This is a genomic window from Bacillus infantis, assembly GCF_020171945.1.
Taxonomy (GTDB): domain Bacteria; phylum Bacillota; class Bacilli; order Bacillales; family Cytobacillaceae; genus Bacillus_AB; species Bacillus_AB infantis_A.
The window spans coordinates 288,358-346,028 of sequence record NZ_JAIVAP010000003.1; the positions used below are offsets into that span (position 1 = coordinate 288,358).

General features: G+C 46.6%; 54 protein-coding genes and 1 other annotated feature (2 of these 55 only partly in view). Of the genes, 41 read left to right on the forward strand and 13 right to left on the reverse strand.

The window, feature by feature from the left end; all coding sequences use genetic code 11:
* On the reverse strand, window positions 1-1,321 hold the 5' portion of the coding sequence (locus LCM00_RS08215) for an MATE family efflux transporter (protein WP_224900029.1). Its footprint begins 47 nt before the window's first position; the window shows 1,321 of its 1,368 coding nt (coding positions 1-1,321); its start codon is at window positions 1,319-1,321; its stop codon lies beyond the left edge, outside the window.
* Window positions 1,322-1,447: 126 nt separating this feature from the next.
* Window positions 1,448-3,211: an alpha-glycosidase gene (locus tag LCM00_RS08220; protein ID WP_224900598.1), complete on the reverse strand. Its 1,764-nt coding sequence runs from the start codon at window positions 3,209-3,211 to the stop codon at window positions 1,448-1,450.
* A 327-nt stretch (window positions 3,212-3,538) separates the two neighbouring features.
* On the opposite strand from LCM00_RS08220, the gene LCM00_RS08225 reads away from it, so the two are divergent.
* The 6 genes from LCM00_RS08225 to LCM00_RS08250 all read left to right on the forward strand — a co-directional run bounded on the left by LCM00_RS08225 (window position 3,539) and on the right by LCM00_RS08250 (window position 12,243).
* A complete protein-coding gene (locus tag LCM00_RS08225) occupies window positions 3,539-4,813 on the forward strand; it encodes an extracellular solute-binding protein (protein WP_224900031.1) in 1,275 nt (424 codons plus the stop codon).
* Window positions 4,814-5,005: 192 nt separating this feature from the next.
* Window positions 5,006-6,286, forward strand: a complete 1,281-nt coding sequence (locus tag LCM00_RS08230) for a carbohydrate ABC transporter permease (protein WP_224900034.1) — start codon at window positions 5,006-5,008, stop codon at window positions 6,284-6,286.
* Between the two features lies 1 nt (window position 6,287).
* Window positions 6,288-7,130: a sugar ABC transporter permease gene (locus tag LCM00_RS08235; protein WP_094768262.1), complete on the forward strand. Its 843-nt coding sequence runs from the start codon at window positions 6,288-6,290 to the stop codon at window positions 7,128-7,130.
* An 88-nt stretch (window positions 7,131-7,218) separates the two neighbouring features.
* Window positions 7,219-8,760, forward strand: a complete 1,542-nt coding sequence (locus tag LCM00_RS08240) for an alpha-amylase family glycosyl hydrolase (RefSeq protein ID WP_224900036.1) — start codon at window positions 7,219-7,221, stop codon at window positions 8,758-8,760.
* A gap of 72 nt (window positions 8,761-8,832) precedes the next feature.
* Window positions 8,833-11,172: a glycoside hydrolase family 31 protein gene (locus LCM00_RS08245; protein ID WP_224900038.1), complete on the forward strand. Its 2,340-nt coding sequence runs from the start codon at window positions 8,833-8,835 to the stop codon at window positions 11,170-11,172.
* A 45-nt stretch (window positions 11,173-11,217) separates the two neighbouring features.
* The gene (locus LCM00_RS08250) at window positions 11,218-12,243 is read left to right on the forward strand and encodes a LacI family DNA-binding transcriptional regulator (protein WP_224900041.1); all 1,026 of its coding nucleotides are present in this window, start codon (window positions 11,218-11,220) and stop codon (window positions 12,241-12,243) included.
* A gap of 809 nt (window positions 12,244-13,052) precedes the next feature.
* On the opposite strand, the gene LCM00_RS08255 is transcribed toward LCM00_RS08250, so the two are convergent.
* Window positions 13,053-13,925, reverse strand: a complete 873-nt coding sequence (locus tag LCM00_RS08255) for an SDR family oxidoreductase (RefSeq protein ID WP_224900044.1) — start codon at window positions 13,923-13,925, stop codon at window positions 13,053-13,055.
* Window positions 13,926-14,029: 104 nt separating this feature from the next.
* Here LCM00_RS08255 and LCM00_RS08260 point away from each other — a divergent pair, with 104 nt between their 5' ends.
* Entirely contained in the window at window positions 14,030-14,536 is a 507-nt protein-coding gene (locus LCM00_RS08260; protein WP_224900047.1) for a GNAT family N-acetyltransferase, read from the forward strand.
* Between the two features lie 420 nt (window positions 14,537-14,956).
* Here the strand turns inward: LCM00_RS08260 and LCM00_RS08265 are convergent, their stop codons facing one another.
* A complete protein-coding gene (locus tag LCM00_RS08265; RefSeq protein ID WP_224900049.1) occupies window positions 14,957-15,448 on the reverse strand; it encodes a YajQ family cyclic di-GMP-binding protein in 492 nt (163 codons plus the stop codon).
* A 186-nt stretch (window positions 15,449-15,634) separates the two neighbouring features.
* Between LCM00_RS08265 and LCM00_RS08270 the strand changes: the two genes are divergently transcribed.
* Window positions 15,635-16,498: a CvfB family protein gene (locus tag LCM00_RS08270; RefSeq protein ID WP_224900053.1), complete on the forward strand. Its 864-nt coding sequence runs from the start codon at window positions 15,635-15,637 to the stop codon at window positions 16,496-16,498.
* Window positions 16,499-16,569: 71 nt separating this feature from the next.
* Here LCM00_RS08270 and LCM00_RS08275 read toward each other — a convergent pair whose 3' ends face one another.
* Together LCM00_RS08275 and LCM00_RS08280 are read right to left on the reverse strand one after the other, a co-directional pair.
* Window positions 16,570-16,701, reverse strand: a complete 132-nt coding sequence (locus LCM00_RS08275; protein ID WP_009794054.1) for a DUF3941 domain-containing protein — start codon at window positions 16,699-16,701, stop codon at window positions 16,570-16,572.
* A gap of 76 nt (window positions 16,702-16,777) precedes the next feature.
* Window positions 16,778-17,638 (reverse strand): DegV family protein, encoded by an 861-nt coding sequence (locus LCM00_RS08280; protein WP_224900056.1) that lies wholly within the window; start codon window positions 17,636-17,638, stop codon window positions 16,778-16,780.
* A 129-nt stretch (window positions 17,639-17,767) separates the two neighbouring features.
* Here LCM00_RS08280 and LCM00_RS08285 point away from each other — a divergent pair, with 129 nt between their 5' ends.
* Entirely contained in the window at window positions 17,768-18,598 is an 831-nt protein-coding gene (locus LCM00_RS08285) for a YitT family protein (protein ID WP_224900059.1), read from the forward strand.
* A 20-nt stretch (window positions 18,599-18,618) separates the two neighbouring features.
* Window positions 18,619-19,377 (forward strand): BsuPI-related putative proteinase inhibitor, encoded by a 759-nt coding sequence (locus LCM00_RS08290; RefSeq protein WP_224900062.1) that lies wholly within the window; start codon window positions 18,619-18,621, stop codon window positions 19,375-19,377.
* Between the two features lie 39 nt (window positions 19,378-19,416).
* On the opposite strand, the gene LCM00_RS08295 is transcribed toward LCM00_RS08290, so the two are convergent.
* The 3 genes from LCM00_RS08295 to LCM00_RS08305 all read right to left on the reverse strand — a co-directional run bounded on the left by LCM00_RS08295 (window position 19,417) and on the right by LCM00_RS08305 (window position 20,714).
* Window positions 19,417-19,608, reverse strand: coding sequence for a DUF3813 domain-containing protein (locus LCM00_RS08295; RefSeq protein ID WP_224900065.1), 192 nt, complete (start codon window positions 19,606-19,608; stop codon window positions 19,417-19,419).
* A gap of 2 nt (window positions 19,609-19,610) precedes the next feature.
* Window positions 19,611-19,763 (reverse strand): hypothetical protein, encoded by a 153-nt coding sequence (locus tag LCM00_RS08300; protein ID WP_009794059.1) that lies wholly within the window; start codon window positions 19,761-19,763, stop codon window positions 19,611-19,613.
* 129 nt (window positions 19,764-19,892) lie between these two features.
* Window positions 19,893-20,714 carry a Cof-type HAD-IIB family hydrolase gene (locus LCM00_RS08305; RefSeq protein ID WP_224900068.1) on the reverse strand — a complete coding sequence of 274 codons (822 nt, stop codon included), beginning with the start codon at window positions 20,712-20,714 and terminating at the stop codon, window positions 19,893-19,895.
* A 272-nt stretch (window positions 20,715-20,986) separates the two neighbouring features.
* Here LCM00_RS08305 and LCM00_RS08310 point away from each other — a divergent pair, with 272 nt between their 5' ends.
* The 12 genes from LCM00_RS08310 (at window position 20,987) to argF (ending at window position 34,107) form a co-directional block, all read left to right on the forward strand.
* Entirely contained in the window at window positions 20,987-21,781 is a 795-nt protein-coding gene (locus LCM00_RS08310) for a prolyl oligopeptidase family serine peptidase (RefSeq protein WP_224900070.1), read from the forward strand.
* 70 nt (window positions 21,782-21,851) lie between these two features.
* The gene (locus LCM00_RS08315) at window positions 21,852-22,160 is read left to right on the forward strand and encodes a metal-sulfur cluster assembly factor (RefSeq protein WP_148975789.1); all 309 of its coding nucleotides are present in this window, start codon (window positions 21,852-21,854) and stop codon (window positions 22,158-22,160) included.
* Between the two features lies 1 nt (window position 22,161).
* A complete protein-coding gene (locus tag LCM00_RS08320; RefSeq protein WP_224900072.1) occupies window positions 22,162-22,500 on the forward strand; it encodes a DsrE family protein in 339 nt (112 codons plus the stop codon).
* Window positions 22,501-22,579: 79 nt separating this feature from the next.
* Window positions 22,580-23,845, forward strand: coding sequence for a molybdopterin molybdotransferase MoeA (locus LCM00_RS08325; RefSeq protein WP_224900075.1), 1,266 nt, complete (start codon window positions 22,580-22,582; stop codon window positions 23,843-23,845).
* Window positions 23,839-24,354 (forward strand): molybdopterin-guanine dinucleotide biosynthesis protein B, encoded by a 516-nt coding sequence (mobB, locus tag LCM00_RS08330; protein ID WP_224900078.1) that lies wholly within the window; start codon window positions 23,839-23,841, stop codon window positions 24,352-24,354. Before LCM00_RS08325 ends, mobB begins: the two co-directional genes overlap by 7 nt.
* A 205-nt stretch (window positions 24,355-24,559) precedes the next feature.
* Entirely contained in the window at window positions 24,560-25,591 is a 1,032-nt protein-coding gene (argC, locus tag LCM00_RS08335) for an N-acetyl-gamma-glutamyl-phosphate reductase (protein WP_224900080.1), read from the forward strand.
* Between the two features lie 107 nt (window positions 25,592-25,698).
* Window positions 25,699-26,931: a bifunctional ornithine acetyltransferase/N-acetylglutamate synthase gene (gene argJ / locus LCM00_RS08340; protein ID WP_318247600.1), complete on the forward strand. Its 1,233-nt coding sequence runs from the start codon at window positions 25,699-25,701 to the stop codon at window positions 26,929-26,931.
* A 10-nt stretch (window positions 26,932-26,941) separates the two neighbouring features.
* A complete protein-coding gene (gene argB / locus LCM00_RS08345) occupies window positions 26,942-27,712 on the forward strand; it encodes an acetylglutamate kinase (RefSeq protein ID WP_224900082.1) in 771 nt (256 codons plus the stop codon).
* Complete coding sequence (locus LCM00_RS08350; protein ID WP_224900084.1) at window positions 27,709-28,866, forward strand: acetylornithine transaminase; 1,158 nt, start codon at window positions 27,709-27,711, stop codon at window positions 28,864-28,866. Before argB ends, LCM00_RS08350 begins: the two co-directional genes overlap by 4 nt.
* A 102-nt stretch (window positions 28,867-28,968) precedes the next feature.
* Window positions 28,969-30,048 carry a carbamoyl phosphate synthase small subunit gene (locus LCM00_RS08355; protein ID WP_224900086.1) on the forward strand — a complete coding sequence of 360 codons (1,080 nt, stop codon included), beginning with the start codon at window positions 28,969-28,971 and terminating at the stop codon, window positions 30,046-30,048.
* Complete coding sequence (locus LCM00_RS08360; protein ID WP_224900088.1) at window positions 30,041-33,154, forward strand: carbamoyl phosphate synthase large subunit; 3,114 nt, start codon at window positions 30,041-30,043, stop codon at window positions 33,152-33,154. The genes LCM00_RS08355 and LCM00_RS08360 overlap by 8 nt, the downstream gene beginning before the upstream one ends.
* Complete coding sequence (gene argF, locus LCM00_RS08365; RefSeq protein WP_224900090.1) at window positions 33,151-34,107, forward strand: ornithine carbamoyltransferase; 957 nt, start codon at window positions 33,151-33,153, stop codon at window positions 34,105-34,107. Before LCM00_RS08360 ends, argF begins: the two co-directional genes overlap by 4 nt.
* Before the next feature lie 76 nt (window positions 34,108-34,183).
* Here the strand turns inward: argF and LCM00_RS08370 are convergent, their stop codons facing one another.
* Complete coding sequence (locus LCM00_RS08370; protein WP_224900093.1) at window positions 34,184-34,996, reverse strand: undecaprenyl-diphosphate phosphatase; 813 nt, start codon at window positions 34,994-34,996, stop codon at window positions 34,184-34,186.
* Window positions 34,997-35,154: 158 nt separating this feature from the next.
* Here LCM00_RS08370 and LCM00_RS08375 point away from each other — a divergent pair, with 158 nt between their 5' ends.
* Both LCM00_RS08375 and clpB read left to right on the forward strand, forming a co-directional pair.
* Window positions 35,155-35,334, forward strand: a complete 180-nt coding sequence (locus LCM00_RS08375; protein WP_009794074.1) for a YjzC family protein — start codon at window positions 35,155-35,157, stop codon at window positions 35,332-35,334.
* A gap of 181 nt (window positions 35,335-35,515) precedes the next feature.
* Window positions 35,516-38,116, forward strand: coding sequence for an ATP-dependent chaperone ClpB (clpB, locus tag LCM00_RS08380; protein ID WP_224900096.1), 2,601 nt, complete (start codon window positions 35,516-35,518; stop codon window positions 38,114-38,116).
* 62 nt (window positions 38,117-38,178) lie between these two features.
* On the opposite strand, the gene LCM00_RS08385 is transcribed toward clpB, so the two are convergent.
* Complete coding sequence (locus LCM00_RS08385) at window positions 38,179-38,370, reverse strand: YjzD family protein (protein WP_224900099.1); 192 nt, start codon at window positions 38,368-38,370, stop codon at window positions 38,179-38,181.
* 192 nt (window positions 38,371-38,562) lie between these two features.
* Between LCM00_RS08385 and LCM00_RS08390 the strand changes: the two genes are divergently transcribed.
* The 4 genes from LCM00_RS08390 to LCM00_RS08405 all read left to right on the forward strand — a co-directional run bounded on the left by LCM00_RS08390 (window position 38,563) and on the right by LCM00_RS08405 (window position 41,624).
* Window positions 38,563-39,300, forward strand: coding sequence for a lipase family protein (locus LCM00_RS08390; protein WP_224900102.1), 738 nt, complete (start codon window positions 38,563-38,565; stop codon window positions 39,298-39,300).
* A gap of 127 nt (window positions 39,301-39,427) precedes the next feature.
* The gene (locus tag LCM00_RS08395; RefSeq protein ID WP_224900107.1) at window positions 39,428-40,186 is read left to right on the forward strand and encodes a Rossmann-fold NAD(P)-binding domain-containing protein; all 759 of its coding nucleotides are present in this window, start codon (window positions 39,428-39,430) and stop codon (window positions 40,184-40,186) included.
* Window positions 40,187-40,448: 262 nt separating this feature from the next.
* Complete coding sequence (locus LCM00_RS08400) at window positions 40,449-41,411, forward strand: BMP family ABC transporter substrate-binding protein (RefSeq protein ID WP_224900110.1); 963 nt, start codon at window positions 40,449-40,451, stop codon at window positions 41,409-41,411.
* Between the two features lie 21 nt (window positions 41,412-41,432).
* Complete coding sequence (locus LCM00_RS08405) at window positions 41,433-41,624, forward strand: ComZ family protein (RefSeq protein ID WP_009794082.1); 192 nt, start codon at window positions 41,433-41,435, stop codon at window positions 41,622-41,624.
* A gap of 105 nt (window positions 41,625-41,729) precedes the next feature.
* Here the strand turns inward: LCM00_RS08405 and LCM00_RS08410 are convergent, their stop codons facing one another.
* Complete coding sequence (locus tag LCM00_RS08410; protein WP_224900112.1) at window positions 41,730-42,083, reverse strand: hypothetical protein; 354 nt, start codon at window positions 42,081-42,083, stop codon at window positions 41,730-41,732.
* A gap of 225 nt (window positions 42,084-42,308) precedes the next feature.
* Between LCM00_RS08410 and LCM00_RS08415 the strand changes: the two genes are divergently transcribed.
* From LCM00_RS08415 to LCM00_RS08460, 10 genes are all read left to right on the forward strand, one after another.
* Window positions 42,309-43,247, forward strand: a complete 939-nt coding sequence (locus LCM00_RS08415) for a beta-ketoacyl-ACP synthase III (protein WP_224900115.1) — start codon at window positions 42,309-42,311, stop codon at window positions 43,245-43,247.
* An 80-nt stretch (window positions 43,248-43,327) separates the two neighbouring features.
* Window positions 43,328-44,569: a beta-ketoacyl-ACP synthase II gene (fabF, locus tag LCM00_RS08420; protein WP_224900603.1), complete on the forward strand. Its 1,242-nt coding sequence runs from the start codon at window positions 43,328-43,330 to the stop codon at window positions 44,567-44,569.
* 142 nt (window positions 44,570-44,711) lie between these two features.
* Window positions 44,712-45,488 carry a DUF2268 domain-containing protein gene (locus tag LCM00_RS08425; RefSeq protein WP_224900606.1) on the forward strand — a complete coding sequence of 259 codons (777 nt, stop codon included), beginning with the start codon at window positions 44,712-44,714 and terminating at the stop codon, window positions 45,486-45,488.
* A 165-nt stretch (window positions 45,489-45,653) separates the two neighbouring features.
* A complete protein-coding gene (locus LCM00_RS08430; protein ID WP_224900118.1) occupies window positions 45,654-46,679 on the forward strand; it encodes an ABC transporter ATP-binding protein in 1,026 nt (341 codons plus the stop codon).
* Window positions 46,679-47,692 carry an ABC transporter ATP-binding protein gene (locus tag LCM00_RS08435; RefSeq protein ID WP_224900120.1) on the forward strand — a complete coding sequence of 338 codons (1,014 nt, stop codon included), beginning with the start codon at window positions 46,679-46,681 and terminating at the stop codon, window positions 47,690-47,692. The genes LCM00_RS08430 and LCM00_RS08435 overlap by 1 nt, the downstream gene beginning before the upstream one ends.
* Window positions 47,693-47,743: 51 nt before the next feature.
* Complete coding sequence (gene opp4A / locus LCM00_RS08440) at window positions 47,744-49,477, forward strand: oligopeptide ABC transporter substrate-binding protein (RefSeq protein WP_224900123.1); 1,734 nt, start codon at window positions 47,744-47,746, stop codon at window positions 49,475-49,477.
* Window positions 49,478-49,510: 33 nt separating this feature from the next.
* Complete coding sequence (gene opp4B, locus LCM00_RS08445; RefSeq protein WP_022543607.1) at window positions 49,511-50,476, forward strand: oligopeptide ABC transporter permease; 966 nt, start codon at window positions 49,511-49,513, stop codon at window positions 50,474-50,476.
* Between the two features lie 13 nt (window positions 50,477-50,489).
* On the forward strand, window positions 50,490-51,410 hold the full coding sequence (gene opp4C, locus LCM00_RS08450) for an oligopeptide ABC transporter permease (protein WP_224900126.1): 921 nt from the start codon (window positions 50,490-50,492) through the stop codon (window positions 51,408-51,410).
* A 196-nt stretch (window positions 51,411-51,606) separates the two neighbouring features.
* Window positions 51,607-51,819 carry a hypothetical protein gene (locus LCM00_RS08455; protein WP_224900130.1) on the forward strand — a complete coding sequence of 71 codons (213 nt, stop codon included), beginning with the start codon at window positions 51,607-51,609 and terminating at the stop codon, window positions 51,817-51,819.
* Between the two features lie 82 nt (window positions 51,820-51,901).
* Window positions 51,902-52,648, forward strand: coding sequence for a YjbA family protein (locus LCM00_RS08460; RefSeq protein ID WP_224900132.1), 747 nt, complete (start codon window positions 51,902-51,904; stop codon window positions 52,646-52,648).
* A 368-nt stretch (window positions 52,649-53,016) separates the two neighbouring features.
* On the opposite strand, the gene trpS is transcribed toward LCM00_RS08460, so the two are convergent.
* Complete coding sequence (trpS, locus tag LCM00_RS08465) at window positions 53,017-54,006, reverse strand: tryptophan--tRNA ligase (RefSeq protein WP_224900134.1); 990 nt, start codon at window positions 54,004-54,006, stop codon at window positions 53,017-53,019.
* A 100-nt stretch (window positions 54,007-54,106) separates the two neighbouring features.
* Window positions 54,107-54,349: a binding site (T-box leader), on the reverse strand.
* Window positions 54,350-54,954: 605 nt separating this feature from the next.
* Between trpS and LCM00_RS08470 the strand changes: the two genes are divergently transcribed.
* The 3 genes from LCM00_RS08470 to LCM00_RS08480 form a co-directional block, all read left to right on the forward strand.
* The gene (locus tag LCM00_RS08470; protein WP_224900136.1) at window positions 54,955-56,592 is read left to right on the forward strand and encodes a peptide ABC transporter substrate-binding protein; all 1,638 of its coding nucleotides are present in this window, start codon (window positions 54,955-54,957) and stop codon (window positions 56,590-56,592) included.
* A 105-nt stretch (window positions 56,593-56,697) separates the two neighbouring features.
* Window positions 56,698-57,633 carry an ABC transporter permease gene (locus tag LCM00_RS08475; protein ID WP_224900138.1) on the forward strand — a complete coding sequence of 312 codons (936 nt, stop codon included), beginning with the start codon at window positions 56,698-56,700 and terminating at the stop codon, window positions 57,631-57,633.
* A 3-nt stretch (window positions 57,634-57,636) separates the two neighbouring features.
* A protein-coding gene (locus LCM00_RS08480) for an ABC transporter permease (protein ID WP_224900140.1) crosses the window boundary here: on the forward strand, window positions 57,637-57,671 show its 5' portion. The gene runs 883 nt beyond the window's last position; 35 of the gene's 918 nt are visible here — the first part of the coding sequence; it begins with the start codon at window positions 57,637-57,639; its stop codon lies off the right edge, out of view.

The following is a 57,671-nucleotide window of genomic DNA, read 5'->3' on the forward strand; positions in this document are numbered from 1 at the left end:
TTTCCATCCATACTTTAGAGCGCCATCTCCACAGCATGAGGATCCCTCTCAGCCATTCATCTGCAATGAAGGCGATCCATACCCCAATAAGCCCAAGTCCGAAATGGATCCCCGCAATATAAGAAATGGTGACAGAAACACCCCACATGGAGAGGATGCCCATATAGACAGGGAACTTTACATCGCCCGCTGCCCTTAGCGAGCTGATGACAACCAGATTGAAGGAGCGGCCGGGTTCAAGGATGATGGTCAAAAGAATCAGCGTGCTTCCAACCTTGATGATATCCTGATTGTCCGTAAAGATGCCCAGCAATGAATCTGAGAAAAAGGTGAAAACGACAGCTGCTCCCAAAGATATCGCAATAGCGAGCTTCAAGCTTTTGATGCACCTATGATAGGCCGATGCGAATTCTCTTGCGCCGATCATATGCCCGATCATGATTTGGGTTCCCTGGCTGATGGCGAGGCTGAATAGAAAAATGAACATCATCAGATTCTGGGCATAAACCTTTGCCGTCAAAGCTTCTGTTCCAATCATTGCAACAAAATAGGTAATGACCATCTGGGAGGCGTTATAAGACAGCTGCTCACCAGCAGAAGGTATGCCGATTTGCAGGAGATTCCGCAGATGTTCCTTCGGGAAGCGGAAAAGAAGCCTGAAAGGCAGCTCGCCCTCTGTGCGCCTGATGAGCACCAGGATGGAAGCCGCAAGGCCGATCGTTCTGCTGACAGCAGTAGAAATGGCCACACCCTCGACACCCAGTACAGGTATTCCCAAAGGGCCGAAGATGAAAAGATAATTTCCAATGACATTCAAAATATTCATCCCGATGGTGATATACATAACATCTCTAGTAAAACCATAGCTTCTGATGACAGCCCCAATGGTCATGATGAGTGCCTGGACAAAGGAAAAGCCGCCGACAATTACAAGATAAACGTTTGCTTCATCCATCAGTTCCGGAGGCAGGTCCATCAGCTTCAGCAAAGACTTGCCAAAAATGATTAAGACGGCACTGAGCAGTATGCCGAAGCAAAGGTTGGTCCCAAGGGACACCACCGATATTTCACCGGCTTTTCCGGGCTGTTTTGCCCCCAGGTTCTGGGCAACGAGTATGCTAGTGCCTGTTGCTACAAATCCAAACATCACAATGATGAGTGACAGGATTTGGTTTGAAACCCCGACAGCAGCAACAGAGTTATCGGAGTACTGCGACAGCATAAGCGTGTCAGCATTCCCCATGAGCATATGAAGCAGTATTTCAATGAAAATGGGCCAGGTGAGGGCAAATAAAGTCAAATTTTTTTTCGGTTGTTTCATATTGCATTTCTCCTAAACAATTCGGTATGATTCTTTGTGATAAAAGAGCGCCTCCCCCGGGAAGTCATTATACGCAAAGAAAGGGCTGGCAGAAGTGCCAGCCTTATAAATGATGGTTTGAAATTTTTATAGTTCAAAGGACAATATGGCCGCCCCGTAGGCTTCCAATTCTGCAGACAGGGAATCTGCTTCAGCAGCATATTCTTCCTCCGTCAGCAAATCAATAATTTTTTTCCCTCTTAGAGGAAAGGGGAGGGAGAATGAAGCTTCTTCATTTGAAGCATTTAAGAGAATGACAATCTTCCTGGTTCCCGAACTTCTGGCAAATGCAGCAACTGTACTCTCCTCTGGGAGCTCCAGAAACTCCAGAACTCCCTCATTTGCCAGAAGCGGCTCTGATTTACGCAATTGAATAAGCTTTTTTGTATGTTCGTACATTTCTATGCTGTATTCTTCTTCATCCCATGGCATGCATTCCCGGCATCCAGGATCCATGCCGCCGGAAAGTCCGACTTCATCCCCGTAATAAATGCAGGGAGTCCCGATATAAGTCATCATGAATGTGAAAATCAGCTTTGCCTTTTCAAGCGATCCCCCGCACTCGGTAAGAACCCTTGGAGTATCATGGCTTCCAACCAGATTGAAAGCAGCCTCGTTGACATTATCAGGATACATATGGATAACAGAGACCATATTCTCTGCAAATTGGCGGGGACTGATATTTTCTTTCGCAAATAGATTAAGAACATTTGTCAGGAAAGGGTAATTCATGACAGCATCGAATTGGTCCCCCCTGAGCCATGGCATGCTATCATGCCAGATTTCCCCGAGGATATACAGATCTGGCTTGATGCTCTTCACTTCTGCCCGGAATTCGCGCCAGAACTGATGATCGATTTCATTGGCGACATCCAGCCTCCAGCCATCGATATCAAATTCCCGCACCCAATAACGGCCGACTTCCAGGAGATATTCCTTTGTTTCCGGATTTTGCGTATTGAGCTTTGGCATGGACTCGACGAACGCAAAGGTAGAATAGTTTGGACGTTCTCCGCCTTCCAGCGGAAATTCTTCAGCATGGAACCAGTCTTTAAATTTGGATTCCTCCTGGTTTTCCAGCAGATCCTGAAAAGGTCCGAACTGATAGCCGCTGTGATTAAAGACAGCATCAAGCATGACTCTGATTCCCTTTTCATGACAAATCTTCACAAGCTTGCGGAACGTTTCTTTATCACCAAACTGGGGGTCGATTTCATAATAATCTATTGTATCATATTTATGATTGGAGTATGCCTTGAATATAGGTGTGAAGTAAATCCCTGTAATGCCCAGGCCGGCAAGGTAGTCTATATGGTCAATGATTCCCTGGAAATCGCCGCCAAAGAAATTATCAGGCTGGGGCTCCTCGCTTCTCCACGGTTTCGTATCCGGGGGATTCAATGATTCATCGCCATTAGCGAATCTCTCCGGAAAAATTTGATACCATACCGTATCCTTCACCCATTCCGGAGCCCTGAAAACCTCGCTTGCATGAAGATAGGGGAAGCAGAAGAGGCTGCCGGGATCTTCAGGAAGCTCGTCAAAGAAGCCTTTTTCAGTATAAACGGCCTGCTCGTCCCCTGACTTCAGGCAAAAACCATACCGTGTTCTTTTAAACTCCGGCTCTGGCTCAGCCAGCCAGTAATCAAAGAATTCGTCGGTTCCCGTTTTTTTCATCGGGATCCGGCGGCTGGCCCAGCCGTCTTCATTCCATTCATATTGGTCTCCGTAAATAAGTTCAGCTTCCTCAATATTGCCTTTCTTGGCTTTCAGCCTGATATGGAGTACGCTTTCGCTATAAGCATATGTAAAGCTGTCAGCAGGCTGGTGAAATATTGACGACCTTTCCAGCATAAATTTTCCCCTCTCTTGTGCAATCGATTGCATCGCAAGTTGACTTTTATAAAATTTATCAAAGAACAGGCTCTCATTCAAGCTGGAGCTCTCATATCCGATATAAACTTTTTCGGGATAATGTTAAAAAAGGGGGTTGTCAAAATGAAATTAGCAAGTATAATAAAGTTAAAGTTTGTGCAATCGTTTTCACAGGCGGCTGTCCTGAAAAGTACCAGCGGTTATTTTTTTTGAATATGCTGATAACGCTTTCAGCTGTCTTTAATACAGCGATTTGTGCAAACGGTTGTACTAGAAAAATATAATTTCTTTGGAGGGGTCAAAATGAAGAAGGCTTTATCATTATTTATGATGATCGTCCTGGTTTTTGGAGTGCTGGCTGCTTGCGGTCCTAAAGATGAAGAAACAGGCACTGCAGGAGAAAAAACAGAAGGCGGTTCAGACAAACCTGAAAAGCTGATCGTCTGGGAAGATACAGATAAAGGAGTCGCTCTTAAAGATGCGGCAGACAAGTTTGAAGCAGAACACGGCATCAAAATTGAATTCAAGGAATTGAATATAACAAAGATGCAGGAAAACCTTGCACTGGACGGCAACACAGCCAATGCGCCGGATGTTATCACAATGTCACATGACGGCACTGGCCCTGCGATGGTAAAAGGGTATATTAAGGAACTTGAAGTAAGCGACGAGATCCTTGACCAATTTACAAGTTCTTCAGTAGAAGCCCTGAAATATGAAGGCAAGCTTTACGGACTTCCGAAAGCTACTGAAACACCGGTTTTCATTTATAACAAAGCACTGCTTCCTGAAGTTCCGGAAAACCTGGAAGATCTCTATACTAAATCAAAAGAAGTAACAAAAGACGGAAACTACGGATTCCTTGCAATCTGGGATGACTTCTATCATGCACACGGCGTATTCTCCGGATTCGGCGGATATGTATTCGGCGAGAAAGACAGCAAAGTTGACGTGACTGATATCGGCCTGAATAACGATGCTTCTGTAGAAGCAGCAGATTATATCAAAAAGTGGTATGCAGAAGGATTATTCCCGAAAGGAATCATCGGTGAAAAATCAAACGACAATATGAACGGCCTATTTAAAGAAGGAAAAGCTATTGCTGTCCAAAACGGACCTTGGGCGTTCCAGGATTATAAAGATGCAGGCATCGATTATGGTGTAGCAGCTATGCCGAAGCTTCCAAATGGCGAGCCTGTCAAGACATTCATGGGTGTTAAAGGCTGGTTTGTTACAAACTTCAGCAAAAACCAGGAATGGGCACAGAAATTCGTTGAATTCATCACAAATGAAGAAAATGCCAAAAAGCGTTTTGAACTGACTGGCGAAATCCCGCCATTGAAATCACTGATGGAAGATCCTGAGTTCGTTAAGAATAACGAAGGTGCTGCAGCAGTAATGGCGCAGTCCCAGTATGCTGTTCCAATGCCAAGTGTACCGGAAATGGCTGAGGTTTGGGATCCTATGAAAAAAGCGGTAGAAACAATCATCACAGGTAAATCAGAATCCAAAAAAGCGCTTGATAATGCTGTGAAGACTATTGAACAGCAAATCGAAGCTAACCACAGCGGAAACTGATCTATAGCAATAAAGGAAAGGGCGGTACTCCTTGGTGGAGTACTGCCTCCCATTTTATTAAGCAGTCAAAAGAGCAGGATTTTAAGAGATATACTCCTTTTTGTCTGCTTCAGAAGACAATAATGCCGCAAAGAAAGATCCACTAAAAAAATCGCCCTTTATGGGAATCAGATAGAAAGGGGCATCCTTTCAATGGAAGAAGCATACCGTTCAAACCATCGGAAAATTGCTGCAGGTCTGTCCATCATCCCGGGACTTGGCCAAATGTATAATAAACAATTTGTCAAAGGCATCGCCTTTTTAATTCTAACACTATCATTCATTGTTGCTTTTAAAGACTTCCTCAATATTGGCCTTTGGGGACTTGTCACTCTCGGGGAAAAGCTGCCGAGGGATAATTCCATCTTCCTCCTGGTATACGGAATCATTTCCGTCATCCTTCTTCTATTCGCGGCAGGGTTTATGTACATCAACATCCGCGATGCCTATAAAAATGGAAAGAAACGGGACTTGGGCAAGCACCTGAGCTCGATAAAAGAGCAATATCATACATTGATAGATTCCGGTTTCCCATACTTGATGATCACACCGGGATTCTTCCTGCTGGTGTTTGTGGTCATCCTTCCGATTGTGTTCGTGCTTTTGCTTTCGTTCACAAACTACAACCTGTATCATCAGTGGCCTGCGAAGCTGATGGACTGGGTGGCATTCGATAACTTCGCCAAACTGGTCACATTGGATATCTGGCGCGATACTTTCGTAAACGTGTTTGCCTGGACGATCATCTGGACGTTCGGTGCGACAACGTTCCAAATTGCCCTTGGGGTTTTCCTGGCAGTCCTTGTCAATCAGAAGGATCTGAAAGGGAAAGCAATCATCAGGACAATCCTGATCCTGCCATGGGCCGTACCGGCATTTGTATCCATCCTTATCTTTTCAGGCCTGTTCAATGAAACGTTCGGTGCCATCAATAACGTCGTGCTTGATTTCATTGGCATCGGTCCGATCCCGTGGATGACAGAGGCCCTGTGGACAAGGATCGCTCTCATTATGATCCAGACCTGGCTTGGGTTCCCGTTCATTTTTGCGATGGTCACAGGTGTGCTGCAGGCGATACCGGATGAGCTTTATGAAGCGGCAACGGTGGATGGAGCGACGATTTGGCAGAAATTCAAGAATATTACCTTCCCGCTGATCATGCTGTCCATCGCACCGATCCTGATTACGCAATATACCTTTAACTTTAATAACTTCAATATTATTTATCTATTCAATATGGGCGGCCCAGCTATCTCAGACCAAAATGCAGGGGGCACCGATATCCTGATCTCGTGGATCTATAATCTGACTGTCACGAAATCTGAGTACGGAATGGCTGCAGCCATCACAATGATTCTATCTGCGATAGTCATTTCCGTGGCATTATGGCAATTCAGAAGGACAAAAGCTTTCAAAGAGGAGGATATGATGTGATATGACTACAAAAAAAGAAAAATTCATCAGGCTGTCACTGACCTATCTTGTCATTCTTTTTATGGCGGTCATCATCATTTATCCGATTCTGTGGGCCATTGGAGCATCACTGACGCCTGGAACAAGCTTGACCAATTCATCACTCATCCCGAAAAATGCGACATTTGCCCATTATAAGACGATATTCAACCCGGAAGAGAGCAATTATCTGATCTGGTATTGGAACACGTTGAAAATCTGCGTGATCACCATGCTGGCATCTGTCATCACCATCAGCTTGATGGCTTACTCTTTTTCACGTTACCGCTTTGTCGGCAGGAAAAATGGACTTACCACTTTCCTGATTCTTCAGATGGTGCCTAACTTTGCAGCATTGATTGCGATCTTCGTCCTTGCACAGGTAACAAACCTGCTGGATACCCATCTCGGGCTCATCCTCATTTATGTAGGCGGGGCCATTCCAATGAACACCTGGCTGATGAAAGGATATCTCGACAGCATCCCTAAGGAGCTGGATGAAAGTGCAAGGATGGATGGCGCAGGCCACTTCCGTATTTTCTGGCAGATCATTATGCCGCTTGCGAAACCGATTGTTGCAGTCGTTGCGCTCTTTACATTCATTGCGCCGTTCACGGACTTCATCCTGGCAAAGGTCATGTTAAGGACACCTGAAAAATATACACTTGCCGTTGGGCTATATGAGCTTGTATCAAGACAGTATGGAGCCGAATTTACCACATTCGCTGCCGGGTCTGTCCTGATTGCGATCCCGATTTCAATTTTATTTTTATCCTTCCAGAAATATTTCGTTTCAGGTTTGACTGCCGGGGGCACAAAAGGCTAATCTTAAAGGGTTAGTGACTTTAGGGCTGGGCTGCTTAAAGGGTTGTTTCCTTATGGCAGCGCAGCTTGATATTTAAGGAGGAGCGGAGATGAAAAAAGGAGTCATGGCTCTCATCTTAATTCCGTTTCTTCTTTTTTGCGCCCTACCGGTAGGAGCAGTTGAAAAAGAAGAGCGTAAATGGCAGGATGAAACAATTTATTTTCTAATGGTCGACCGTTTTAACAACGGCGATTTCAGCAATGACCTGGAAACAAAAGCAAGTGACCCGAAAGCCTATCACGGAGGGGACTTCCAGGGTATCATTGACGAGCTTGATTATCTGAAGGATATGGGCTTTACAGCCATCTGGCTGACGCCGATTTTCGAAAATGAAGCAGGCGGCTATCATGGCTACTGGATCAATGATTTTTACAAAACGGAGGAAAACTTCGGATCTATCGAGACGTTTAAAAAGCTTGTAAAAGAAGCACATAAGCGCGATATGAAAATTATCCTTGATTTTGTCGTCAATCATGTTGGACCCAATCATCCTTGGGTGAATGACCCGGAAAAGCAGGACTGGTTCCATGAACAGAAGGAAATAACCAACTGGGAGAATCAGGGCGAGCTTGAAAATGGATGGATCTATAATCTGCCTGACCTCGCCCAGGAGAATCCGGAAACGAGGCAATATCTCCTGGATGCAGCCAAATGGTGGATAGAAGAGACCGATATTGACGGATACCGACTTGATACGGTCAAGCATGTGCCAGTTGACTTCTGGGAGGATTTCGCGAAAGAAGTAAAAAGCGTCAAGGAGGATTTCTATCTTCTGGGCGAAGTATGGACAGATGATCCTGCATATATTGCACAGTATGAGAAAGCGGGGATCGACGGGTTTGTCGATTATCCGCTGAACGGGCATCTGCGTACAGCATTTGAAAAGCCAGGGCAGCCCTTTGACTGGCTGTTTACAAGCTGGGAGAGGAATCAGGCCCAGTACGATGATCCTTATTTAATGGGAACATTCATGGATAATCATGACACCGTCCGTTTTACACGCGATGCAATCAGCAACAATGAGCATCCAGGCCCGAGATGGCGTCTGGCCCTCACATATTTATACACGTCACCGGGGATTCCCATTGTCTATTATGGAAGTGAAATAGCGCTTGATGGGGGAGAAGATCCTGATAACCGCCGCCAAATGGACTTCAGGACAGACCAGGAGCTTGTTGAATACATCTCAGATATTGGTGTATTAAGACAGCAGCTCCCATCCCTCACAAGGGGAACAATGGAGCCTTTATACAATAAGGATGGCATGGCAGTGTACAAGCGGACCTATGAGGATGAAACCACTGTCGTGGCCATCAATAATACAGTGGAAACACAGACTGTTTCCCTTGATTCCGGCCTGCTTGAAGAAGATAAGCAGCTGAAAGGCCTTTTGGGCGGGGATCTTGTGAGGTATGATGACGGCAACTATAAGCTGATCGTTGACCGGGAGGAAGCCGAAATCTATGTGCTGTCAGAAAAGACAGGTTTGAATATCCCTTATCTGGCAGTAATGGGGCTGGTCTATGCAGCCTTCATCGTCTTTATTATCCTTCTTTGGAGAAGGTCGAAAAAGAGGAAGCCTGTTTCCTGACCCCATCCGGCATTGCCGGCAGCTTCCATATCCCGGTCATGACAGTAGGGATTTGAAGGAGGAGTCGGCTATATGGATGATACAAGCTTTGCCATACATCCAGGGAAGAGCAGAAAGATAGAAAATAGTGATTACCAGGAAGCAGGAGATGTGCTTGCTATAGAAGAATGCAGGAATGGCCTGAAGGTCCGGACTGAAACAGGGGAACTCAGGATTGTATTCTATACAGAAGAAATCGTCCGCATCACGATGAACTTTTTTGGGGAAGCGGATGCGGGAACGAGCCCTGCCGTTATAGGAGAGTTGCAGGAAGTAGAGCTCGAGCATAGTGAATCAGGAGATCAGGCAGAGATAAAGACCTCTTGCCTGACTGTCAAATTGATCAAATCCCCTCTTCGGATTACGGTGGCGGATGCAGCCGGCAGGATTTTGGCCGGGGAAAATCAAAAAGGGATGGGCTATAAGCATTCTAAAGAAGTCATCTGCTTTAAGAACATGGAGGAGAGCGATCAATTTTACGGCTTTGGAGAGAAAACGGGCTTTCTTAATAAAAGAGGGGAAAAGCTGGTTATGTGGAATAGTGATGTATATGCACCGCATAACCCAGAAACAGACCCGCTCTATCAGTCCATCCCTTTTTTTCTCACCTTGAGGGAAGGGAAAGCCCATGGCATATTCTTCGATAATACTTTCCGGGCAGAGTTTGATATGCGCGGAGCGGAGTTTTATTCCTTTTCGGCCGATGGCGGCCAGCTTGATTATTATATAATGGCTGGACCTTCACCAAAGGAGGTTATCCGTCAATACACATCGCTGACAGGCAGGATGCCATTGCCGGCCAAGTGGGCGATCGGCTACCATCAGTCGCGGTACAGCTATGAAAGCCAGCAGGAAGTGATGGAGCTGGCGGCGGCTTTTAAAGAAAAAGGCATCCCGCTGGATAGCATTCATCTGGATATCCACTATATGGATGAATACAGGGTTTTTACATTTGACCGGAACAAATTTCCCGATCCCGGGAAAATGGTCAGTGATCTGAAGGAGATGGGCATACGCATTGTTCCGATAGTTGACCCGGGCGTGAAAGAAGACCCGGAATATATGGTCTATAAACAGGGCATCCAGGAAGACCTTTTCTGCAAATACCTGGAAGGCAATGTATATTACGGAGACGTCTGGCCAGGAAATAGTGCATTTCCTGATTTCACAAGCAAAAATGTGCGCGACTGGTGGGGAAGCCTCCACTCGTACTATACAGAGCTTGGGATTGAAGGCATCTGGAATGACATGAATGAACCGGCGGTCTTCAATGAAAGTAAAACAATGGATTTGAAAGTCATGCATGAGAACGATGGGAATCCCCGGACACATAAGGAGCTTCATAATCTTTACGGCCTCCTGATGGGGAAATCGACATATGAAGGCATGAAGAGCCATTTGAAGGGGAAGCGGCCATTCCTGCTTACGCGTGCAGGATATTCCGGTGTCCAGCGGTATGCGGCCGTATGGACAGGGGATAATCGGAGCTTTTGGGAGCATCTGCAGATGTCGCTGCCAATGGTTATGAATCTTGGCGTCTCGGGTATTCCTTTCTCAGGTCCGGATGTAGGCGGCTTCGCCCATGATTCCAATGGGGAGCTTCTCACGAGATGGACACAGGCAGGTGCATTCACCCCATTTTTCAGGAATCACAGCGTACTCGGGTCAGCAAGGCAGGAGCCTTGGGCATTCGGGGACAAATATGAAGCTATCATCAAAAAATACATTGAGCTCCGCTATACATGGATGCCCCACCTTTATTCTTTATTTGCCGAGGCTCATAAAGAGGGCACCCCTGTTATGAGGCCATTATTCCTCGAATTCCCGGAGGACGAACATACCTGGAACCTTTCTGATCAATTTATGATCGGCGATAATGTCATCATCGCACCGATTATGCAGCCTGGCACCTCCCACAGGGCCGTCTATCTGCCTGAAGGCATGTGGGTAGACTATTGGACTGGCAGCATCTATGAGGGGGAAAAGCATCACCTGATCAAAGCACCTTTGGAAACGCTGCCTATTTTTATCAGAAAAGGGACAATGCTTGCCCGCGCGGAAGCAGGTGCGGCTGGTCCCCTGACACTTCATCTTTATTATGAAGAAGGAGCTGAATGCTCCTATACCCTGTATGAAGATGATGGGGAAACTTTTGCATATGAAGAAGGGGAATACAGGGAAATCTGCTTTAAAGTGAAGTGTGAGGAAGGAACTGTATATCTGCACTCAACAGGTGCAGGCAACTTTGAGCCTGGCTGGAGCTCAGTCCGGCTTGCCGTGCACAGCAGAGAATATGTCCGGTTAAAGGAAGGAAGCAGCACGCTGCTCCCTGAAAAAATTGAGGAAGGCCGCCATTATTTTATACTTTCATAGATAGAAATAGCAGCGGTGTACTCTTATGGATAAGGGGGGAAGGAAATGGCCGTTACCATAAAAGACGTGGCGAAACTGGCGAATGTGGCCCCTTCTACAGTTTCCCGCGTGATTGCGAACAGCCCGCGGATTAGTGAAAAAACGAAGCAAAAGGTCAGAAAAGCAATGGATAAATTGGGATATCATCCGAATTTCATCGCCAGGAGCCTTGCCAGCCAGTCAACACAGGCAATCGGACTAATTATGCCAAGCTCCACTGACGTCGTATTCCAGAATCCATTTTTCCCGACTGTTCTGAGGGGCATAAGCGAAGGTGCCCATGAAAAGCATTATGCCCTTCATATGACGACAGGCAAAACAGATGAAGAGATTTATAACGGAGTTGTCCAGATGGTGCAGGGCGGCAGGGTGGATGGGGTCGTCCTCCTGTATTCAAAAATTGAAGATAAGGTCCTGTCATTTTTACAGGATGGACATTATCCGTTCACCGTCATCGGAAAACCGTTCCGTGATGTTGAAGAAATCACACATGTTGACAACGACAATTTCCGGGCTGCGAAAGAAGCGACCGACTATTTAATTGAGCTTGGGCATACTCATATTGCCTTTGTGGGCGGGGACTTGAATCTGGTAGTCACCGTAGAGCGCCTGCTGGGCTATGAAAAGGCCCTGAGAGCTGCGGACATTGAGCTGGACAATGATTATGTCATCCATGAAGAATTCCTTAAGGAAGGCGGCCAGGAGGCAGTACGGGAGCTTCTTTCCCTTGAAAAGCCCCCGACAGCCCTGGTGGTGGCTGACGATCTTATGGCGCTCGGTGTGCTTAATACATTGGATGAGATGGGCATATCCGTGCCTGATGATATTTCTATCATCAGCTTCAATAATGTACTTCTGTCAGAAATGTCACGGCCTCCGCTGACGTCAGTTGACATCAATATCTTCGACCTCGGATACCAGGCTGCCAAAAGCCTTATCCAGATGGTGGAAGATCCGAAAGAGCCGACCAAAAGGATCATCATTCCTCATCAAATCATTAAAAGGCATTCCTGCAGTGTTACTGCAAAATAAAGTATTGAAAGCCGCTCCCCAGGGATTCTGCCGGGGCGGCTTTTTTTAGTTTTTAGCTCTATTAATGTTCAATGTTATTAATACCTATAATGGAACTATATGATTTGCGGATGTTTGGTTTTGCAATATGCTCTTGTTAAACTGACGGACCCGACAGGCAAACTCTATTTAAGAGCAGTCCGCGCCCACCCAAATAGGGAGCGGACCTTCCCGGACCTGAATGAGGGAATCGGGGACAGGCAGAAAAATAAGCGGAGAAATTCCCCCTAATTTCACAAATACTCTAAAAACAGCTCAAATAGAGGGAGAAATTCCGGCTATCGACTTAAAAAGCAGGAAAATGGGCAACTACCCTCAGCTTAACCGGAAAATCTCCCCTTATTTATTCCCCCCCTTGCCATATTCAGCAGTTTAACAGTAAAATCTCCGCTTATTTTAAGGCTTGCTGGTCACTCAAATAAGGATAAGACTTAACAATAGACTTTAACAGAGCATAGTTATTAAGAGAAAAATGCAGTTTCATATGGTTAAATCTGGAAGGTCTGACGGGGATTCAGGGAGGATACCGCTTGTTTTTACTCACAGCGCATAAAAAAACCAGCCGGAGGACGTCTGGCATCCGGCTGGTTTTCTGTTATTTTCTTCGTTTGTTATGGCTGATTCTGATCAAGCCGCCTCCGCTTTTCTATTGTCCAGCTCCAGGCGCTAGCCCCTCGAGTCATAAGCCACTTTAGGATTGAAGGCAAGGAACGCCTTCTATCCTAAAGCGTCTTATGCTTGTCGGGGCTGAGCAAGCGCCTTCCGCTTTTCTAGCCATTAACAACCTTCCCGCCATTGATGTGGAGCATTTGGCCGGATACGTAGGATGAGTCGTCGCTTGCGAGGTATACATAGCCTGGTGCCAGTTCGTACGGCTGGCCGGCTCTGCCGAGCGGTGTGTCAGTTCCGAATTTGGCGACATCTTCCTCCGTGAAGGTGGAAGGAATGAGCGGTGTCCAGATTGGGCCGGGGGCGACGGCGTTGACCCTGATCCCTGAATCAGCCAGATTTGTTGACAGGGAGCGGGTGAATGTGACGATCGCACCTTTTGTGGAAGAATAGTCAATCAGCTTAGGATGTCCTGCATACGCTGTGATGGAAGCCGTATTGATGATAGAACTTCCTTTATCAAGATGCGGCAGTACAGCCTTTGTCAGGTGGAACATAGAGAAAATGTTTGTCCTGAATGTCTTTTCAAGCTGTTCTGTGCTGATATCGAGCAGGCTTGTCTGCGGATGCTGCTCACCGGCATTATTGACAAGGATGTTTACCTTCCCGAACTCATCCAGCGTCTTGGAGACAACTTCCTTCGCAAAACTTTCATCTCCAAGGTCGCCGGCAAGCAGAAGGCATTTACGGCCGGCTGCTTCGACTTCCTGTTTCGTTTCCTTTGCATCTTCAGTTTCTTCCAGATAAACAACAGTGACATCAGCACCTTCTTTTGCATAATAAATAGCAACAGATTTGCCGATCCCGCTGTCTCCTCCAGTGACAATGGCCACTTTGCCCTCAAGTTTCCCTGAACCTTTATAATTCGGGTCAATATAAGAAGGCTCAGGTGTCATTTTATCCTCTACCCCTGGCTGCTGGTTCTGGTGCTGAGGTTTGAATCCGTTCTGATTATTGTTCTGTTCGTTCGCCATTGTGCAAAACCTCCATTTTTTTATAGATATTAGGTGTATTCCATGCTAGTATGTGTTAAAAACATGGAAAAAATTTCTTGTATTAAAAAGGGGAGGTCTTAATTATGGTAACGATCAGGCGGGCCAGGCAGGAGGATGCTGAGACGCTTCTTCTGCATACACGGCAAATTTTGCAGGAAACCGGGAATATGCTGACTAAGCCGGAGGAATTTCAGGCTACCGTTGAAGAAGAGAGGGAATGGATCATTGATCATGAACGTCCTGGGAATCTGCTTTTAACAGCCTGGAGCGGAGAAGAGCTTGCCGGTGTTTTGAACTTTTCCCGGAAAACACGCAAAAAAGTCAGCCACATCGGAATGTTCGGCATATCCATTAAAGAAAAATATTGCAATCAAGGCATCGGGAAGCAGCTGATCGGCACCTGCCTGGAATGGGCGAAAGAGGAGCAGTGCATTGAAAAAGTATGCCTGGAAGTGTTCTCACATAATGAACGGGGCATTCATTTATATAAAAAAATGGGATTCCAGGAGGAAGGCAGAAGGATCAGGCATGTGAAGAACTCTGATGGCTCTTATTCTGATGAGCTTTTAATGTATGTGTTTGTAAAATAAAGTTAAAATCCCCGGCATGCCTCTGGCATCCGGGGATTTTAACTAAGAAAGCGCCTGCCGCTCTGCCCGTCTTAAGCTTGAGGCCCACAGGATGCGGGTCATGCGGACGTTGCCACAGGACGTGGCGTTCTTAGTCCGCGTTCCTTTATCGAGCAAGGCTTTTCCGCATTTCATTTGTCCGGCTCCAGCGGCTAGAGCCTCGAGTCATAAGCCACGGCAGAATTAAAGGCAAAGAACGCCTTTTATTCTGCCGCGTCTTATGCTTGTCGGCTCTGTGCAAGCCGCTTCCGCACTTCGATTTGTCCAGCTCCAAAGCCTAGGCCCTCGAGTCTTAAGCCAATCAGATCAGAAGGTTAAAGAACAACCTTCCGCTCTGCTCGTCTTAAGCTTGTCGGGCCTGAGCAAGGCTTTTCCGCATTTCTATCGATAGTTAATAAATTGCACATCGACTGTCAGATCGGCTTCTCTTACAGCTGCTATTACCTGCTGCAGGTCGTCCCTGTTTTTTCCTGTTACACGGACCTGGTCGTCCTGAACCTGGCTCTTTACTTTCAGGCCGCTGTTTTTGATGAGGGTGTTGATTTTCTTTGCATTTTCTTTATCGATCCCCTGCATAAGCTTTGCGCGCTGCCTCACTGTTCCGCCGGAAGCGGCTTCCACTTTTCCGTAATCAAGGTTCTTGATGGGAATCCCGCGTTTGATCATTTTGCTTAGCAGTACATCCTTCAGCTGATCCAGCTTATATTCATCATCAGATACCAGGACAAGCTCTTCCTTATCAAGGGTAACATCACTTTTGCTGCCCTTGAAGTCGTAGCGGGTCTTGACTTCTTTCATTGCAATACTGATTGCATTTGTCACTTCAGATAAATCTACTTTGGATACAATATCAAATGAGCTTTCTTTAGACATGGCTAGACCTCCGTCAATTCTTATATTTAGCCGGCTGTTTCGAAGCAGGGGCCGGATCATTTCCTGCAGCAGGCGGCTCCTGTTTTCGAAACCGTTTTACCTTATTCGTTTATTATAGTAAAATATAGCAGTTCAAACAACTTTCAGATTGTCAGCAGACAATAAAGCCATTGAGGAGGAAATTACATGCCTTTGGCAGACTATATCGGACAAGTCACAACTTTAACCGTATCAAGAAAATCATCTTTCGGTTATTTTCTGACAGACGGTGACGAAGATGTATTATTGCATATAAATGAAGCGGCAAAAGAGTATGAGGTGGATGAAAAAGTTGAAGTGTTCCTTTATACAGATTCAAGGGAACGCATCTCGGCAACTGATACCCTTCCGGAGATCCGGGTGGGTGTGTATGGCTGGGCAAAGGTCAGTGATGTAAGGGAAGATCTTGGCGTGTTTATTGATATCGGGATCCAAAAGGAAATGCTTCTCGGCCAGGAAGATCTGCCTCTGCACCTGTCAGTCTGGCCGCAAAAGGGCGATCTTCTCTATATCACCCTCCGTGTTAATAGAAATAACCGGGTGTACGTGAAGCATGCGAAGGACCCGATTATCGAGGAAATTTCCATTAAAGCCACGAGGAAAGACTTTAACAAGAACGTCCATGGACATATCTACAGGACAGCCAAAGTAGGAAGCTGGGCATATACGGCAGAGGGATTCAAGGGTTTTATCCATGAGTCGCAGAGGAAGACAGAGCCTCGCCTTGGTGAAAAAATAGAGGGGCGGATCATAGATGTAAAGGAAGACGGAACAGTCAATATCTCCCTTTTGCCGCGGAAGGAAGAAGCGCTTGACGCTGATTCCCAGAAAGTCCTTTCCTATCTGGAAGAGCGGAACGGTTCTATGCCTTATGGAGACAAAAGCATGGCAGATGAAATCCAGGAACGCTTCCAAATGAGCAAATCTTCATTCAAGCGTGCGCTTGGCAGGCTGATGAAGGAAGGAAAGGTCTATCAGGAGGACGGCTGGACATATATAAAGCAATCATAGAAAAAAGCAAGCGCCGGGCGCTTGCTTTTTTCTGTTCCGGGAAAGCCATCAATAAAGAACCCTGGTGCTGCTTAAAGATGATCCGTTTTTTTCGAGTATTGATGCTTCCCGGCTTTTCTGTTTTTCTCGCGCATCATATTTTTCTCATGCCTCAAGGCATTATTGTCCTGTGCTTTTTTATCATTGTCTGAAGTGTGCGGCATAGAAAAAAACCTCCTTTTTTCCGGCTTGGTCGCCGTCGGTTTTAGTGTCTGCCGCAATCATAAGGAGTATGTAGGATTATGATGCTATTTCATTTAAAAAGAAGAGTGCGATGGTGCCGGCACCGGTGTGCGATCCTATAGCTGCCCCGATGTCTGATATCAATACTTCCTTGGGTCCAAGCTCTTCGATCAGCATCGCCTTGACTTCCTCCGCTGTTTCAAGATTGTCTGCATGGCTGATGGCAATCGTCTGCCCGGAAAAGTCTTTGCCGCGTTCTTTGGCGACCTCGATCATACGGCGCAGAACCTTCTTTTTTCCCCGGATCTTTTCAATGGGGACAAGCTTCCCGTCCTCTACATGAAGGAGCGGCTTGATATTCAGCAGGCCGCCGAGAAAAGCGGAAGCCTTAGAAACACGGCCGCCTTTAGCAAGATGATCCAGATCTTCGACAGTGAAAAGATGCTCCATATGGCGGCTCCGGAAAAGGATATCCTTTTCGATATCTTCCATGGATGCACCTTCGGCAGAAAGCCTTGCCGCTTCTTTTACGATCAACCCGGCTCCAAGGGATGCGCATTTTGTGTCTATAATGGACAAGCTAAGGTCAGGATATTCTTCTTTTACCTGATCCCGCACCATGGCCGCTGTTTGGTATGTACCGGAAAGCTGAGAAGAAAACGCGATATAGATTCCTTCCCGTCCGCTCTTGGCAAGCTCCCTGAACTCCTTTTCAAAGTCCACAGGGGATACCTGGGAGGTTTTCGGGATCTGCCCGCTTCTGATGCTATCATAAACTTTCTTTGGGTCGATTGTAATCAAATCTTTGTATTCCTGCCCATCCAGTAGAACCTGCAGAGGAAAGAGCAGGACATCATTGTCCTTGAAAAACTGCAAGGGTAAATCACTTGCACTGTCAGCCATGATTTTTACTGACATATAGGTCACCTGCTTTCAGCACGTTAATATGCTTTTAGTTTATAGAATCAAGGGAAAAAATACAATGAAATGTGTTGAAAAAACACAATATAGGGTAAAGATACATCAAGTGTTTTAAGGGGGTTCGCTATGATTTTATTAGAAACGAAGAAATTTGTTGTGGTGCTTATAGGCGCCATTCTCAATGCAATTGCGATGAACTTTTTCTTAATCCCGGCCAATGTTTATGCCAGCGGATTCACCGGTGTGGCGCAGCTGCTTTCCAGCATTCTGGGGGGCTTTGCTTCAACAGGTATTTTATTGTTCATCCTGAATATACCTGTAACGATCCTTGCGTGGAAAAAGGTGGGCAGGTCTTTTACTGTCTACAGCTTTTTAAGCGTTTTCCTTATGTCTCTGTTCCTGGAGATCATTCCCGTAATTCATGTATCAGAAGATATTCTTCTGAATGCAGTCTTTGGAGGAGTCATTGCGGCTGTTGGCGTAGGGATGACACTCAAGTGGGGGGCATCCACTGGAGGAATGGACATCGTCGCGATGCTTTTATCAAGGATGAAAGACCGTCCTGTGGGTACATACTTCTTTACTTTGAACGCTATCATCATCATTACTGCAGGTTTTCTTTACGGCTGGGAAAAAGCTTTGTATACACTTGTGACGCTTTATGCTTCTACAAGGGTGATCGATGCGATCCATACAAGGCATGAGAAGCTGACGGCCATGATTGTTACGAAAAAATCCGCCGAGCTGAAGCAGGCCATACACGATAAGATGGTACGCGGCATTACGACCATACCCGCCAAAGGCGCTTTTACGAATGAAAATAAAGAAATGATGATCATCGTCATCACCCGCTATGAGCTTTTTGACCTTGAAAGGATCATAAAGGACGTCGATCCTTATGCGTTCACCAATATTGTAGAAACAGCTGGGATATTCGGCTTCTTCAGGAAAGAATAATCGAAAAAGGGGGTATTGGCATGTTAAGGATTGCAGCAGTCTTGTTCATGATTCTTGCTTCACTTCCGATGTATGGATCTGGCGCCAATGCGGAAGGCGGCCCTGAAGTTTCGTTAAGCCTCAATGCCGGTCAGGAATCGGCTGAAATCAAAGTGAGGCTTACCAACAGCTCTGATCAGACACAGACCTTTGAGTTTCCAACCTCACAAAGATATGATCTGATCATCCGCGATAAGGACGGGGAAGCTGTTTATGATGCTGCGGCAGGAAAGTCTTTTCTGCAGGCCATACAGTACCTGAAGCTGGATCCTGGGGAATATGTCTCCTGGACGGACTCCTGGGACTATGAGACTGCAGCTGGAAGGGTCGAGGAAGGAGCCTATTCAGCAGAGGTGTCCATCCCGATCAAACGGAAAGGTGAGACCCATGCAGAAGTGGTGCTGAGGGAAAAAGCCGTGCTTGATGTCCCGGGGGAGAACCCTGCCTTCAGAAAAGTGGAGATAAGCGGGGAGGACGGTAATTACGAGGTGAAAGGAGAAGCAAGGGCCGAAACAGGGAAGTTTTACTTTACAGCCGAAGACGGACATCAGGTGCTTGCAGGGGAGACAGCCGGCCCTTCTGATTCAAAATATCCTGAGTGGTCGCCTTTCCACCTGAAAATAAACATACCGGAAAAATCCTTGCCCGAGAACGGAACAGTCATCCTCAGCCTGTACGAAAAGGATAAGAAGGACAGAATCATCCATGTCTACGCCGCCGCACTGGAAAATTTCCGGTAAAAAAAGAGCATGCCCGTACTGCGGGCATGCTCTTATCTGTCAGCGGCCAGCAAGCTGGTCAAGCTGGCCCTGCAGCTCGCGAAGCTGCTCCTGTTCAGCCCTTGTGGAGTTCGAATAGGCTGAGTGGAGTGCGTTTTTAGCCTTCGCAATCGTCTGCTGCTGTTCAGATGGCCCTGCTTGTGAAGCCATCTCGACTAATCTCTGCGCTTCCTGAAAAAGCCTGTTGCCCATCGCTAAATTCCTCCAAGAGAAGATTCCTGTACATTCGCCATCTTCCTCGCTTCAGCTTCAGCATATGTGGTGTGATAAGGTATGCGGGAATCATGCTTGCTTACAGTATCTGCACCTTGCTGTACAAAGCGTTTCGATTTGTTGCGTTTGCCCATTCGGATCCCCTCCTAAGGAAATATGAAACAGCTCTGCTGCCTCTCTGTTATTATGCACCAGGGCAGGTCTAATTAAAGGAGGGAACAAGAGGAAAAGCCCTGCCGGCAAGCGGCAGGGCTCAGGTTAGGTTACTTCATTGCGTTCAGACCCAGCAGGTCATTCAGATAAACGCCGATTCCATCCTGCTCGTTTGTCAGCGTCATTTCATTTGCGACATTTTTCACTACATCGATGGCATTGCCCATGGCAATTCCGCGTCCGGCATATTCCAGCATCTCCAGGTCATTATCTTCGTCCCCGAAAGCAATGATTCTTTCAGGCGGGATCTGGAAATAATCGGAGGCTTTCTTCAGCCCGACCGCTTTGTTCAAGCCCGATTTTACAATCTCGATGACATGCCATGGAGCAGCCCACCGCCTGTGGTCGATAACCTCGGCATGGACCTCGGATAAATGGTTCCGAATGGTTTTGACTTGTTCCTCATCGGTATGGATCAGCATACTGGTCGGCGAATCTGTGAGAAATCTCCTTAAATCTCCAGTGGTTATATCAGGGTCTCCCATTCCAAAAACGTCGAGCAGCTTTTCATCGTGATAGTGGAAGTATACCTCATCAATCACTTCTGCAATGATATTGTGAAATGAAAAGCCGCTGCAGGCTTCCACAATTTCCTTTGCCACTTTTATATCCATTGGTGTATGGTATACGCCCCAGTTCCTGTCCTTAGGATGGTGGATAAAGGCGCCGTTAAAGTTAACAATAGGAGTATCCAGCCCCATTTCATGATAATACATCTGGCTCGATCTGAAAGGCCTTCCGGTAGCGATCATGACAACATGCCCAGCCTCCCGGGCTTTTTGGATCACATGCTTTGTTTTTGCGGAAATGGTTTTATCGTCTTTTAATAAGGTTCCATCTAAGTCCAATGCAATTAAATGTTTTTCTGCCATAAAGTCTCCTTCTTATTTCTGTATTAGGATAATCTCAGTGTAAAGCTTTAGGTAAATAAATGTCAGCATGCTACACTAAAGATATAGAAAGAATTTACATAAGGAAAATCAGGGGAGCTGTTTATTCCGGAAAGTCCGGGAGTCTGCCCGGCCCAGCCGTTTCCTGTATGTGTATTTACCACTATCGTAACAATTTAATATTTATTTTGTAAAAAAAATCGCTTTTTTAAAGAAAAATATGATCATTTTTATGTGAACGCGGGGGGAACACCATGATTATTATTGAAAATAGAAAAGTGGAAGGCATTCCTGTACTGCATCTTGCAGACAAAGAGAAGTTCAATGAGCAGCTGCCATTCATTGTATTTGTACATGGTTTTACAAGTGCGAAAGAGCATAATCTCCATTATGCCTATCTGCTCGCCGAGAAAGGTTTTCGTGTTGTCCTGCCAGAGGCCCTCTATCATGGGGAAAGAAGCACAGGCCTGTCCGGAAATGATCTGAACGTGAAATTCTGGGAAATTGTTCTCACTGAGATAGAAGAACTGAATGTAATCAAAAATGCGTTTGCATCAGAGGGCCTGATTGATGAAGAAAAAATAGGGCTTGCCGGAACCTCGATGGGCGGTATTGTAACCATGGGTGCCCTGACACGCTATGATTGGATTAAAACGGCAGTAAGCTTGATGGGGATGCCTTATTACGAGAAGTTTGCCCTCTGGCAGATCGATGAGCTGAAGAAGCACGGAATCGATCTTCCTTTTAAAGAAGAGGAACTGGCCGGGCTGCTTCAAAAACTGAAAGAGCTGGATATCAGCCAGCAGCCTGAAAAGCTTGCAGGGAGGCCAATATTGTTCTGGCACGGAAAGAAAGACCAGGTTGTCCCTTATCACTATACTTATCATTTTTATGAATCGATTAGAACAAACTATGAAGAGATGCCCGAAAAACTTGTCTTTTTGACGGATGAGAATGCAGGGCATAAGGTATCAAGAGAAGGACTGCTTAAAACGGTTGAGTGGTTTGAAACATATTTAGGCGATGGACCGTCCGGCTTGGAGTCATAATTTTTTTCAAGAGCGCGGCTTTTTGTTATCATAGAATCAGCATAATAATAACTGCTAAGGAGTGATTAGCATGGATCAGGAATTAAAAGACAGCATCATGGGTGCCCTTGAGCTTGTGGTCGACCCTGAACTTGGTGTAGATATAGTCAATCTGGGACTGGTATATGATGTGAAAATGGAAGAAGAAGGAACGGCTGTAGTCGATATGACGCTTACTTCCATGGGCTGCCCGCTTGCCGGAACGATTGTGGACCAGGTAAAGGCTGCTCTTTCAGATATACCTGAAGTGAAAAATACAGAAGTGAACATTGTGTGGAGCCCGCCATGGACAAAGGATAAAATGTCCCGCTACGCTAAGATAGCCCTGGGCGTACAATAAGATGAAAAACAAGGTTATACTGGTCAGCTCCGATCAGCTGGGCAAGGGAGATGCAGAGCTTGGCTCAGGTGTTCTTGAAACCTTCTTTACCGTATTGAAGCAGCAGAAGGAGCTTCCTGCCGCAGTCTTTTTCATGAATAGCGGCGTATATGCCCTGACAGGGGAATCATTTGTTTCGGTTCATGCAAAAGAGCTGGAGGAAAAAGGAGTCGGCATCTTTGCATGCAATACATGCGTGGATCACTATGGTGTCGGGGACAAGCTGTATGCCGGCAAAATCAGCGGCATGGCCCATTTTGTCGAGCTTGCCGCCGGTCATGAGGTTCTGACAATTTCTTAAATAGACAGCGGAGAAAACAGCAGGATATCCTGCTGTTTTTTAGCACTTTCAAAAATGGATACATAAGGAGTGGAAAGGCATGGTCGAAAGGAGAAAGCCTATCCCGGTAAGGGAGGCAATCGATAAGATCCTGCAGATGGATTTTACCGGGGAAACTGAATGGGTCCCAATCAATGAAAGTTATGGGCGCTATCTTGCTGAAGATTTAAAGGCAGCCAATGATGTACCCCATTTTGATCGTTCCCCGTATGACGGATTTGCAGTCAGGGCTGTGGATACAGAAGGTGCCTCAAGCAGCAGTCCCGTGGAATTCGAGGTTGTGGACCATATAGGGGCAGGCTATGTGGCGAAGGTGCAGGTGGGAGCATACCAGGCTGCAAGAATCATGACCGGCGCCCAAATGCCCGCAGAATGCGATGCAGTCGTTATGCTGGAGCTTGCCAGGACAGAGGAGCGGGACGGAAAAAATTATATGAGCATCAAAAGATCCTTTAAGGCAGGCGATAATGTTTCTTTTCGGGGGGAGGATGCCAAAGAAGGGGATACCCTGCTCAGAAAAGGGAAAAAAATCAATCCAGGTGTGATCGCCATGCTTGCCACCTTTGGCTACAGCTCAGTACCTGTTGCCAAAAAGCCTGCCATCGGGCTCTTTGCAACGGGCACCGAGCTGCTTGATGTGGGTGAGGCGCTTGAACCGGGCCGGATCAGAAACAGCAATTCCCATATGGTGATGGCGCAGATTGAACGCTCGGGCGCCGCCTGCGAATACCATGGGAAGCTGCCGGACGATTTTGATACCTGCTTTACAGCCATAGAGGCGGCACTTGAAAAAACCGATATCCTGGTCACTACGGGTGGTGTGTCGGTAGGGGATTATGACTATTTGCCGGCGATATACAAAAAGCTTGGAGCTGAAGTGCTTTTTAACAAGGTGGCTATGCGCCCTGGAAGTGTCACAACCGCAGCCCGCCTTGGGGGGAAGCTGTTATTCGGGCTGTCAGGCAATCCGTCCGCCTGCTATGTGGGCTTCGAGCTGTTCGTGAGGCCGGTGATCCGGGGAATGCTGTATACAGATAACATTCATCTGCGGATGGTGCAGGCTGCTCTTGGGGAAGACTTCCCGAAGCCGAATCCATTCACAAGGTTTGTGCGGAGCAGGCTGGAATACGAAAATGGCAGGCTCATCTCAGTGCCAAGCGGAGTGGATAAATCAAATATTGTCATGAGCCTGGCGGGAGCAGATGCTCTTATGGTGCTTCCCGGCGGTACTAGAGGCTATCAAAAGGGCGATGAAGCAGATGTGCTGCTGCTCGAGGATGACCAGGGAAGCAGCCAGCCATGGTAGAGCCTGTCATTTTTCAGATTGTGGGCTTCAAGAACAGCGGGAAGACAACGCTTGTCCAGTCGGTGATCAGAGAGCTCCAAAAGCAAGGGTATGCAGCCGTAACGATTAAACACCATGGACATGGGGGGAAACCGGATGTACTTGAGGATAAAGATACATCTTTGCATATGAGAGCCGGTGCGCTGGCCAGCCTTGCAGAAGGGGAAGGCAGCATCCTGATTCAGGCTGACAATCTGGATTGGCCGCTGGAGCGGCTTATTCAGCTGATGGCTGCTTTCGGGCCGGATATCATCCTTATTGAGGGATATAAAAAAGAGTGCTATCCGAAAGCTGTAATCGCCCGGAACCTGGAAGAGGCGGAAAGTTTGTCCCGTCTGGACAATGTCCATGCTGCCATAACCCCCCTCCTGCCTGAAGAGGCTCATCCCTATTTTGGGAAGAAGCCTGTTTGGCCATCTTCTGAGGCAGCAGAGAAATTGGCTGCTTACATTATCAGTCTTTCTCAATAGATTTGTTGAACAGCCATCCTGCGGGGTGGCTTTTTTTTTATCAAATACTAGGATAGTATGCATGTTCATTCAAGAGATTGAATATTTAAATAAAAATTAACATGTTTATGGTTGATTTTGTTCTGCTAAGTTTCTATAATAAGAGAAACATTATACATATTTATTAATACATTTGATTAAATATACAAAAGGGAAGGGGGATCCCATGAAGGCATCCATTATCGGTACAACAGGATACGGCGGTGCAGAGCTTCTCCGCATTTTACAGCACCATCCTTACTTCCAGATTCAATCCATACATTCTACCAGGGGGGAAGCGCCTGTTTCCGATGAATATCCGCATCTGCTTGAGATAAACAGGCAAACTTTAGAGGGAATTGATATAGAGAAGATCTCAGAGCAATCTGACGTGGTCTTCCTGGCTGCTCCTTCAGGTGCATCAGGCAAGCTTGCCGGACAGTTTGCAGGAAGGGATATTAAAGTCATCGATCTGTCCGGGGATTTAAGGCTGCCGGAGGATCAGTATATAAACTGGTACAAGAAAGATCCAGCAGATGTTTCTGTGATTGAAGAATCTGTATACGGCCTGAGTGAGTGGAACAGAGAGAAGATCGGGGGGGCAGATATCATCGCCAATCCCGGATGCTATCCGACAGCAGCCTTGCTGGGCCTTGCCCCGGCACTTTTAGGAGGGCTCATAAAGCCCTATGGCATCATTATCGATGCAAAGTCAGGCATCTCGGGTGCCGGCCGCTCGCCTTCAAAAGGGACCATGTTTGCGGAAATGAGCGAAAACTTCAAAATTTATAAAGTGAATGAGCATCAGCATACACCAGAAATTGAACAGCAGCTCAAGCTGTGGAATAAAGATACATCCCCAATCACTTTCAGTACCCACTTGATTCCGGCAGTACGGGGAATCATGGCAACCATGTATGGTGAACTGGAGGAAGGCATTACAGCAGAAGCAGCAGCAAGCGCATACCGGGAAGCTTATGAAGCTGCTCCGTTTGTAAGGGTAAGAGCACCCGGAAATTTCCCTGCTACCAAGGAGGTATCAGGCAGCAATTATTGTGATATCGGACTGAGCGCAGATAAGCGGACAGGAAGGCTGACCATAGTAGCAGTCATTGATAACCTGATGAAAGGGGCTGCCGGCCAGGCTGTCCAGAATGCCAATCTGATGTTCGGTTTTCCTGAAAAGGCGGGGCTTGATTTCATACCAATATTTCCATAAATGCAGGCTGTCCTGCTCAAACTTATCGATTTTAGCATGATGCACTGTTCAGGTACTGGTGCCAGCAGCACAGTGTTATTCAAAAGAAAATTCCAAGGAGGCAAATCATGCAAGCATTGTCACAAGAAAGTGCTGTGAGGGAGATTCCGGATGGCAGCATTATCAGTCCAAAGGGTTATAAAGCTGCAGGTGTTCACGCAGGCCTCAGATACAGCAAAAAGGATGTTGGTGCTATAACCAGCACAGTCCCGGCAAGCAGTGCAGCTGTTTATACAACAAGCCTTTTCCAGGCAGCCCCTTTGAAGGTAACCCAGGAAAGCCTGGCAGCAGGAGGGATGCTGCAGGCGGTGATTGTGAACAGTGCCTGTGCTAATGCCTGTACCGGGCAGCAGGGATATAAAGATGCGCTTGAAATGAGGAAGCTGGCAGCAGGGAAATTCGGACTGGAGGAATGTTCGGTCGCGGTTGCTTCCACTGGCGTGATTGGCGAGTATCTGCAAATGGAGAAGATCCAGGCAGGAATAGCGGGGCTTGAGCCAGGAAATGGATCAGAGAGTGCAGAGGACTTCCAGACCGCCATATTAACGACCGATACAGTCATGAAAAACTGTGCCTATGAAGCAGAAATTGGCGGTGTTCCGATCCGGATGGGCGGAGCAGCCAAAGGCTCAGGCATGATTCATCCTAATATGGCCACAATGCTTGGATTTGTCACAACCGATGCCTGCATCTCACCTTCAGTCCTGCAGAAGGCATTGAAGGAGGTCACGGACAGTACCTTTAACCAGATCACGGTTGATGGTGATACCTCTACAAATGATATGGTCCTCGTTATGGCCAACGGACTTGCCGGGAATGAGCCTCTGTCTCCGGAGCATCCTGAATGGGATGTGTTCCTTGGCCTCCTGGGGTCCTGCTGTGAGAGTCTGGCAAAGCAGATCGCAAAGGACGGCGAAGGGGCGACCAAGCTGATCGAGGCGGAAGTTGCCGGTGCTGTTTCTGACCAGGAGGGGGCCGCAGCAGCAAAGCAGATCGTAGGATCTAATCTTGTTAAGACTGCTGTATATGGAGCAGATGCAAACTGGGGCAGAATCATCGGGGCCCTCGGGCAGAGCAATATCAGCCTGGATCCTGAAAATGTGGATATCTGGATCGGCCCGATATGCATGCTGAGAAACAGTGAGCCGCAAGCATTTTCGGAGGAAGAGGCAAATGCCTATCTCCAGCAGGAAACTATAAAGATTTCGGTCGACCTTCATCATGGAAAAGGCCAAGGAAAAGCGTGGGGCTGTGATCTTTCCTATGATTACGTCAAAATCAATGCGAGCTATCGCACTTAAGGGGGCAAGGATGAGTTTAATTGTCATTAAATGCGGAGGCAGTATCTTAGACAGGCTGACAAGCGATTTTTTTGACAGCCTTAAGAATCTGAGTGTCCAGGGTTATCAGTTGATTTTTGTGCATGGAGGCGGTCCGGAGATTAATGATATGCTGAGGCTTAAAAGCATAGAGTCCCAATTTGTCCAGGGGCTGAGAAAAACGGATGAAAGAACCCTTGAAACTGCTGAAATGGTCCTTTCCGGACAATCCAACAGGAAATTGGCGGCCCTGCTTCAGGAGAATGGGTTCAATGCCCTTGGTGTGAATGGGCCGGACGGTATCCTCCACGGCGATTTCGTTGATAAGGATAAGCTGGGCTATGTCGGCAGAATTGATCATGTTTCGAGGGAATTGCTGCAGCTTCTACTGGAAAACGGGTACCTTCCAGTTCTCACCCCTTTGGCTAAAACAAAGGATGGCCAGAAGCTGAATGTCAATGCAGACTATGCAGCTGCTGCAGTTGCCCTTGCACTGAATGCGGACCAATGCCTGTTTGTAACCGATGTTGAAGGCATTAAAGCAGAGGGGGCTTTGATAGACAGGCTGGAAGATGAAAAGGCAGCAGCCTATATTCAGGATGGAACAATTTCAGGCGGCATGATCCCCAAGGTGGAATCAGCCCTTGCAGCCATCCGGCAGGGTGTGAAAAGCGTCCGGATCATTTCAGGTGTGAAGCCATTTTATACAGGGGGTGCCTGGAGCGGAACACAAATCAATTGCAAAGAGAGGACAATGGCATGAGTAATCTGTTTCCTGTATACCAGCGCTGGGAAATACAGCCGGCAGAAGCAAACGGGTCCACTATTATCGACAAAAACGGAAAAGAATATCTGGATTTCACGTCAGGGATCGGCGTATGCAATCTTGGGCATCGTCCCAAGGCGGTAGAAGCAGCTGTCAAGGAACAGCTCGGAAACTTCTGGCATGTTTCCAATCTGTTCGAACAATCAGGCCAGGAGAAAGCAGCCTCTCTGTTATGTGAATATGCCGGGATGGATAGGGCGTATTTTGCCAACAGCGGGGCCGAGGCAAATGAAGCAGCCATCAAGCTGGCTCGGAAGGCAACCGGGAAAACGAAAATCATTACCTTTCTCAACTCCTTCCATGGCAGGACATTTGCGGCCATGTCAGCTACAGGCCAGGAGAAGGTCAAACACGGCTATGGGCCAATGCTCGAAACATTTGTGTATGTTCCGTTCAATGATATAGATGCAGTGAAAAAATCAGCAGATGGAGAAACAGCGGCCGTCATGCTTGAAATGGTGCAGGGAGAGGGCGGCATCCATATAGCAGATAAAGCGTTTGTAAGTGAGCTTGCTGCATTTTGCAAAGAAAAGGGCATCCTCCTGGTCATCGATGAAATCCAGACAGGGATTGGCAGGACGGCGAAGCCATTTGCGTATATGCACTTTGATATTCAGCCTGATATTATCACATCGGCAAAAGGACTGGGCAGCGGATTGCCGATAGGTGCCATGCTTGGAAAAGAACATTTGGCAGATTCATTCGGCCCGGGGAGCCACGGTTCTACTTTCGGCGGGAACCCGATAGCCATTGCAGCCGCTTCAGCGACTTTAGCGGCAGTCATGGATGACGGATTCGGCACTGAGCTTGAACAGCTGAGCGAAAGCTTCAAGGCTGTCCTGCTGGATAGGCTGGCCGATATTCCCGGGGTGAAGGATATCCGCATTTTCGGAATGATGGCAGGAATCGAAATGGCGGCTGAAGCAAACTCTTTCCTTCGGGAGCTGAGGGAAAAAGGTTTGATCGCCCTCCCTGCTGGAACGCATGTCATCAGGCTTCTTCCTCCTTTAACATGCACATTGGATCAGATAGAAAAAGCTGCAGGCATCATTGCAGAAACATTGCGGGCTTCCGCATCAGTCCATTCATAAGAGAAGCAAGAAAACACAGCTGAGAAAGCTGTTTTATTAGGAAATAAATGTATAAAAATTAATAAAAAATAATATTTATGCGTTAGCAGAGGTGTGTGCACAATGAAGGGCTACCTACATTTAAACAGCGGAGAAACATATGAAGGCGAGTGGGTTTCTGAATCCCCGCCAGAGCTTACAGAGGGGGAAATCGTCTTTTTCACCGGCATGACCGGCTATCAGGAGGTTTTGACAGACCCGTCCTACAAAGACCAGATTATTGTGTTCACGTATCCGCAAATAGGAAACTACGGAGTAAATGAAACAGATTTTGAAAGCAGAAAGCCGCATGCTGCAGGGGTCATTATCTATGGAACTCCGGAAGATGCGTACCATTACCAGTCCAAATACAGCCTTAAAGCATATTTGGAGAAATGGGGAATACCGCTCCTCGGCCATATCGATACAAGATCTGTTGTAAAAAAAATCAGAAATGCGGGCACCATGCCGGCAGTAATGTCACTTCAAAAAGAACAAACCTGCTGTTCGCATGAAAAAAGCACCTTAAAAGTAAGAGCAGTATCGCAAACCGGGCATCATCCTGCTGGTGCCGGTAGCATCCATATCGTTTTAATCGATTATGGGAACAAGAAATCGATTGCTGAATCGCTGCTTAAACGCGGATGCCGCATCACTATAGTGCCTTTCAATACCAGCTTTGAGGAAATTAAGGGCATGCAGCCGGATGCTATCCTGCTTTCCAATGGACCTGGTGACCCAAAGCAGCTGAAGGATATGCTGCCTGAAATCAAGAAGCTGATATTCAGCTTTCCAGTCCTGGGAATCTGCCTGGGACATCAGCTTGCAGCACTGGCACTTGGTGCAGACACTAAGAAGCTGGCGTTCGGCCATAGGGGGGCCAACCATCCGATAGCGGATGCCCGGACAGGAAGGGTTATGATGTCATCCCAGAACCATAGTTATGTTGTGGATGAGAAAAGCCTGAAGGGAACCGGCTTGAAGACAAGATTTCATAACCTGCATGACCGGTCGATTGAAGGCCTTGTCCATCAATCACTTCCGCTCAGTACAGTCCAATTCCATCCGGAAGCCCATCCCGGGCCGCAGGACGCAGAGTATATATTTGATGAGTTTATCGAAATAATCAATGCAGCACATGGGAGAGTTACAGCTTATGCCTAAAGACCAGACGATCACTTCAATATTAGTAATAGGATCAGGCCCGATTGTCATCGGCCAGGCCGCAGAGTTTGACTATGCAGGGACACAGGCCTGCATGGCACTGAAAGAGGAAGGCTATAAGGTCATACTCGTCAACAATAACCCTGCGACCATCATGACAGACCACAGTTATGCGGACACGATTTATTTCGAGCCGCTCACCGTTGATTCACTTGAAAAAATCATCATGAAAGAACGCCCGGACGGACTGCTGGCTTCGCTGGGAGGCCAGACAGGTCTGAACCTGGCAATGGCACTGAGTGAAACAGGAGTGCTGGAAAAATATAAGGTCAAAATGCTCGGCAGCCCGATTGCGAGCATAAAAAAGGGTGAGGACAGGGAGGAATTCCGCCAGCTGATGAAAGAGCTGGATGAACCTGTACCAGACAGCGAAATCGTGAGGGAAGCAGAGGAAGCAAAGCGGTTTGCCGAAGCTTCAGGCTTCCCGATCATTGTCCGCCCCGCCTATACGCTCGGCGGCTCAGGCGGCGGGATTGCCCATTCGATGGAGGAATTCATGCTTCTGGTCGAGGGAGGGCTCCTCGAAAGCCCGATTTCCCAATGCCTTGTGGAAAAAAGCATTGCAGGCTATAAAGAGATTGAGTATGAAGTGATGCGCGACAAAGATAATACATGCATCACCATCTGCAATATGGAAAACATCGACCCTGTCGGCGTCCATACCGGGGATTCTATTGTCATAGCACCTTCCCAGACGCTGACTGATGAAGAATATCAGATGCTGAGATCTGCCTCTATCAAGATCATCTCTGCACTCGGAATCATCGGAGGATGCAATATTCAATTTGCCCTTGACCCCGAAAGCAAGAGATATTATTTGATAGAAGTGAATCCGAGGGTCAGCAGATCGTCGGCCCTTGCTTCAAAAGCAACAGGATATCCAATTGCAAGGATGGCTGCCAAACTGGCTGTAGGATACAGCCTGTCCGAGCTCCTCAATCCGGTTACAGGCGATACGTATGCAAGCTTTGAACCTGCCCTGGATTATGTGGTTGTAAAATTCCCGAGATGGCCATTTGATAAGTTTACAGAAGCCGACCGCAGGCTTGGCACTCAAATGAAGGCGACTGGGGAAGTGATGGGGATTGACCGCAATATCGAAAGGGCGCTGCTGAAAGCAGTACAGTCGCTTGAAGCTGGCAATCTGGATTTGGAAAGCCCTGGGCTGGGCGGATTAACAGATGACAGCCTCGTTGCCAGGATGAAGGGCCAGACAGATGAACGGTTCTTTATAGTGATGGAGCTTCTGCGCAGGGGGCATCACATCCAGTCCATCCATGAGCTTACAAAAATCGATCTCTTTTATCTTCAATGCTTTGCCGGACTCGCCAGCCTTGAAAAGGAAATTGCATCCTGTTCACTTGAAACAGTCCGTAAAGAACAGCTGCAGGTTTTCAAGGAAAAAGGATTCAGTGATGAATATCTTGCGTCCGTATGGAAGGAAGATGCCCTGTCAGTCAGGAAGAAGCGAAAGCAATTGGGAATACTGCCTTCATACAAAATGGTGGATACCTGTGCAGCTGAATTTGAAGCACAGTCTAATTATTATTATTCAAGCTATTATGGCGAAAACGAGCAGCTGCCGGGCAAAGACAAGAAGGTGCTGATCATCGGCAGCGGACCTATCCGCATCGGACAGGGAATCGAGTTCGATTATTGCTCTGTCCACGGGGTATTTGCCTTGAAGGCAGAAGGCATTGAAACAGTGATGATCAATAATAATCCCGAAACGGTCAGCACAGATTTTGCAACAGCCGACCGCCTTTATTTTGAACCGCTCACACCGGAAGCAGTCCTCAATGTTGCTGAGTCAGAAGGCATTAAGGATGTCATTGTCCAGCTTGGGGGACAGACCGCTCTCAATCTGGCCGATAAGCTGGAGAAGGCAGGGCTCAACCTGCTTGGGACACATTCGGCGGCCATTGATGACCTGGAAGACCGCGACCTGTTCTACCGCCTCCTCGACAGGCTGGAGATTCCGCGGATAAAGGGAGAGACTGCTGCATCGGACACAGAGCTGAAGGAAGCAGCAGAAAGAATCGGCTATCCAGTACTGATCAGGCCTTCGTTTGTCATCGGCGGAAAAGGAATGCACATAATCAAGAGCAGCAGCGAGCTGTCGAGCTTCCTGGAAAAGCAGCAAATCATCTACCCTGTGCTTTGTGATCAATTTCTGCATGCTGATGAAGCAGAGCTGGATCTTGCAGCTGACGGGGACAACATACTTGTTCCAGTCATCATGGAACATATCGAAAAAACAGGGGTCCATTCCGGGGACAGCCTCTCTGTACTGCCGGCACAGTCTGTTTCCGGGACAGCTAAGAAAAAAATGTTCGAGTATGGGAAAAAAATCGTTAAGGATCTGGCCTATAAAGGTTTGATGAACATCCAGTATATCGTTGACGGAGAGGAAGTATACCTGCTTGAAGTAAACCCCAGGGCAAGCAGGACTGTGCCGGTCGTCAGCAAGGTGGCAAATGTCCCGCTTGTACAAATTGCGACAAAAATATTGCTTGGGAAATATAAACTGCCCGATTCTGAAGGGCCGCTGTACGATAATCTGCCGTTTGTCTGCGTGAAATATCCGGTATTTTCAAATTATGCCCTTAAAGGGCTTGATCCAAAAACATCACCGGAAATGAGGTCAACAGGAGAAGGTATTGCTTTGGCCCCTTCATTATATGAAGCTGTGAAGAAAGCCTTCCATAAAGAACTGAAGCCTGCAGCAGCACCTGTCATCATGACGGGAAGAGGCAAAACAGATAGTATGGAAAATCTTAATGAGACATTGGCCAATTTAGGCATAAGTCTTCAGCAGGCAGGCGAAGCCCGGGATATGGATGCAAACATCCTTGCTGTCTTCAGCAGGGGAGAAGCACAGGAAGATTTTCTGCTGAGAGAATTTGCTGTCAAGAACCGTCTCCCTGTCTTTACACAGCCGGAAACACTCTATGCCTTCCTGGAATCACTTCAGGTCAAGGAATGGGAAGTATGTCCACTGAAGGAGTGGCATAACCAATTCAATAAGGATGTGACACTTGTATGATAACCGCACAAGCAGCAGATAAAAGCCTCGATATTAAAGGAAAGGATTTCTTGACACTGGCTGATTTCTCTAAAGATACAATTCTGGGCCTTGTCCAGAAGGCCAGGAAGATGAAGAATGCCTCCCTTCTCGGCAAGGATTCCAAGTCTTTGAACGGAAAGATACTGGGAATGATTTTTGAAAAGCCATCAACAAGAACGAGGGTGTCTTTTGAGGCCGGAATGATCCAGCTGGGGGGAAGTGCCCTTTATCTGAACAGCAATGATCTGCAGATCGGGCGCGGGGAAACCGTTGCAGATACAGCAAAGGTTCTATCCCAGTATGTTGATGCGATTATGATCAGGACCTTTTCCCATGGGATGGTTGAGGAGCTTGCACTGCATGCAGATATTCCGGTCATCAACGGGCTGACGGATCTTTACCATCCCTGCCAGGCGCTGGCTGACTTGCTGACCATCCATGAAGTGAAAGGAAGGCTTGAAGGACTGAAGCTTGTTTATGCAGGTGATGGGAATAATGTGGCACACTCCCTGATGATTGCAGCAGCGAAGGTAGGCATGAATATGACGATTGCAGCACCTCCCGGATATGAGCCCCAGGAACAAGTGCTGGCGGTGGCAAAGCAGTTTGGCAAAGAAACCGGTGCGGAAATTGAAGTAGTGAATAATCCCTTTGAAGCAGCTGCCGGTGCTGACATACTTTATACTGATGTTTGGACCAGCATGGGGCAGGAACAGGAAAATGCCGAGCGCCTTGAGATATTCAGGTCTTATCAGGTAAATGGCCAGCTTGCAGCATCGGCAAAACAGGATTATACCTTCCTCCATTGCCTCCCGGCGCACAGGGGTGAGGAAGTTGCTGCCGATATAATCGATGGCAGCCATTCTGCTGTGTTCCAGCAGGCAGGGAACCGTCTCCATGCCCAGAAAGCACTGTTAGCGGAGCTTTTATAAACCAAAAACCCAGAGTCAGCGGACTCTGGGTTTTTGTGTCATAAGGATCATTTAAGGTGGTTAAGCCCTGTCTGGTTTATGCCAGAAAATAGACAATCGGCCCAACAATGAAGCAGTAGATGGCAAAATAGATAAGGTTCCCTTTAGCCATGATATTCATAAACCACTTCAGTGAAAAATATGATGCCACCAATGAAGCGATGAAGGCTATGGCGTAGGGGATGGCCAGTGATCCCAAATTAGGGTCGCCAAGCAGATCCTTAAGCCCAAGGATCATTCCTCCGGCACTGACTGGAATATACAGCAAGAAAGAAAATCTAAGCGCGGTTTCCTGCTTCATGCCAAGGCCCATCGAAGCAACAATTGTTGCCCCTGACCGGCTGATGCCGGGTATGAGAGCAACTGCCTGTGCAAGGCCGACAATGATGGCATCTTTGAGTGTGAGTTCTGCATCATTCTTACGGCCTTTCATATTGCGGATCAGCCACAAAGCAAGGCCAGTGATTACCAGGGTGATTCCCACGGTTTTGATTTGGGCGAGATGCTCATCGATGTAATCCTCAAACAGGATGCCGATGACGCCGGCAGGAATGGTGCCGATGATCAGATAAATGATAAAGCGAAAATCGGCTTCAGCCCTTTTATCCTTGGTTGTTATGTACACAAGGCCATTTTTAGCAAGCCTGATGATATCTTCCCTGTATATGATCAGAACCGCAATCAAAGAAGCGGCGTTAACAAGCAGGGCAAAGCTCATGCCTTCTATTTTTAAACCCATGAAGTGCTCGGCAATTTCCAAATGTCCGCTGGAGGAGATGGGGATAGGCTCAGTAAATCCCTGGAATAATCCTAATAGCAGATATTTGACTAATTCGAAAAAATCCTCCAAATGTTTTTCCTCCAATTTCTGTTTTTATCCTTTTTCATTTAACTATAAACCTGCTTGATGTGTAAAGCGATATCCGGCCGTGGAAATTGTTTCTTCCTTTAACACGGTTATGGATGGATATAATAATAATGATTTTGAATATAAGGAGGAGTTGCACGATGGGGCAGAACCGCCAATTCCGTCCGGGCCAGAAGGCTCCCAATAACGGGATCTATATCGAAATCGGTGAAACCGGGAGCAATGTCAATAACCCGAAGCAGCTGAAAATGAAAGCGGGAGATACATTTCCGGAAGCTTCCAATCATAACCGGATCTGGACATACCAGCGAAAGCCTTAAGAAGCGGGGGGATCATTCCCCTCGTTTTTTATATGTTCCCATTTGCTGCCCAACCTGTAAAAAGCTTGTTTTTAACGGGGGTGAAAAGGCAATAGATAAGAGGGCATCTAAATTCTTTACATAAATGTACAAAAGTCTATAATATAAATAAAGGTCAACAAAGGTCAAAGGAGGGTTTTTTATGGATCTTAACAGAATGACGGAAAGGATGCAGCAGGGTTTCCTGAATGCCCAGTCAAAGGCAGCAATCATGCATCATCAGGAAGTAGATGAAGCCCATCTGTTCCTGAGCCTGATGGAACAGGAAGACAGCCTTGTCAGCACCATCCTTGAGAGAGCCGGAACTTCTGTAAAAAGCTTCAGAAGCGGACTCGAAGACAGTCTGGCAAAGAAGCCCCAGGTATCAGGGGGAGGAGCTGAGCAAGGAAAACTTTATATAACTGCCGTCCTGCAGAGGCTTCTCGCTGATGCGGAGAAAATGATGCAGGAGCTTGAAGATCTCTATCTTTCAGCAGAGCATCTGCTGCTTGCCGCTGCGCGCGGAAAAACTCAGGCAGGCAAGCTCCTGGCCGCTGGCGGAGCTGGCTTTGAAGAATTAAATACAGCCATTATGGCTATCAGGGGGAATCAAAAAGTGACCTCGCAAAACCCGGAAGCTTCTTATGAAGCATTGAAGAAATATGGCAGAGATCTTGTTGCTGAAGTGAAGGCTGGGAAAGTGGATCCTGTAATCGGCAGGGACAGCGAAATCAGGAATGTCATCCGCATCCTTTCCAGGAAGACGAAAAATAATCCCGTCCTTATAGGGGAGCCGGGTGTCGGCAAAACTGCCATCGTAGAAGGGCTGGCCCAGCGGATTGTGCGCAGGGATGTGCCGGAGGGGCTGAAGGATAAAACGATTTTCTCGCTTGATATGAGCTCCCTTGTTGCAGGAGCAAAATTCAGGGGCGAGTTTGAAGAAAGGCTAAAAGCGGTATTGAATGAAGTGAAAAAAAGTGAGGGGAGAATTCTCCTGTTCATTGATGAACTCCATACGATTGTAGGGGCGGGGAAGACCGAAGGGGCGATGGATGCAGGGAATATGCTGAAGCCGATGCTCGCACGCGGAGAGCTGCACTGCATTGGTGCCACCACACTCAACGAGCATAGAAAATATATTGAAAAAGATCCGGCGCTTGAGCGCCGGTTCCAGCAGGTGCTCGTAAGCGAACCGGATGTTGAGGATTCCATCTCCATCCTGCGGGGGCTGAAGGAGAGATTTGAAATCCACCATGGAGTCAACATCCATGACCGTGCCCTGGTCGCTGCTGCAGCTCTTTCTGACAGATATATCACAGACCGCTTCCTCCCGGACAAAGCAATCGACCTTGTTGATGAGGCATGCGCCATGATCCGGACAGAAATCGATTCTATGCCTGCTGAGCTTGACGAAGTGTCACGCCGTGTCATGCAGCTTGAAATAGAAGAAGCGGCTCTCGAAAAAGAAAGTGATGACAGCAGCCGCGAACGCCTTGAAGCCCTGCAGAAAGAGCTGGCAGGACTGAAAGAAAAGGCATACTCCATGAAAACGAAATGGGAGCTTGAAAAAGAAGCTATTCAAAAGGTCCAGGAAAAAAGAGAGCAATTGGAAAGATACCGCCTGGATCTTCAGGAGGCTGAGAATAATTATGATCTCAACAAAGCGGCGGAATTGCGGCACGGATCTATCCCCGCCCTCGAGAAAGAGCTGAAGAAGCTGGAATCCGAGGAAGGGGAAAGGCAGGGAGAGCGTCTCCTCCGCGAAGAGGTGACAGAAGATGAAATTGCCGGCATTGTGGCCAGGTGGACCGGAATCCCTGTCACAAAGCTTGTAGAAGGTGAAAGGGAAAAGCTCCTCAAGCTTGAGGACACCCTCCATCAGCGCGTTATCGGGCAGGAGGAAGCGGTCAGCCTTGTAGCAGATGCCGTCCTCCGGGCAAGAGCCGGGATACAGGATCCTAATCGGCCAATCGGCTCCTTTATCTTCCTGGGGCCAACCGGAGTGGGGAAGACTGAGCTGGCTAAGGCGCTTGCACACTCCCTTTTTGACAATGAAGAACAGCTGATCCGGATCGATATGTCCGAATATATGGAGAAACATGCAGTTTCAAGACTAATCGGCGCACCTCCAGGGTATGTAGGATATGAGGAAGGCGGACAGCTTACAGAAGCAGTAAGGAGAAAGCCGTACTCAGTCATTCTTCTTGATGAAATCGAAAAGGCCCACCCTGAAGTTTTCAATGTTCTCCTGCAGATGCTGGATGATGGGCGTGTGACGGATTCCCAGGGCCGGACGGTTGATTTTAAGAATACAGTCATCATCATGACTTCCAATATCGGCTCTGCCTACCTGCTCGAGCAGGCCGGCGATGAAATCCCTGAGGGAACAAGGGACAGGGTCATGACGGAATTGAGAAGCCGCTTCCGCCCTGAATTCCTCAACAGAGTCGATGAATTGATCTTGTTCAAGCCCCTGTCGCTGGCAGACATTAAAGGAATTGTCGGCAAGCTGATGGCAGACCTGCAGAGGAGGCTTGAGGACCAGCATATTAAAATAAGTATAAAGGATGAAGCGAAAGAATATATTGCACAAAACGGATTCGATCCAGTGTATGGGGCGCGCCCGCTTAAACGATTCATCCAAAGGAATATCGAAACCAGGCTGGCAAAGGAAATCATTTCCGGAAGGATCCGGGATAACAGCTCTGTTGAAATAGTAATTGAAGATGGGGACATCATACTTAAGAATTCACGGAAGTCCTGATGGGCCTCAGCCAAAAAAAAGTCATCCTGCTTTGTGCAGGATGACCTGGTTTTGGCGGCTGATTAATGCAAGCCTTGTTTGCCTGCAGATTCCTCAGGGATAATGGCAGACAGAACAAGAATAAGGATAGTGGCACCTGCAGCGACGATGGCACCGGTTACAAAATCAAATGTTGAGCCAATCATGGAACTGACTACATATGTCAGCATTTCTACAAGCAGGAAAGTCCAGAAAAGAGTCCAAAAGTATTTCACTGTTTTCACCTCATTATGTAATCTTATATCATATTACCACAACCTGAAAAAATAATAAACGCCTTTTAGCCTTGGCTGTCCGGGGGCCAGGGGCTGTTCCCTCTTTTTCACCGGCGGTAGGCATATTCCCTTGCATTTAACCATGCTTTTCATACATTAATTATGATCACATATGTTAAAGGAGTTTTTATAATGGAACACCGAAACTTCAAACTTGATACCGAATGGAATATGATCCACTATCCTGAGCGGCCAAAAGGTTTCGGTATCATGATCATTGGGGATGAAAGGCATTTCGTTGACGAAAAGAGCAGCTTCTGGACGCAGAATGAAGGAAAGGCATCGATTCTCCGCCTTCTTAGGAGAGCCGGATATACAGTGTTCTATTCCAATCTGTATGGGAGGAATTGGGGCAGTGATAAGGCGGTAGAGATGGCGAGGAATTTATACGAACATATCCTGAGGACAGAAATCATCAATGAAAAAATCCACATTATCGCAGAAGGAATGGGAGCACTGGCTGCCTTGAAGCTCATGAGGGAAATGGAAGGGAAAATCCGCTCTGTCATCCTCCTGAACCCTATCCTTTCGCTCAAGGACCATCTGGAGCAGGAAAAGGAACATAAATTCTTTTATAAAAAGCTTCTTAAGGAGCTTGCCATATCACATGAGTCTGACTCGCCCCGGGCTCTGGCAGAACGAAGCATGCCGGCAGAGGAAATTATGGACCGCACGCCGATCCCGGTGAAAATCATCCATGTACTGTCAGGAGGCAGGGCATATAAACAGTCAAGCCTGCTGAATGAACTTTCTGTTAAGTGGAAGGATGAGAATGCACCCATATCGATCTGCTATATGCTCCCTGACAAAAAGCAGCAGCTTGGCAGCCAGATGGCCCAGTTTTTAAAATCATATGAAAAGATTTTATAGGAGGCCTATTTTCCAATAGGCTTCTTTTTTATAGATATCCCTGAGTAGAAGGTGCCGCCGGACCAAGAAATATTTCCAGTTTCCCGGCATAGGATACTAAAAGTAAGCGTATCAGGGAGGAAGTGCTATGAATCGGGCAATTGTTGTAGGCGCATACGAATTTTTGGGTTTCCATTTGACAATGAAGCTGCTTGACCGCGGCCTAGAAGTGACAGGGATTGTCCCCGGCTCCAGAGGGGATGACAAATATACAGCAGATAAAGAATTGCTTGTCGGACGCAATGCCAATTTTACAGTGTACAGTGCAGCAGACTGGAAGGCAAAGGGCTCCATTGAGGAACCCCATCTCATTTTCCTTTCGCTTTATGACTATCATTTCAGGGAAGAACCGGGGCTCCCTTCGTGGGAAGGGATATTCGGCCATTTAAAGGGCGCAATAGAAGAAACAGGCTCCAAGCCTGTCATCCTGATGCCCGTCCAATATGATGAAAAAAAGGAAGATGGAAGCTGCATGCCGGGAGCCCTGAAAATATATCTTCCTACGTTGTTCGGGCTCTGGCAGCCTTCTGCTTTTGCTTTTCAGCAGGCAATAGAGGGGCTGGGAAAAAAGAATAACAACAGGCTTGAGCATAAAGGGGATGCAATCCATGCAGCGGAAGCTGCCGAAGGAATTATTGAAGCAGCCGAAACAAAAGAATCCGGGGCTCTTTTGTTATGGAGCGGGGAAGAAGGACGCTGGGAAAAATGTGCCAGGCATCTTGGCATAAAGGAGCTGGCCGGCTGCACTCCCGCAATTGCTCCTGAAGCAGACAGGAAAATCATCAGAGAAGAAATACCTTATCACATTGTGCTGGATAAGCAGCGAGAATCTCTGAAAAGAGGTTAATTCTTTCAGCCGGTTATGCGGACCAGGCAGCTCCAAAGATTTCTAATGGAGGAAATTTATTTTCATTCCGCTGAATTAAGGGTAAAATGATATAAGACAAGGAAATTATGGGTCTTATGGCTCTTTTATCAGGTTCCGGAACAGCCGGAGCCTTCCTTAAATACTGAAGCTGCACTACTGCCTTTTTGCTGGCTGTTTTCCCGGCCAGCGGCACCATATAGAGAGCCTTTATCAGTGCGCTTGGAAAGGCGGTCAGATATACATGCTCCGTTTTGTGAAATTCATAAGCCCGATTCTGCTGCTCCTTCTGGTGCTGTCTTCATGCGGACAGGCTTCTCCCCGTGGAGAGCTGAAGAAAGCAGGACTGCTTGTGCCCGATACGATCAATGACCAGGTCTGGGGCACGAAGGGTTATAAAGGGATGCTTAAAATCCAATCCAAATTCGATGTAGATGTATTTTACAAAGAAGGAATGAACTCTCTTCCTGTTGTTGAGCGTGCAGTAAGGGAGTACGCACAGAAGGGTGTAAACCTTATTTTTGGACACGGAAACGAATACGCCCTGTATTTCAATGAAATTTCAGAAGAATATCCTGACATCCATTTTGTCAGCTTTAATGGCGATGCCAATAATGAAAACACCACCAGCTTGAATTTTGAAGGTTATGCTATGGGTTATTTTGCAGGGATGCTTGCGGCAGAAATGTCAGAAACCAATAAAGTCGGAGTGATGGCAGCTTTTGAATGGCAGCCTGAGGTCGAGGGCTTTTATGAAGGAGCCATCTACCAGAATCAAGATGTTGAGGTGGAAATCCGCTATGTAGGAGAATGGGATAATGAACAAAGGGCCCTGGAGCTTCTGGATGTTATGGCCAGGAACCATTCTGATGTGATTTACCCTGCCGGCGACGGCTTTAATGTGCCAGTGATCGAAAAAGTGAAAGAACTGGGTCTGTATGCGATCGGCTATATTTCCGACCAGTCAGACCTTGGGGAATCCACCGTCCTTACGAGTACGATCCAGCATGTAGATGCACTTTATGAGCTGGTGGCAGAAAGGATGAATGATGGGAAGCTTAAATCAGGGAATCTGTCATTTGATTTTGAAGATGGTGTGATTTCGCTTGGAAAATACAGTCCGGATGTTGACCCAAATTATCGGGATGAGCTAAACTCATCTATTGAAAGGTATAAAGAGACAGGCAAATTGCCTGGCCAAAGTTGAGGAAAAGGAGGAAATGCCCTTATGCAATCCAATGATAAAACGATGGAGTTTATGCAAATAGCCATGAAATATATGCCTGAAGCCCAGCAGGAGCTGGAAAAGGCAGGAATCGAGCTGTCGCTGGAGATGATCCAGCCATTTATGACACTTTTCACCAAAGTCATGAATGAAGCATACGAGCTAGGCAGGCAGGATGCCCAAAGCGGTGAATAAGAACGGATATCATTACATAAAACAAGCTGCCCTGAATCAGGCAGCTTGTTTTTTTTTGCTTCTAATTGTTGAGGAATCCCTTTCGCTTTTATCCAGCGATTCTTATTATCCTTTTTTCAGGAACTGCTGGAATAGAGGTGTCACCTTTTTAAAAAGCGGCTTCAGCTGTCCGGCTGAAGTCATAAGGGTATCAATATTGTCCATAAGCTCTCCAAGGTCTACACCGTCGAGGATTTTTTCAATCTGGCCCGGCTCCCGCGCATCTTCCCGGCCGGTTGCCGGCTTGCGCTCCGGTCCGCCCAATATCCAATCTCCCGATGGTCTCATTGATTGGCCTTGTCCTTCTGGGGCATCATTTGCCATAGACTCATCCTGCATCCTTTGCCTTGGGCCGAACATGAATCTGGAAAATCCGTCCAGCTCCGAATGCTCCTTTTCTTCCCTGCTGTCCGTGTCCATCGTGCATCCCCTTCCACTGAATATCTTTATAATAACGTATGCCCGGAAATCTCCCGTGATAGGGCAGAAGCCGGGGCGCAAGAGAAAATTTCAAGTAAAAAGGTTGCTTCTTCTTTAATATTTTTGCTAAAATTAGTACCAAGTCATAATAATTGATAATAAAATGAGTATAAATACGGCTGTTAAGCCGGCTGGCATTTAAATCGTGAGAAGGAGTGGGTTTCCATGAATGCAGGCATACTTGGAATCGGAAAGTTCGTTCCGGAAAAGATACTGACAAATTTTGATTTAGAAAAAATGGTGGACACAAACGACGAATGGATCAGAACAAGGACAGGAATAGAAGAGAGGCGGATCGCGGGTGACGATATGGACACTTCCGACTTAGCCTATAATGCTGCGGTTGCAGCCCTTGAAAATTCAGGGGTCTCTGCTGAAAGCCTTGATATGATCCTTGTGGCAACAGTCACTCCGGACCAGCCGTTCCCGACTGTTGCCTGTATGCTGCAGGAAAGGCTTGGTGCGGTCAAGGCTGCTGCTATGGACATCAGTGCTGCCTGTGCAGGTTTCATGTATGGTATGATAACTGCAAAGCAATTCATTGAAACCGGCGCATATAAGCATATCCTTGTCATAGGCGTTGAAAAGCTGTCGAAGATAACCGACTGGGAAGACCGGAATACAGCGGTTCTTTTCGGCGACGGAGCAGGAGCAGCAGTGATAGGCCCGGTTTCGGATGATAAGGGAATCCTGTCCTTCGAACTTGGGGCGGACGGCACTGGCGGAAAGCACTTGTATCAGAATGAGAATGACCATATTTATATGAACGGCCGCGAGGTATTCAAGTTCGCTGTCAGGCAAATGGGGGAAAGCAGCCTGAATGTCCTGGAAAAAGCGGGGCTGTCCAAGGAAGATGTTGATTTCCTTATCCCGCATCAGGCTAATATCAGAATCATGGAAGCAGCGCGCCAGCGCCTTGAGCTGCCGGAAGAGAAAATGTCCAAAACAGTCCATAAGTATGGAAATACATCGGCAGCCTCCATTCCGATCTCGATAGTCGATGAACTGGAAGCCGGAAAAATCAAGGATGGGGACCTACTTGTCATGGTTGGCTTCGGGGGAGGACTTACATGGGGCGCCATCGCGATGCGCTGGGGCAGATAGCAGAATGCCAGCCTGAAAGCCGGGCCGGCCGGAAGTATATGAATAAAAGTATCCTTGGCAAAGAAGGAGATGTATAAATGATGGAAAATAGAAGAGTTGTCGTGACAGGAATCGGAGCAGTTTCTCCAGTCGGTAATGATGCAGAAACTGCATGGAAGAATATAATTGAAGGAAATTCAGGTGTAGGGCCCCTGACAAGGCTGAACAGCGATGAGTACCCTGCAAAAGTTGCAGCTGAAGTCAAAGGGTTTGACCCTCATGAATTCATTGATAAAAGAGAAGCAAGGAAAATGGACCGCTTTACGCAATATGCAGTGGCATCGGCCCTGATGGCGGTAAAGGATGCCGATCTAACAATTAATGACGAGAACGCGCCAAGGATAGGCGTTTGGATCGGTTCCGGGATCGGCGGGATGGAAACATTCGAAAATCAGTTTGAAACCTTCCTTAATAGAGGATACAGAAGGGTGAGCCCTTTCTTTGTCCCAATGATGATTCCGGATATGGCAACAGGGCAGGTCTCCATTACACTCGGTGCGAAAGGCTTTAATTCCTGTACAGTCACAGCCTGTGCTACAGGGACCAATTCGATCGGCGATGCTTTCAAGGTCATCCAGAGGGGCGACGCGGACGCCATGATAACAGGGGGGGCAGAGGCGCCGATCACCCGTATGTCTGTTGCCGGCTTCTGTGCCAATACTGCTTTGTCGACTAATCCGGATCCTAAAACAGCGAGCCGCCCTTTTGATAAAAACAGAGATGGCTTTGTCATCGGCGAAGGCGCTGGAATCGTTGTCCTGGAAGAGCTTGAGCATGCCAAGGCAAGGGGCGCCAAAATATACGCAGAAATCGTCGGTTATGGCTCTACAGGAGATGCCTATCATATTACGGCTCCTGCTCCTGCCGGTGAGGGCGGAGCAAGGGCGATGAAAATGGCGATTGATGATGCCGGCCTTTCACCGCAGGATATCGACTATATCAATGCACATGGCACAAGCACTGATTATAACGACAAATTTGAAACGCTTGCCATCAAGGAAGTATTCGGTGACCATGCCTACAAACTGGCAGTCAGCTCCACCAAGTCAATGACAGGCCACCTGCTTGGGGCAGCAGGCGGGGTAGAGGCAATCTTCACGCTTCTCGCTATGAAGGATGCTATTCTCCCGCCAACCATCAATTATGAAACTCCAGACCCTGAATGTGATCTGGATTATGTGCCGAACGAATCCAGGAAGAAAGATATCAGAGCTGCAATGAGCAACTCTTTGGGCTTCGGCGGCCATAATGCCACCATCGTTTTCAAGCAGTATACAGAATAAAACAAAGACAAAAAGGCAGCACAGGCCAATTCCGGCCTGTGCTGCCTTTTTGCCTTTCTATAAGTCTTCCGGGAAACATTCCTTTACCCGGCCAATAGAATATAAGGATAATCTAACAGGGAGGCGCAGGGCTTTGGGGATCATGGAAACAGATAAATGGCTTGAACAGGATTTCTGGGAGCCTGAGAAAATTTGCAGCCGGCTTCTGGATGAGTTCGGGGAAAAGGAGCCTGAGCCAATTTATGGTTATTTAACACGGTTTGGGATGTACAGGCCGGACCGGGTGAATTTCAAGGTGTACGAGGAATTGGCAGGCAAAGGCACGTGGAAATCAGCAGGCGGGCTTTATAAGAAATACCGGAAAAAGTGGAATGGTCCGGATATACCTGTTTATATCTTTCCGGTGAACAGGAGCGGGAGCAGGGCAAGACGTTCAGGAACGGTGAAATCTGGGGTGTCTTTTCCCGATAAAATGTTTCTTTTCTTTGAACACGCCCAGGATGAGAAAGAACTGGAATCCCTTTTAATTCATGAGTACCATCATGTCTGCCGGATCAGGGAGCAAAAGAAAAAACTCCAGGACTACACCCTTCTTGACTCGATGGTGCTTGAAGGAATGGCGGAATATGCGGTTGAAATGAATTGCGGCAAAGACTATGTGGCATCCTGGTGCACCCGCTATTCAGAAAAAGAGCTTGGAAACTGGTGGAAGAAATATATTAAAGAAAACCTGAAAAAAACAAAAAAAGATCAAGTCCATGATCAGATACTTTTCGGAAAAGGCAGATACCCTGACCTGCTCGGATATGCTGCAGGATATTGGATTGTAAAACAATATTTCGAAGAGAATAACTTTTCTACAAAAGTTTCTTTTAATTTGAAACCCGAAACTTTGGAAGAACAAATTATAATTTTTTAGTATATTAAAGCGCTTTAAAGCCCTAAATCAAGGGCTTTTTGTTTTTTCTAAAATAATGAAAGTTAATAAATTTTAAAAAAATCTTGCAATTGTAATAAATCTGTAATAGTATTTTAATCAAATACAATGAATTAACAGACAATTCAAAAAGGTAAGAGGTGTCCCATGAGCTTTAAATCACACTCCAATACAGATGCACCTTTGCTAGAGGTGAATAATTTAGAGACTGCTTTTTCCATCGATGGAAAATACTACAATGCAGTCGATAATGTTTCTTTCAAAGTCAAGCCCCGCCAGGTAGTAGGCATCGTAGGGGAATCCGGCTGCGGTAAATCGGTCATGAGCCTTTCCGTCATGAAGCTGCTTCCGAAAGGGATCGGCAAGATCAAATCAGGAGAAGTCGTCTTCGATGGGGTTCATCTCGAAGACATGGGTGAACGCCAGATCAATAAAATTCGGGGCAAGGATATTGCGATGATCTTCCAGGAGCCGATGACCTCGCTCAACCCGGTATTTTCAATAGGGTTCCAGCTGCAGGAAGTGCTCTTCAACCATATGAAACTATCAAAAAAAGAAGCGAGGCAGAAAAGCATCGCCCTTTTGAAGAGTGTCGGCATCTCCCGTCCGGAAAAAATCGTCGACGAATATCCTCATCAGCTGTCCGGAGGTATGAGGCAGAGGGTCATGATCGCCATGGCGATTGCCTGCCAGCCGAAGCTGCTGATCGCAGATGAGCCGACGACAGCCTTGGATGTAACCGTACAAGCCCAGATCCTGGAGCTCCTGAAAGAAATACAGGAAGTAAATGATATGTCCATCATCCTGATCACGCATGATCTCGGGGTAGTGGCAGAAATGTGCGATGATGTCTTTGTCATGTACGCCGGAAGAATTGTAGAGCGCACAGATGTCGACACTCTCTTCCATAATCCGAAGCATCCATATACAGAGCTGCTGATGGGCGCCATCCCGAAAATGGATGAAGAAGTCGAATCGCTAAGCACAATAAAAGGGATTGTACCTTCACTTAAAAACATGCCTAAAACGGGATGCAAGTTTGCAGCCAGGTGCCCTAAGGCAATGCCGGAATGCACTGCTGTCACCCCGCTGCTGGCTGAAAATGAAGAAGGGCATGAGGTAGCATGCCTGCTCTATGAAACTAGCAGGCCGAAAGAAGGAGTGACACTATAATGACGACAGCAACAACATCTCCCGCTCTGAAAAAAGACAAAAGCGGCAACGAAACGCTGCTTGAAGTCAGAAATCTGAAAACCTACTATCCTATCAAAGGCGGCATCCTAAGAAGGACAGTGGCTGCCGTTAAAGCAGTAGACGATGTATCTTTTGAAATCAAAAAAGGCGAGACTCTCGGCCTTGTCGGCGAGTCAGGCTGCGGGAAGTCCACAACAGGAAGGACGATCCTGAGACTTCTGGAGCCTACTGAAGGGGAAATCATCTTCGACGGCCAGGATATTACAAATCTCCGCGGAACAACTCTCAGGAAGATTCGCAAGGATTTCCAGATGGTTTTCCAGGATCCATATGCTTCACTGAACCCGATGATGATGGTAGGGAACCTTATATCCGAGCCAATCCGCAACTATACAAGGCGCTCAGAGAAAGCTCTGAAGCCGGAAGTGATGGAGCTCCTGGCAAAGGTAGGGCTTCCTGAAGATGCCTATTATAAATATCCTCACGAATTTTCCGGCGGGCAGAGGCAGAGGATCGGGATTGCCCGGGCCCTGGCACTGAAGCCCAAGCTCATCATTGCCGATGAACCGGTCTCTGCCCTGGATGTATCAGTCCAGTCTCAGGTGCTGAACCTTTTGAAAGAGCTTCAGGAAGAGTTTGACCTTACTTTCCTTTTCATTGCCCACGACCTGAGCGTCGTGAAGCATATGAGCGACCGGATTGGCGTCATGTACCTCGGCGGCCTTGTTGAAGTCGCTGATAAGTCCAGTTTATATGCAGAGCCGCTGCACCCGTATACACAGGCGCTGATCTCTGCCATCCCTGAGGCTGATCCCCGTAAAAAGAAAGAACGGATCATCCTTGAAGGCGATGTCCCGAGCCCGATCGACCCGCCTTCCGGCTGTACATTCCATCCGCGCTGCGCCCATGCAATGCCGGAGTGTTCGAAGATCAAGCCTCAATTAAAGGAGGTGAAGCCTGGGCATAGGGTTGCATGTCACTTATATAACTAAAGCTTGACCATTTTGAAAAAAAAAAGAACCGACAATTATGGGGGGAAAACGATGAAGAAATCAGCATTTTGGCTATTTTCTGTCCTGCTGGTAATGTCCATGTTCCTTGCTGCCTGCTCCGGAAATGAGAATACTTCAGGCGAAGACACTGGGAAAAAAGACGACGACAAAGATGCACAAACAACTGAAGTAGAAGGCGGAAAAGTAACATTTGGTTATACTCAGGCGTTTAAAGGCGTTTTATCTTATGCCTATTATGAAGGGGAAGATGATTCAAATGCCCTTCAGTTCATGCATGAAGGAATGGTTGCTTACAATGATGAGCTGCAACCGATCCCTAACCTTGCATCTTGGGAGTTCAATGAAGATAACACAGTTGTAACTTTCAAGTTTGAGGAAGGCGTTAAATGGCATGACGGCGAACCATTGACTGCTGAAGATATGGAATATGCCTGGTACCTGATCGCAGATCCTACATATGAGGGAGCACGTTTCGCAAACGTGGCGATGATCAAGGGTGCCCAGGAATACAAAGACGGAAAAGCTGACAAGATTGAAGGAATCAAGGTTATTGATGACCTTACAGTAGAAGTAACAGTTACAGAACCTTCTGTCAACCTGATTGACAACATCTGGTCTATTCCAGAACCAAAGCATTATTATGGAGATATTTCTTCTAAAGAACTTCCTGACTCTGACCAAGTCCGTAAAAACCCGATCGGTGTCGGACCGTTTAAAGTAACGAACATCGTTCCAGGCGAAATGATTGAATATGAGCGTTTTGATGATTATTGGAGAGGCCCTGCCAAGCTTGACGGCGTTGTCTACAAAATCATTGATCCATCCCTTGCTGCCGGCCTGATCGAAAACGGCGAAGTGGATGTTATCCAGGCTCCTTCTGACCAGTGGGGACAAATCAAAGAGCTTGGCAATATCAATCCTGTAACAATCGATGCTATGTCATACAGCTATATCGGTATCGACCAAGGACGCTATGATGCAAAAGCAGGAAAAGTTGTAATGGATAACCCTAAATTCTCTGACAAGCGCGTTCGCCAGGCATTGGTTTATGCATTGGACCGCCAGGCTTATATCGATGCTTTCACTAACGGTTTAGGTAAACCGCTTAACGTACCATTCCCATCCGTTTCATGGGCTAAGATCGACGATTCAGAAATCAACACTTATGACTATGATCCAGAAAAGGCAAAGAGCCTGTTAGACGAAGCCGGCTATAAAGATGTGGACGGCGACGGATTCCGTGAAGATCCAGACGGAAAGCCTTTCTCAATCAACTTTGATGCAATGGCAAGTGCAGAAACATCTGAAGCACGTGCTCAGTTCATCCTTCAGTCTTGGGGTGAAGTTGGAGTCAAGGCTCAGCTTAACGGCGGTTCCCTGAAAGACTTCAACCTGTTCTATGACACTATCGAAGCTGATGATCCATCTGTGGAAACTTTCCATGGTGCATGGGGACTTTCATATGATCCAGATCCATCCGGCATCTGGCTGTCAACTGACAAGTGGAATATGTGGCGCTGGCTGAATGAAGAATCCGATGCACTCATCAAGAAGGGTGTTCAATTCCCTGAAGATGAAAACCAGGATGTTATCGAATACCGTAAAGAAGTATACAACGAGTGGCAGAAACTTGTTAACGAAGAGCTTCCTGTAATCTTCTTCGACCAAAGGGAAGATGCATGGGCAATCAACAAACGTGTTGGCGGAGTCAAAGTAACTCCTGGCGGCACTGATGAGTTCTACAAATGGCACATTGTTGAGTAATAAGAAATAAGGTTTAGATAAGGGGAATGGAGTATGCTACAATACACAATCCGAAGACTTATAGGTATGATCCCAATAATTTTCCTTATCTCCATAGTGGTGTTCACCCTGGCAAAGCTTATGCCAGGGGACGCCCTCTCTGGAAAAATCGATCCGCTTAATTCCGATCCGGAATATATCGAGGAAATGCGTGAAAAGATGGGCTTGAATGACCCAATCCATACACAGTATTTCCGCTGGATAGGCGGAGTGGTTCAAGGGGATTTTGGGGATTCATTCATCCATAAGCGCGATGTAATGGAATTGATCGGCGACAGGCTGCCGAACACTGTTTTCTTAGGTTTTACTTCACTTATGATCACTTATATTCTAGCTTTTATGATGGGCAGGTTCTCAGGCAGATTTGCCTACAGTCCAGGAGATTATCTAATATCAGGAATAAACTATTTGGCCTTGGCCATTCCAAGCTTTGTTGCAGCACTAGTGGCAATTTACGTATTCTCTTTCCAGCTGGGATGGGTCCCGGCGACTGGAAGTATAGGTTCAGGCGTTGAACCAGGATCTTTTGAATATTATTTAAGTAAAATCAAGCATACTATTCTTCCTGCGCTCGTATTGGGCACGATGGCTACGGCTGGATATACCCAGTTCCTGCGCAATGATATGATCGAAAGCTCTCGCAAAGATTATGTTCGTACAGCCAGAGCAAAGGGTACGAAAGAATCAGCGATTTATAATAAGCATATCCTCAGAAATTCGGTCATTCCGATTATTACACTGCTGGGCTTTGACATTGCTGGCCTTTTCGGGGGAGCTATTATTACCGAAACCATTTTTACATATCCGGGAATCGGATACCTGTTTGTAGAATCAGTAAACTCACGTGATTATTCCGTTATGATGGCCATCACCATGATGCTGACCATCCTGACGCTTATTGGAAATTTAGTTGCAGATATACTATACGGAATAGTAGATCCGCGCATACGTTTAAGTTAGGTAGGTGAGAGTTATGGAACCAACAATTTCGCAGCAAAGTACAACGGCTGTTGAGGAGCCTGTAAAGCCTCCCAAGAGCCAGTCGCCATGGGCTCTCGCCCGCAGGAAATTCTTAAAGAATAAACTCGCCATGATCAGTCTCTGCTATCTTGTACTGATTGTGTTAGTTTCAATTTTTGCCGAGCCGCTGTCCATGCCGATTGAGGAGACGGCTAAGCTGAATTTGACTGAAATCAGCAAAGAGCCTTCAGCAGACCACTATTTTGGTACAGATAAGTCTGGGAGAGATGTATTTGCCAGGACCCTGCATGGAGGGAAAACGTCATTGACTCTTGCCTTCTCCATCACCATTTCAGTAGTTGTGATTGGAACGATCGTAGGGGCCACCGCCGGATTCTTCGGAGGCTGGGTTGACAATGTGCTTATGCGATTCACCGACTTTATGATGAACTTCCCGTTCCTGCTTTTCGTCATCGTGCTTAAGTCTATTTTCATAGAATCAAGTACAGCTACACTCATCTTCGTCATAAGTGTGCTGAGCTGGACAGGAATAGCCCGTCTGGTGCGAAGCAAGGTGATGGTAGAGAAAGAAAACGAGTATATCATGAGCTCCATCTCTATCGGCTGTTCGTCAGTTACAACGATCTTCAAGCATCTATTGCCGAATGTAATGTCTACTATTATTGTACAGGCTACATTGACACTTGCTGCCATGATCGTGGCAGAAACAGGCTTAAGCTTCCTGGGCTTCGGTGTGCCGATGAACATTCCAAGCTGGGGCAATATGCTCCAGGATGCAAGAAGTCCGGATGTATTGACCAGCAAGTGGTGGATATGGATACCGCCCGCAACGGTTCTTACACTGACAATACTATCAATCAACTTCGTTGGCGAGGGTCTGAAGGACGCATTTAACCCTAAGTCAAATAGATAATGCGGCTGGCTTCAGCCGGAACCATAAAGGGCGAGACACTTCAGGTGCTCACCCTTTTTTAATGCAGGCAGTTAAAGATCCTTTTGGGGTCTTTTTTCTTTTCGCCGTATGATTTAACCCTCTTAATCATATATATGTTAAAAAACAAGGGAGCAGGAGTATATATGGGACAAGCAAAAAGGATTCCGGCTGCCCGATGATCTTCAGACTGTTTATTTTTATCACTGGTTTTGGACTGGCTGTAGCAGGCGGGATCAGCACGGTGGCTTATTTAAATCTCTTAATTGCAGGGCATGGATTGAGTGAATACTTTTCATACATTCTTAAAAGGCCTGAGTGCGGCCTGCTCCCGGCTGGAATTGTCATTATTGCACTGGCCATATACTTTCCGCAGGGAACAGAAGAGTAAACTGTTGCACACAGAGGAATAAATTAACTATTTCCTGCCCATACTGAGTGACAAATAGTTACTTGAAGTGAGGGGTTGTAAGATGTTGTATCTTCATGATGTATGGGTGAACTGGTTTGAAGGGGAAGAGAACGGATATAATGTATGCCATTTCCATGAATGGAGAAAAGATGACAGTGTGGAATTGCTTGATCAGGTCCCGTTGTTAAAGGTAGAGCCGCTTCTTTTCAACTACATAGAAAACGACTTATCAGAACTGCCGCAGCAGCTGCTGAACGACATCTACCAAAAAGCGTATTTGCGAAAAAATCATGAACGGACCCAGCTTGATTACTGTTTTGTCGTCTCCGACGGGTCTGGCATATTGGCAGTCGATACGATCAGCTATAATATACCAATCCGCAAAAGCCGGCTAATACCCAGGCAGGAGCAGCTTGCTTACGAAATGCTTGATAATCAGGAAACAATCCACTATGCATTCAACGACCAATCCTGTTTAAAGGACTTTCACATTTTGTCGCCAGCCCCGGAAATGATGAACGGCCTCACCCGAAAAGAAAGGCAGCTGAAGCAGCTTCTCTTTATGGCTCTTGATCAGCTTCATTCATCTGGGAATACAGCTGAAATCCGTTATTGGTATACAGAATGGAATCCGGAGAAATATACTGTAATCCAGCAGCTGGAATTTGAACAAGCCTGGAAGTCGCTGTATGAGGAAACGAAACTGGGCTGGTCAGGAAAACATGAAGCTTTTTGCGAAAATATCATTAAAGGGCAGCCATTTTTTGAGAAACTGTGGGAAATGGAGCATGGCTCGAAAGTGAATTAATATGCATAATTCCTTACTGCTGGAAAAAAGGATATCTTTTTTTGCTGTAGAAAGATCCAATAAAGTTTGAAAACCCTGTTGATTGGAGTGCAAGGCACGTAGACTCCTCATAAAATGCATGCGCATTTTCTTCGTGCGATGTTAAATTCGAAGAAGAGGATTCAACGTCCTGCGGGAAATAGCGGAAGAGTTGAGACCCCGCAGCCGCTTGCGGTGAGGAGGCTCAACTCCGCCCCGCGGAAAGCGAAGTGCCTGGAACGGAAATCAACAGCCCCATTTAAAGACCTAATTTATGGGGAGGGGGATTTTAAAACCATGCCCACTTCGGTTTAATGAAAAAAGGAGCTGATAACAGCTCCTTTTTTTCATTATCGGCGTTTTCTTCCCAGCCCCATGGCGTTTTCCATTTTGGCCAGCATTTTATTGGCAGTGTATTGAGCTTTTTCGGCCCCTTTATCCAGTATTTCATCCAGCTCGCTTGATTCCATGAGCTGAGTGTATTTTTCCTGAATTGGAACGATTGTGTCGACAACCACTTTTGCAAGATCGCCTTTGAAGTCTCCGTAGCCTTTTCCCTCGTACTGCTCCTCGATATCTTCTATAGTCCTCCCGGAAAGGATGGAGTAGATTGACAAGAGATTGGAAACACCAGGCTTATTTTCTTTATCAAACTTAACGATCCCTTCAGAATCCGTAACAGCGCTTTTGATTTTTTTCTCGATCTGCTTTGGATCATCAAGCAAAGAGATGAAAGACTTCTTATTAGAGTCAGATTTACTCATCTTCTTAGTCGGATCCTGGAGAGACATAACTCTTGCCCCGACTTTTGCGATCCGCACTTCCGGGATTGTAAAGATGTCATTATATTTCTTGTTGAACCTTTCTGCCAAATCCCTTGTAAGCTCCAAATGCTGCTTCTGATCTTCCCCTACAGGAACAAGGTCTGTCTTATATAGAAGGATGTCGGCAGCCATAAGCGGCGGATAAGTCAGAAGGCCGGAAGATACTGCTTCTTTTCCATGGGACTTATCTTTGAACTGAGTCATTCTCTCGAGCTCACCGATATAGGAAACACACTGCATCATCCATCCCGCCTGTGCATGGGCAGCGACTTCAGACTGGATGAAAAGTGTTGCTTTCTCAGGGTCGATCCCGACAGCAAGATAGAGGGCAGCAAGGCTCCTGATATTTTTGCGGAGCTCCATACGGTCCTGCTGGACAGTGATGGCATGCTGATCGACAATGCAGAAATAGCAGTTATATTCGTTTTGCAATTCAACGAATTGCTTCATGGCACCGATATAATTCCCAAGTGTAAGAGTGCCGCTCGGCTGGATGCCGGAAAAGATGGTTTTCATATATATTCCTCCTTGGATGTATCAGCAGACAAAGAATTCAGCCGCAAAAATGGCGATAATTCCGCAAAGAATGTAAAAAGACCATTCGTCCCCCTGTAAAAATAGGGACGAATGGTCCGCGGTGCCACCCTAAGTGCCTCGGCTGAGGCCTCTTATCCCCGGCTTGCCTGCAGGCCGGGCTTCCCATAACGCGGGATACGCCGGAAGCTAATAGGCAGAATGAAGCAGCCTTTCGCAGCCGGAGCTCTAAAGTCCATTCGATTTGCCGGGATGTTTGTTTTCACCAGCCACAAACTCTCTGCATTCCCTGAGCAAATGTACTACTCTTTGTCATTGCTTTTTCATCAACAGTATTGGTTTTATACTTTAAAATATACCAAAACTGAAGAAAAAATCAAGGGAATTCAAAAGCTCCCGCCTGGAAATAGTTTTGGCAAAAAAGAAAAATGTGGTAAAAGTCAAGGTCCAAATGACCTTCATTCAAAGAGCAATTAAGAAAAATTTCAAAAAAATTAAAACTAGCAAACTCTTGATTTAAAAGTATTTTTTCGACAATTTTCTCAATATACCCTCCATTCAAAAATAAATGCCTCTTGCAAACAAGTTTTAAAATACATATAATAAACGTAACAAATGATTCTTTACGAATTTGTAACATTCTTGCATATAGTTCTGAAAACCTATGGATAAAGAGATTAGTAGTAAGTTTATAGCTTACAGAATTTTGGCTTATCCTTTTGATTTTTCTCTCGAATTGTCAGAATAGAGGATAATCTTTGTCTTTTGAGTTATAATCTTACTATTTTTTGCTGCGCGGATAATCAGTTTATTTTTACAATTAATTTACTGACTATTTGAGCAATATTTCCAAGGCGGACAAATGTTTATGCAAGCGTGGACAGATTCCTGCAAAAGGCATTTGTGGAAATTATATAGGGGGGTAACACCGTGAACAAAAGATTATCGATCTTTTTTAGTATGTTGCTTGTTCTAAGCATGTTCCTTGCAGCGTGCAGCGGCGGCGACAAAGACAGCGGCAGCAGCAGCGACGGCGACGGAGGAAAAGACGTACCTCAGGACTTAGCGGTTAACATTAACTCTGAACCGCCTTCACTTCACCCGGGCCTTGCAAAGGATGCAACTTCCGGAACTGTTCTTCGCCAGACTTTCGAAGGTTTGACACGCATCAATCCAGATGGAAAGCCTGAAGAAGCTGCAGCAGAAAAAATTGAAGTTTCAGAAGACCAGAAAGTTTATACTTACACTTTAAGGGATGCTCAATGGACAAATGGAGATCCTGTAACTGCTGAAGATTTTGAGTACGCTTGGAAATGGGCTTTGGACCCTGCCAACCAGTCTGAGTACGCTTACCAGCTTTACTACATCGCTGGTGGCCAGGCTGCCAATGAAGGCACTGGTTCCCTTGATGACGTTGGTGTCGAAGCAGTAGACGAAAAGACGCTTAAAGTTACTCTTGAAAATCCTACTCCATTTTTCAATGAATTGACTGCATTCTATACTTACCTGCCAATCAACAGCAAGGTTGCACAAGCAAACCCTGACTGGGCAAATGATGCAGGCGACGATTACACTTCAAACGGTCCTTTCAAAATGACTGAATGGTCACACAGTGACAAGATCGTTCTAGAAAAGAACGACACTTACTGGGATAAAGACACTGTAAAGCTTAACTCTATCGAAATGATCATGGTAAATGATCCAAATACTGAATTGTCAATGCTTGACAACGGCGAGCTTGACTGGGCTGGAGCACCGACTGGAGCACTTCCAACTGATGCTATGCAAGCCCTTAAAGACGAAGACCGCCTTGTAACACAGCCTATCGCTGGTGTTTACAACTATAAATTCAACACAACTGCAGAACCTTTCAACAACGTGAATATCCGTAAGGCATTCACATATGCAATCAACCGTCAGGAGCTTATCGACAACATCCTTCAGGGTGAACAGCTTCCAGCGATGGCTATCGTTCCGCCGTCAATGTTCGCTGAAAATGAAGAAGGCTATTTTGCTGACAATGATGTAGAAAAAGCTAAAGAATTCTTGCAAAAAGGTCTTGAAGAGCTTGGCTACAAGGATGCTTCTGAGCTTCCTGCAGTAACTCTTTCTTATAACACTTCTGAAGCGCACCAAAAGATTGCTCAGGCAATCCAGGATATGTGGAAGCAAAATCTTGGCGTTGAAGTAACTCTTGATAATTCTGAGTGGGCTGTATACCTTGATAAGGTTCATGCTCTTGACTACCAGGTAGCACGTATGGGCTGGCTTGGAGACTTCAACGATGCAATCAACTTCCTTGAGCTTTACCGTGATGCTGATGGAGGTAACAATGATACTGGATGGGAAAGCAAAGAATTCCAGGATCTGTTAGCTAAATCTGCAACAGAAGCTGATCCAGAAGCGCGTCAGCAGCTGCTGAAAGATGCAGAAGCAATCTTCATGGAAGATATGCCTGTAGCGCCGATCTACTTCTACACAAACAACTGGGTTCAGGATGAAAGCCTTAAAGGCGTAGCTGTTTCCGGACTTGGCGACGTTCAATATAAATGGGCGTACTTTGAATAAGAATAGCTAATAATAATAGCTGTCTAAACGAGAGGTATATGGGGTTTTTCCCCCATATACCTTCGTTTCTGAATAAAGCAGAAATAAAATTGGAGGTGTTTGACAATGGCGAAATATATTGGAAAACGCTTAATCTATATGATTGTCTCGCTGTGGCTTATCATCACAGCAACGTTTTTCTTTATGCGCATTGCACCAGGGAATCCATTTACATCAGAGAAAAAACTGCCTCCCGAAATTGAAGCTAACCTGAATGCCCACTACGGGCTTGATCAGCCATGGTATGTTCAATATGGGGAGTATTTACTGAGAATTTTGAAATGGGATTTCGGCCCGTCTTTCAAGTATAAGAGCCAGACAGTCAATGACTTGATCAGTGAAGGTTTTCCTGTATCTCTTATGCTCGGTATTGAAGCGATCCTGATCGCTGTATCGATTGGTGTTATTTTAGGAGTCATTGCTGCACTTAAGCACAACAAGTGGCAGGACTACACTGCGATGATCGTAGCTGTTATGGGAATTTCGGTTCCATCCTTCATCATGGCAACATTCCTTCAATATTTCCTTGCCATTAAGCTTGGCGTCTTCCCTGTAGCAAGATGGGAATCATTTATGCACACGATATTGCCTGCATTAGCACTGGCAGCTTCGCCAATGGCATTTATTGCCCGTCTGACTCGTTCTTCCATGCTTGAAGTACTGGCGAATGATTATATCAAGACGGCTAAATCAAAAGGTTTAAGCCAGGGTGTTATCACCATAAAGCATACTATAAGAAATGCAATGCTTCCTGTTGTTTCATATATGGGCCCTCTATCTGCGGGGATCATTACAGGGAGTTTCGTAATTGAGAAAATATTTGGTATTCCGGGGCTCGGCTCTCACTTTGTATTAAGCATCGCAAACCGAGATTATACCGTTATTATGGGAGTTACCGTATTCTACAGTGTTATTCTGTTAGTGTCTATTCTCCTTGTCGACATTGCGTACGGACTCATTGACCCGCGCATCAAACTTGCAGGCGGGAAGAAAGGAGAGTAAATTATGGGACAGTTATCAAAAGATAAATTCAGAGTTGT

What these genes read in the sequence shown, in the direction of transcription:
- LCM00_RS08355 (WP_224900086.1), top strand. Translation starts at nt 28,969, where the DNA reads ATGAAGGGCTACCTACATTTAAACAGCGGAGAAACATATGAAGGCGAG.
- LCM00_RS08315 (WP_148975789.1), top strand. Translation starts at nt 21,852, where the DNA reads ATGGATCAGGAATTAAAAGACAGCATCATGGGTGCCCTTGAGCTTGTG.
- opp4A (WP_224900123.1), top strand. Translation starts at nt 47,744, where the DNA reads ATGAAGAAATCAGCATTTTGGCTATTTTCTGTCCTGCTGGTAATGTCC.
- trpS (WP_224900134.1), bottom strand. Translation starts at nt 54,006, where the DNA reads ATGAAAACCATCTTTTCCGGCATCCAGCCGAGCGGCACTCTTACACTT.
- LCM00_RS08270 (WP_224900053.1), top strand. Translation starts at nt 15,635, where the DNA reads ATGCCTTTGGCAGACTATATCGGACAAGTCACAACTTTAACCGTATCA.
- LCM00_RS08300 (WP_009794059.1), bottom strand. Translation starts at nt 19,763, where the DNA reads ATGGGCAAACGCAACAAATCGAAACGCTTTGTACAGCAAGGTGCAGAT.
- LCM00_RS08455 (WP_224900130.1), top strand. Translation starts at nt 51,607, where the DNA reads ATGATCTTCAGACTGTTTATTTTTATCACTGGTTTTGGACTGGCTGTA.
- LCM00_RS08425 (WP_224900606.1), top strand. Translation starts at nt 44,712, where the DNA reads ATGGAAACAGATAAATGGCTTGAACAGGATTTCTGGGAGCCTGAGAAA.
- LCM00_RS08325 (WP_224900075.1), top strand. Translation starts at nt 22,580, where the DNA reads ATGGTCGAAAGGAGAAAGCCTATCCCGGTAAGGGAGGCAATCGATAAG.
- LCM00_RS08240 (WP_224900036.1), top strand. Translation starts at nt 7,219, where the DNA reads ATGAAAAAAGGAGTCATGGCTCTCATCTTAATTCCGTTTCTTCTTTTT.
- LCM00_RS08310 (WP_224900070.1), top strand. Translation starts at nt 20,987, where the DNA reads ATGATTATTATTGAAAATAGAAAAGTGGAAGGCATTCCTGTACTGCAT.
- LCM00_RS08275 (WP_009794054.1), bottom strand. Translation starts at nt 16,701, where the DNA reads ATGCCGCACACTTCAGACAATGATAAAAAAGCACAGGACAATAATGCC.
- LCM00_RS08245 (WP_224900038.1), top strand. Translation starts at nt 8,833, where the DNA reads ATGGATGATACAAGCTTTGCCATACATCCAGGGAAGAGCAGAAAGATA.
- LCM00_RS08475 (WP_224900138.1), top strand. Translation starts at nt 56,698, where the DNA reads ATGGCGAAATATATTGGAAAACGCTTAATCTATATGATTGTCTCGCTG.
- argJ (WP_318247600.1), top strand. Translation starts at nt 25,699, where the DNA reads ATGCAAGCATTGTCACAAGAAAGTGCTGTGAGGGAGATTCCGGATGGC.
- LCM00_RS08320 (WP_224900072.1), top strand. Translation starts at nt 22,162, where the DNA reads ATGAAAAACAAGGTTATACTGGTCAGCTCCGATCAGCTGGGCAAGGGA.
- opp4B (WP_022543607.1), top strand. Translation starts at nt 49,511, where the DNA reads ATGCTACAATACACAATCCGAAGACTTATAGGTATGATCCCAATAATT.
- LCM00_RS08390 (WP_224900102.1), top strand. Translation starts at nt 38,563, where the DNA reads ATGGAACACCGAAACTTCAAACTTGATACCGAATGGAATATGATCCAC.
- LCM00_RS08265 (WP_224900049.1), bottom strand. Translation starts at nt 15,448, where the DNA reads ATGTCTAAAGAAAGCTCATTTGATATTGTATCCAAAGTAGATTTATCT.
- LCM00_RS08415 (WP_224900115.1), top strand. Translation starts at nt 42,309, where the DNA reads ATGAATGCAGGCATACTTGGAATCGGAAAGTTCGTTCCGGAAAAGATA.
- clpB (WP_224900096.1), top strand. Translation starts at nt 35,516, where the DNA reads ATGGATCTTAACAGAATGACGGAAAGGATGCAGCAGGGTTTCCTGAAT.
- LCM00_RS08225 (WP_224900031.1), top strand. Translation starts at nt 3,539, where the DNA reads ATGAAGAAGGCTTTATCATTATTTATGATGATCGTCCTGGTTTTTGGA.
- LCM00_RS08460 (WP_224900132.1), top strand. Translation starts at nt 51,902, where the DNA reads ATGTTGTATCTTCATGATGTATGGGTGAACTGGTTTGAAGGGGAAGAG.
- LCM00_RS08230 (WP_224900034.1), top strand. Translation starts at nt 5,006, where the DNA reads ATGGAAGAAGCATACCGTTCAAACCATCGGAAAATTGCTGCAGGTCTG.
- LCM00_RS08400 (WP_224900110.1), top strand. Translation starts at nt 40,449, where the DNA reads ATGCTCCGTTTTGTGAAATTCATAAGCCCGATTCTGCTGCTCCTTCTG.
- LCM00_RS08305 (WP_224900068.1), bottom strand. Translation starts at nt 20,714, where the DNA reads ATGGCAGAAAAACATTTAATTGCATTGGACTTAGATGGAACCTTATTA.
- LCM00_RS08435 (WP_224900120.1), top strand. Translation starts at nt 46,679, where the DNA reads ATGACGACAGCAACAACATCTCCCGCTCTGAAAAAAGACAAAAGCGGC.
- LCM00_RS08350 (WP_224900084.1), top strand. Translation starts at nt 27,709, where the DNA reads ATGAGTAATCTGTTTCCTGTATACCAGCGCTGGGAAATACAGCCGGCA.
- LCM00_RS08405 (WP_009794082.1), top strand. Translation starts at nt 41,433, where the DNA reads ATGCAATCCAATGATAAAACGATGGAGTTTATGCAAATAGCCATGAAA.
- argF (WP_224900090.1), top strand. Translation starts at nt 33,151, where the DNA reads ATGATAACCGCACAAGCAGCAGATAAAAGCCTCGATATTAAAGGAAAG.
- LCM00_RS08255 (WP_224900044.1), bottom strand. Translation starts at nt 13,925, where the DNA reads ATGGCGAACGAACAGAACAATAATCAGAACGGATTCAAACCTCAGCAC.
- fabF (WP_224900603.1), top strand. Translation starts at nt 43,328, where the DNA reads ATGGAAAATAGAAGAGTTGTCGTGACAGGAATCGGAGCAGTTTCTCCA.
- LCM00_RS08375 (WP_009794074.1), top strand. Translation starts at nt 35,155, where the DNA reads ATGGGGCAGAACCGCCAATTCCGTCCGGGCCAGAAGGCTCCCAATAAC.
- mobB (WP_224900078.1), top strand. Translation starts at nt 23,839, where the DNA reads ATGGTAGAGCCTGTCATTTTTCAGATTGTGGGCTTCAAGAACAGCGGG.
- LCM00_RS08280 (WP_224900056.1), bottom strand. Translation starts at nt 17,638, where the DNA reads ATGTCAGTAAAAATCATGGCTGACAGTGCAAGTGATTTACCCTTGCAG.
- LCM00_RS08360 (WP_224900088.1), top strand. Translation starts at nt 30,041, where the DNA reads ATGCCTAAAGACCAGACGATCACTTCAATATTAGTAATAGGATCAGGC.
- opp4C (WP_224900126.1), top strand. Translation starts at nt 50,490, where the DNA reads ATGGAACCAACAATTTCGCAGCAAAGTACAACGGCTGTTGAGGAGCCT.
- LCM00_RS08410 (WP_224900112.1), bottom strand. Translation starts at nt 42,083, where the DNA reads ATGGACACGGACAGCAGGGAAGAAAAGGAGCATTCGGAGCTGGACGGA.
- LCM00_RS08285 (WP_224900059.1), top strand. Translation starts at nt 17,768, where the DNA reads ATGATTTTATTAGAAACGAAGAAATTTGTTGTGGTGCTTATAGGCGCC.
- LCM00_RS08250 (WP_224900041.1), top strand. Translation starts at nt 11,218, where the DNA reads ATGGCCGTTACCATAAAAGACGTGGCGAAACTGGCGAATGTGGCCCCT.
- LCM00_RS08430 (WP_224900118.1), top strand. Translation starts at nt 45,654, where the DNA reads ATGAGCTTTAAATCACACTCCAATACAGATGCACCTTTGCTAGAGGTG.
- argC (WP_224900080.1), top strand. Translation starts at nt 24,560, where the DNA reads ATGAAGGCATCCATTATCGGTACAACAGGATACGGCGGTGCAGAGCTT.
- LCM00_RS08290 (WP_224900062.1), top strand. Translation starts at nt 18,619, where the DNA reads ATGTTAAGGATTGCAGCAGTCTTGTTCATGATTCTTGCTTCACTTCCG.
- LCM00_RS08295 (WP_224900065.1), bottom strand. Translation starts at nt 19,608, where the DNA reads ATGGGCAACAGGCTTTTTCAGGAAGCGCAGAGATTAGTCGAGATGGCT.
- LCM00_RS08395 (WP_224900107.1), top strand. Translation starts at nt 39,428, where the DNA reads ATGAATCGGGCAATTGTTGTAGGCGCATACGAATTTTTGGGTTTCCAT.
- argB (WP_224900082.1), top strand. Translation starts at nt 26,942, where the DNA reads ATGAGTTTAATTGTCATTAAATGCGGAGGCAGTATCTTAGACAGGCTG.
- LCM00_RS08260 (WP_224900047.1), top strand. Translation starts at nt 14,030, where the DNA reads ATGGTAACGATCAGGCGGGCCAGGCAGGAGGATGCTGAGACGCTTCTT.
- LCM00_RS08235 (WP_094768262.1), top strand. Translation starts at nt 6,288, where the DNA reads ATGACTACAAAAAAAGAAAAATTCATCAGGCTGTCACTGACCTATCTT.